51 protein-coding genes (1 of these 51 only partly in view) are annotated in these 56865 nt (G+C 70.2%); 28 read left to right on the top strand and 23 right to left on the bottom strand.

Annotated elements, in window-relative coordinates; all coding sequences use genetic code 11:
* Positions 1-470, top strand: the 3' portion of a protein-coding gene (locus AB0J74_RS30230; RefSeq protein WP_363453946.1) for a polysaccharide deacetylase family protein. 247 nt of this gene lie to the left of the window's left edge; only the last 470 of its 717 coding nucleotides appear in the window; its start codon lies beyond the left edge, outside the window; its stop codon occupies positions 468-470.
* On the opposite strand, the gene AB0J74_RS30225 is transcribed toward AB0J74_RS30230, so the two are convergent.
* Positions 450-1049 (bottom strand): helix-turn-helix domain-containing protein, encoded by a 600-nt coding sequence (locus AB0J74_RS30225; protein ID WP_363453944.1) that lies wholly within the window; start codon positions 1047-1049, stop codon positions 450-452. The genes AB0J74_RS30230 and AB0J74_RS30225 overlap by 21 nt on opposite strands.
* 48 nt (positions 1050-1097) lie before the next feature.
* On the opposite strand from AB0J74_RS30225, the gene AB0J74_RS30220 reads away from it, so the two are divergent.
* The gene (locus AB0J74_RS30220) at positions 1098-1997 is read left to right on the top strand and encodes a class I SAM-dependent methyltransferase (protein ID WP_363453942.1); all 900 of its coding nucleotides are present in this window, start codon (positions 1098-1100) and stop codon (positions 1995-1997) included.
* A gap of 185 nt (positions 1998-2182) precedes the next feature.
* Here the strand turns inward: AB0J74_RS30220 and AB0J74_RS30215 are convergent, their stop codons facing one another.
* The 5 genes from AB0J74_RS30215 to AB0J74_RS30195 all read right to left on the bottom strand — a co-directional run bounded on the left by AB0J74_RS30215 (position 2183) and on the right by AB0J74_RS30195 (position 5762).
* Entirely contained in the window at positions 2183-2551 is a 369-nt protein-coding gene (locus AB0J74_RS30215) for a hypothetical protein (protein ID WP_363453940.1), read from the bottom strand.
* Between the two features lie 195 nt (positions 2552-2746).
* Positions 2747-3745, bottom strand: a complete 999-nt coding sequence (locus AB0J74_RS30210; RefSeq protein WP_363453938.1) for an NADPH:quinone oxidoreductase family protein — start codon at positions 3743-3745, stop codon at positions 2747-2749.
* 97 nt (positions 3746-3842) lie between these two features.
* Positions 3843-4862, bottom strand: a complete 1020-nt coding sequence (locus AB0J74_RS30205) for a sigma-70 family RNA polymerase sigma factor (RefSeq protein ID WP_363453936.1) — start codon at positions 4860-4862, stop codon at positions 3843-3845.
* Positions 4863-4918: 56 nt separating this feature from the next.
* Positions 4919-5353 carry a YdeI/OmpD-associated family protein gene (locus AB0J74_RS30200; protein WP_363453934.1) on the bottom strand — a complete coding sequence of 145 codons (435 nt, stop codon included), beginning with the start codon at positions 5351-5353 and terminating at the stop codon, positions 4919-4921.
* A 16-nt stretch (positions 5354-5369) separates the two neighbouring features.
* Positions 5370-5762 carry a VOC family protein gene (locus tag AB0J74_RS30195; protein ID WP_363453932.1) on the bottom strand — a complete coding sequence of 131 codons (393 nt, stop codon included), beginning with the start codon at positions 5760-5762 and terminating at the stop codon, positions 5370-5372.
* Positions 5763-5838: 76 nt separating this feature from the next.
* Between AB0J74_RS30195 and AB0J74_RS30190 the strand changes: the two genes are divergently transcribed.
* Positions 5839-6699, top strand: coding sequence for a sigma-70 family RNA polymerase sigma factor (locus AB0J74_RS30190; RefSeq protein WP_363453930.1), 861 nt, complete (start codon positions 5839-5841; stop codon positions 6697-6699).
* Entirely contained in the window at positions 6696-7037 is a 342-nt protein-coding gene (locus AB0J74_RS30185) for a VOC family protein (protein ID WP_363453928.1), read from the top strand. The genes AB0J74_RS30190 and AB0J74_RS30185 overlap by 4 nt, the downstream gene beginning before the upstream one ends.
* A gap of 179 nt (positions 7038-7216) precedes the next feature.
* Here the strand turns inward: AB0J74_RS30185 and AB0J74_RS30180 are convergent, their stop codons facing one another.
* The 4 genes from AB0J74_RS30180 to AB0J74_RS30165 form a co-directional block, all read right to left on the bottom strand.
* Positions 7217-8677 carry an MFS transporter gene (locus AB0J74_RS30180; protein WP_363453926.1) on the bottom strand — a complete coding sequence of 487 codons (1461 nt, stop codon included), beginning with the start codon at positions 8675-8677 and terminating at the stop codon, positions 7217-7219.
* A 610-nt stretch (positions 8678-9287) separates the two neighbouring features.
* Positions 9288-10421, bottom strand: a complete 1134-nt coding sequence (locus AB0J74_RS30175; RefSeq protein WP_363453924.1) for a hypothetical protein — start codon at positions 10419-10421, stop codon at positions 9288-9290.
* Positions 10422-10457: 36 nt separating this feature from the next.
* Positions 10458-11477 (bottom strand): S-adenosylmethionine:tRNA ribosyltransferase-isomerase, encoded by a 1020-nt coding sequence (locus AB0J74_RS30170; RefSeq protein ID WP_363453922.1) that lies wholly within the window; start codon positions 11475-11477, stop codon positions 10458-10460.
* Entirely contained in the window at positions 11471-12139 is a 669-nt protein-coding gene (locus AB0J74_RS30165; protein ID WP_363453920.1) for an SDR family oxidoreductase, read from the bottom strand. The genes AB0J74_RS30170 and AB0J74_RS30165 overlap by 7 nt, the downstream gene beginning before the upstream one ends.
* Before the next feature lie 124 nt (positions 12140-12263).
* Between AB0J74_RS30165 and AB0J74_RS30160 the strand changes: the two genes are divergently transcribed.
* Positions 12264-13373 (top strand): GAF domain-containing sensor histidine kinase, encoded by a 1110-nt coding sequence (locus tag AB0J74_RS30160; RefSeq protein WP_363453918.1) that lies wholly within the window; start codon positions 12264-12266, stop codon positions 13371-13373.
* Positions 13366-13992, top strand: a complete 627-nt coding sequence (locus AB0J74_RS30155; protein WP_363453916.1) for a response regulator transcription factor — start codon at positions 13366-13368, stop codon at positions 13990-13992. Before AB0J74_RS30160 ends, AB0J74_RS30155 begins: the two co-directional genes overlap by 8 nt.
* 39 nt (positions 13993-14031) lie before the next feature.
* Here the strand turns inward: AB0J74_RS30155 and AB0J74_RS30150 are convergent, their stop codons facing one another.
* Entirely contained in the window at positions 14032-15957 is a 1926-nt protein-coding gene (locus AB0J74_RS30150; protein ID WP_363453914.1) for a PPC domain-containing protein, read from the bottom strand.
* Positions 15958-16494: 537 nt separating this feature from the next.
* On the opposite strand from AB0J74_RS30150, the gene AB0J74_RS30145 reads away from it, so the two are divergent.
* From AB0J74_RS30145 to AB0J74_RS30115, 7 genes are all read left to right on the top strand, one after another.
* On the top strand, positions 16495-18339 hold the full coding sequence (locus tag AB0J74_RS30145) for an SCO2524 family protein (RefSeq protein WP_363453912.1): 1845 nt from the start codon (positions 16495-16497) through the stop codon (positions 18337-18339).
* Positions 18340-18342: 3 nt separating this feature from the next.
* Positions 18343-19260 (top strand): SCO2523 family variant P-loop protein, encoded by a 918-nt coding sequence (locus tag AB0J74_RS30140; protein ID WP_363453910.1) that lies wholly within the window; start codon positions 18343-18345, stop codon positions 19258-19260.
* On the top strand, positions 19257-20207 hold the full coding sequence (locus AB0J74_RS30135; protein WP_363453908.1) for an SCO2522 family protein: 951 nt from the start codon (positions 19257-19259) through the stop codon (positions 20205-20207). The genes AB0J74_RS30140 and AB0J74_RS30135 overlap by 4 nt, the downstream gene beginning before the upstream one ends.
* Positions 20208-20302: 95 nt before the next feature.
* Entirely contained in the window at positions 20303-21022 is a 720-nt protein-coding gene (locus AB0J74_RS30130) for an ATP-binding cassette domain-containing protein (protein ID WP_363453906.1), read from the top strand.
* Between the two features lie 2 nt (positions 21023-21024).
* A complete protein-coding gene (locus AB0J74_RS30125; protein WP_363453904.1) occupies positions 21025-21741 on the top strand; it encodes a hypothetical protein in 717 nt (238 codons plus the stop codon).
* Complete coding sequence (locus tag AB0J74_RS30120; RefSeq protein ID WP_363453902.1) at positions 21738-22868, top strand: sensor histidine kinase; 1131 nt, start codon at positions 21738-21740, stop codon at positions 22866-22868. The genes AB0J74_RS30125 and AB0J74_RS30120 overlap by 4 nt, the downstream gene beginning before the upstream one ends.
* On the top strand, positions 22865-23533 hold the full coding sequence (locus AB0J74_RS30115; RefSeq protein WP_363453900.1) for a response regulator transcription factor: 669 nt from the start codon (positions 22865-22867) through the stop codon (positions 23531-23533). The genes AB0J74_RS30120 and AB0J74_RS30115 overlap by 4 nt, the downstream gene beginning before the upstream one ends.
* Here AB0J74_RS30115 and AB0J74_RS30110 read toward each other — a convergent pair.
* Positions 23530-27867, bottom strand: coding sequence for a HEAT repeat domain-containing protein (locus tag AB0J74_RS30110; RefSeq protein ID WP_363453898.1), 4338 nt, complete (start codon positions 27865-27867; stop codon positions 23530-23532). The two genes, AB0J74_RS30115 and AB0J74_RS30110, sit on opposite strands and share 4 nt — an antisense overlap.
* Before the next feature lie 188 nt (positions 27868-28055).
* Here AB0J74_RS30110 and AB0J74_RS30105 point away from each other — a divergent pair, with 188 nt between their 5' ends.
* Complete coding sequence (locus tag AB0J74_RS30105; RefSeq protein WP_363453896.1) at positions 28056-28988, top strand: SCO2521 family protein; 933 nt, start codon at positions 28056-28058, stop codon at positions 28986-28988.
* Position 28989: 1 nt separating this feature from the next.
* Here AB0J74_RS30105 and AB0J74_RS30100 read toward each other — a convergent pair whose 3' ends face one another.
* The 3 genes from AB0J74_RS30100 to AB0J74_RS30090 are packed head-to-tail and all read right to left on the bottom strand — an operon-like array spanning position 28990 to position 30372.
* Positions 28990-29217 (bottom strand): hypothetical protein, encoded by a 228-nt coding sequence (locus AB0J74_RS30100; RefSeq protein ID WP_363453894.1) that lies wholly within the window; start codon positions 29215-29217, stop codon positions 28990-28992.
* Positions 29218-29245: 28 nt separating this feature from the next.
* Positions 29246-29698: a large conductance mechanosensitive channel protein MscL gene (mscL, locus tag AB0J74_RS30095; RefSeq protein WP_363453892.1), complete on the bottom strand. Its 453-nt coding sequence runs from the start codon at positions 29696-29698 to the stop codon at positions 29246-29248.
* An 8-nt stretch (positions 29699-29706) separates the two neighbouring features.
* Positions 29707-30372 (bottom strand): FadR/GntR family transcriptional regulator, encoded by a 666-nt coding sequence (locus tag AB0J74_RS30090; RefSeq protein ID WP_363453890.1) that lies wholly within the window; start codon positions 30370-30372, stop codon positions 29707-29709.
* Positions 30373-30470: 98 nt separating this feature from the next.
* Between AB0J74_RS30090 and AB0J74_RS30085 the strand changes: the two genes are divergently transcribed.
* Complete coding sequence (locus AB0J74_RS30085; protein ID WP_363454127.1) at positions 30471-31736, top strand: MFS transporter; 1266 nt, start codon at positions 30471-30473, stop codon at positions 31734-31736.
* Positions 31737-31805: 69 nt separating this feature from the next.
* Here the strand turns inward: AB0J74_RS30085 and AB0J74_RS30080 are convergent, their stop codons facing one another.
* Positions 31806-32165 carry an anti-sigma factor antagonist gene (locus tag AB0J74_RS30080; RefSeq protein WP_363453888.1) on the bottom strand — a complete coding sequence of 120 codons (360 nt, stop codon included), beginning with the start codon at positions 32163-32165 and terminating at the stop codon, positions 31806-31808.
* Between the two features lie 126 nt (positions 32166-32291).
* Positions 32292-32855, bottom strand: coding sequence for an NAD(P)H-dependent oxidoreductase (locus tag AB0J74_RS30075; RefSeq protein ID WP_363453886.1), 564 nt, complete (start codon positions 32853-32855; stop codon positions 32292-32294).
* A gap of 155 nt (positions 32856-33010) precedes the next feature.
* Here AB0J74_RS30075 and AB0J74_RS30070 point away from each other — a divergent pair, with 155 nt between their 5' ends.
* The 3 genes from AB0J74_RS30070 (at position 33011) to AB0J74_RS30060 (ending at position 34660) form a co-directional block, all read left to right on the top strand.
* On the top strand, positions 33011-33454 hold the full coding sequence (locus tag AB0J74_RS30070; protein ID WP_363453884.1) for a MarR family transcriptional regulator: 444 nt from the start codon (positions 33011-33013) through the stop codon (positions 33452-33454).
* Positions 33455-33508: 54 nt separating this feature from the next.
* A complete protein-coding gene (locus tag AB0J74_RS30065; protein WP_363453882.1) occupies positions 33509-34240 on the top strand; it encodes a dienelactone hydrolase family protein in 732 nt (243 codons plus the stop codon).
* Between the two features lie 63 nt (positions 34241-34303).
* On the top strand, positions 34304-34660 hold the full coding sequence (locus AB0J74_RS30060) for a VOC family protein (protein ID WP_363453880.1): 357 nt from the start codon (positions 34304-34306) through the stop codon (positions 34658-34660).
* Positions 34661-34919: 259 nt separating this feature from the next.
* Here AB0J74_RS30060 and AB0J74_RS30055 read toward each other — a convergent pair whose 3' ends face one another.
* The 3 genes from AB0J74_RS30055 to AB0J74_RS30045 all read right to left on the bottom strand — a co-directional run bounded on the left by AB0J74_RS30055 (position 34920) and on the right by AB0J74_RS30045 (position 37597).
* Positions 34920-35240, bottom strand: coding sequence for a hypothetical protein (locus tag AB0J74_RS30055; RefSeq protein WP_363453879.1), 321 nt, complete (start codon positions 35238-35240; stop codon positions 34920-34922).
* A 40-nt stretch (positions 35241-35280) separates the two neighbouring features.
* A complete protein-coding gene (locus tag AB0J74_RS30050) occupies positions 35281-36720 on the bottom strand; it encodes a DEAD/DEAH box helicase (RefSeq protein ID WP_363453877.1) in 1440 nt (479 codons plus the stop codon).
* 160 nt (positions 36721-36880) lie between these two features.
* Positions 36881-37597, bottom strand: coding sequence for a helix-turn-helix domain-containing protein (locus tag AB0J74_RS30045; protein ID WP_363453875.1), 717 nt, complete (start codon positions 37595-37597; stop codon positions 36881-36883).
* A 97-nt stretch (positions 37598-37694) separates the two neighbouring features.
* On the opposite strand from AB0J74_RS30045, the gene AB0J74_RS30040 reads away from it, so the two are divergent.
* Together AB0J74_RS30040 and AB0J74_RS30035 are read left to right on the top strand one after the other, a co-directional pair.
* Entirely contained in the window at positions 37695-38702 is a 1008-nt protein-coding gene (locus tag AB0J74_RS30040; RefSeq protein WP_363453873.1) for a class I SAM-dependent methyltransferase, read from the top strand.
* Between the two features lie 87 nt (positions 38703-38789).
* Complete coding sequence (locus tag AB0J74_RS30035; RefSeq protein WP_363453871.1) at positions 38790-40121, top strand: alpha/beta hydrolase; 1332 nt, start codon at positions 38790-38792, stop codon at positions 40119-40121.
* Between the two features lie 126 nt (positions 40122-40247).
* Here AB0J74_RS30035 and AB0J74_RS30030 read toward each other — a convergent pair whose 3' ends face one another.
* Positions 40248-40907 (bottom strand): TetR/AcrR family transcriptional regulator C-terminal domain-containing protein, encoded by a 660-nt coding sequence (locus tag AB0J74_RS30030; protein ID WP_363453869.1) that lies wholly within the window; start codon positions 40905-40907, stop codon positions 40248-40250.
* An 83-nt stretch (positions 40908-40990) separates the two neighbouring features.
* On the opposite strand from AB0J74_RS30030, the gene AB0J74_RS30025 reads away from it, so the two are divergent.
* Positions 40991-41452, top strand: coding sequence for a hypothetical protein (locus AB0J74_RS30025; RefSeq protein ID WP_363453867.1), 462 nt, complete (start codon positions 40991-40993; stop codon positions 41450-41452).
* On the opposite strand, the gene AB0J74_RS30020 is transcribed toward AB0J74_RS30025, so the two are convergent.
* Together AB0J74_RS30020 and AB0J74_RS30015 are read right to left on the bottom strand one after the other, a co-directional pair.
* Complete coding sequence (locus AB0J74_RS30020) at positions 41449-43203, bottom strand: caspase family protein (RefSeq protein ID WP_363453865.1); 1755 nt, start codon at positions 43201-43203, stop codon at positions 41449-41451. The genes AB0J74_RS30025 and AB0J74_RS30020 overlap by 4 nt on opposite strands.
* Before the next feature lie 7 nt (positions 43204-43210).
* A complete protein-coding gene (locus AB0J74_RS30015) occupies positions 43211-44251 on the bottom strand; it encodes a LacI family DNA-binding transcriptional regulator (protein WP_363453863.1) in 1041 nt (346 codons plus the stop codon).
* Positions 44252-44409: 158 nt separating this feature from the next.
* Here AB0J74_RS30015 and AB0J74_RS30010 point away from each other — a divergent pair, with 158 nt between their 5' ends.
* The 7 genes from AB0J74_RS30010 (at position 44410) to AB0J74_RS29980 (ending at position 56785) form a co-directional block, all read left to right on the top strand.
* Positions 44410-46314, top strand: a complete 1905-nt coding sequence (locus AB0J74_RS30010) for a beta-L-arabinofuranosidase domain-containing protein (RefSeq protein ID WP_363453861.1) — start codon at positions 44410-44412, stop codon at positions 46312-46314.
* A 30-nt stretch (positions 46315-46344) separates the two neighbouring features.
* On the top strand, positions 46345-47643 hold the full coding sequence (locus AB0J74_RS30005; protein ID WP_363453859.1) for a sugar ABC transporter substrate-binding protein: 1299 nt from the start codon (positions 46345-46347) through the stop codon (positions 47641-47643).
* A gap of 60 nt (positions 47644-47703) precedes the next feature.
* Positions 47704-48651: a sugar ABC transporter permease gene (locus AB0J74_RS30000; RefSeq protein ID WP_363453857.1), complete on the top strand. Its 948-nt coding sequence runs from the start codon at positions 47704-47706 to the stop codon at positions 48649-48651.
* A gap of 10 nt (positions 48652-48661) precedes the next feature.
* A complete protein-coding gene (locus AB0J74_RS29995) occupies positions 48662-49459 on the top strand; it encodes a carbohydrate ABC transporter permease (RefSeq protein WP_363453855.1) in 798 nt (265 codons plus the stop codon).
* A 79-nt stretch (positions 49460-49538) separates the two neighbouring features.
* Positions 49539-52025: a beta-L-arabinofuranosidase domain-containing protein gene (locus tag AB0J74_RS29990; protein WP_363453854.1), complete on the top strand. Its 2487-nt coding sequence runs from the start codon at positions 49539-49541 to the stop codon at positions 52023-52025.
* A 10-nt stretch (positions 52026-52035) separates the two neighbouring features.
* Positions 52036-53466 carry a glycoside hydrolase family 43 protein gene (locus AB0J74_RS29985; protein ID WP_363453852.1) on the top strand — a complete coding sequence of 477 codons (1431 nt, stop codon included), beginning with the start codon at positions 52036-52038 and terminating at the stop codon, positions 53464-53466.
* Positions 53467-53479: 13 nt separating this feature from the next.
* Positions 53480-56785, top strand: a complete 3306-nt coding sequence (locus AB0J74_RS29980; protein ID WP_363453850.1) for a discoidin domain-containing protein — start codon at positions 53480-53482, stop codon at positions 56783-56785.
* Positions 56786-56865: the final 80 nt, after the last annotated feature.

Genomic DNA, 56865 nt, shown 5'->3' with positions numbered 1-56865 from the left:
GCTATCCCGACGTGACGCGCCGGATAGCCGCGAACGATCGCTTCGAACTGGCGAACCACACCTACAACCACGACGCGTTCGTCGACGACTGCTATGGGCTGCCCCGGTTGCGCCGCGACCACATGACGTCCGATGTGGACAAGACTTTCGACATCATCCAGGCGTACGGCGGCCATCAGACCCGGTTCTTCCGCTTCCCCGGCCTGTGCCACGACGCGGCCGCCCTGAACGCCCTGGCTCCACTGGGCGTGACCGTCGTCGACGGCGACGTGGTGAGCGGAGACCCGTTCGCGACCAGGTGGCAACCGATCGTGAAGGCGGTCCTGACCAAGGTGCGTCCCGGCTCGGTCATCATCCTGCACGTGACGCAGGCCAACGCCCGGATGACCGACGAAGCCCTCCCACACATCCTGGCCGGCCTGCGCGAGCGCGACCTGCGACCCGCGTTGCTATCGGAGGTCCTCGGATGAGCGTTGGCCCGGGGCCCGGAACGCCTGGATCGTGAGCGCCGCGAAGCGTCGGGAGGCTGCGAGCCGCGCTGCCGGTGTGGCTGCGCGGATGCCGCCATTGGCCATGATCATGAGAGTCAGGTCGGCCACGGTGACGTCGGGGCGCAGGCGGCCGGTGTCCTTGGCCCGGCGGACCAGTTCTGCCGCCGAGGTCAGCGACGACGTGCGCATCGCGGCGAAGTCGACCGCCCGCGGGAAGGTGGACTTGAAAGCGGCGGTGAAGCCGAGGTCGCGGGCTTGCAGGTCGCACAGCTTCTCCACCACCTGGCACAGGCCCCGCCAGGGATCGGGGTCGGCCAGGCCGTCGTCCATGGTGGACCGCCAGGCGTGAGCCCGCTCGGTGAACGCCTCGGCCAGCAGCGTCTGCTTCGTCGCGAAGTGGCGGTAGACGGTCGCCGGCCCGACCTCGGCGCGGCGGGCGATCTCGCGGATCGGCACGTCCAGCCGATCGGCGACGAAGACCGTGCGGGCCGCGTCGAGAATGCGCGCTCGGTTGTCTCGGGCGTCGGAGCGTTGGTTGTGAGGCAAACGCGCGGTCACCGCTCTCACTTTAGCCGGCCGGGCGGGTGCCTCGGTTAGCGTCCGTTGGTGACCGAGACCAGGTACTGGGACCTCGCGTCGAGCGTCGGCGCGACCGCGACCATGGCCGCGATGGTCCGGGCCATCGCGTCCCGCGGCGAGCGCCCGCTGATCGACGACCCCTTCGCCGAACCGCTCGTCCGGGCGGTCGGCATCGACCTCCTCACCCGGCTGGCGACCGGCGAACTGCCGCCCGGCCACCTGGTCGGGCAGGCCGCGATCGACGGTGCGACGGTACGCACCAGGTTCTATGACGGGTATTTCCTCGACGCGACGAACGCGGGCATCGCGCAGATGGTGATCCTGGCGTCGGGGTTGGATTCGCGCGCGTACCGATTGCCGTGGCCGCCCGGCACCGTGGTGTTCGAGGTCGACCAGCCGCCGGTCATCGAGTTCAAAACCGGGGCCATGGCCGGGTTGGGCGCCGTGCCCAGCGCCGACCGGAGAACCGCCGCGGTCGACCTGCGCGACGACTGGCCGAACGCGTTGCGGGCCAGTGGATTCGACCCGCACCGGCCCACCGCGTGGAGCGCCGAAGGGCTGCTCGGCTATCTGCCACCCGAGGCGCAGGACCGCCTGCTGGACAGCGTCACCGAACTCAGCGCGCCGGGCAGCCGGGTGGCCACCGAAAGCCGGCCCAATCCGCGACCGGGCGACGAGGACCGGACCAGGAAAAGCCTGGACGGCATTTCCGAACGATGGCGTACGCACGGTTTCGACACCGACATGGCGGGGCTGCGACATTTCGGCGCGCGCAACGAAGCCGCCGCCTACCTGACCGACCGCGGCTGGGCGCTGGACGCGCTCAGCACCCGGGACCTGCTCGCTGCCAACGGCCTGCGTCCCCTCGACGACGACGACCTGCGGATGAGCGACCTGCTCTACGTCCGCGGCACCCTTGCCGATTAGACCTGCGACAGTCGTGGTGGCCACGTGCCGTTCTTAGCGTCGAGCGCATGACGGACATGACCAACGGACCGAGGGTGACGCCGCGCTGCTCGCCCAGAACCTGTTCTACCCGAGCCTCCCATCCGTCAGCCATTCGGTGTGGGCGTCGGGCGCCCACTGGGCTGCGGGCGAGGCCGAAGCTGGAGTCAGTGGATAGCGGTCAGCGGGAGTTGTGAAAGAAGCATCGGGACGAGGCCTTCCAGTGCTTGGGCGTCCATCTTCGGCAAGCTCGCGAGCATCCGCTCTCCGACGTCAACGAGGGTGCACCGCCGCTCGTTCTGGCCACGAACCAGATACCAGAGCCAGCAGCGGAAGCACTCGTCGTCTCCATCCGCGCGGCTGGCAGTGGCCATTGGGACTATGACGTGCTTGCCGTGTTCATCGACAACCGAACTCAGCGCTGCGCCGCTGCTCCAGGCACCACCCCAGGCGTTGCGGTGCGCCTGCTCGTTGATCTGGTGCAGTTGCACGGTATCCACCACGTACACGCCGAGCGCCGGTGCGCGCCTACTCATCTGACCGCCTCTTGTCCCAGGGAGATGCCGGGCTGGATTGGCCGTACAAAGTCGGAGCAGTGCCTTCAGATCTGTGTCCCGACGCACCCGAGGGGTCACGATGGCAACGCAGGCACCTCGACCGTTGGATCGGCCAGTTGAAGCGAGGCGATGCTACCGCTGAGCCGTCGGCACCAGCGCATCGAATTGGGTAGGTCATGGTCGCAAGGCAAGTTTGCCGACGGTGGCTCGCGCTTCCAGTTCGGCAAGCGCTTTGGGGCCGTCGGCCAGCGGGTAGGTGGTGGGCTCGCCGGGGCGGAGCACTCCGGCCGCGATGAGCCCGAACATCTCACCCATGACGTCACCGAAGATCTGCGGTGCGGACTGGATCAGGGTGCCGATGTTCAGGCCGATGAGCTGGACCTGGTGCTTGTAGACCAGGTCCCAGTTGGTGATCGCGGCTTCGCCGCCGGGCAGGCCGTAGACGACGACCCGACCGGTGACCCGCTTGGCGGCGGCCAGGCTGGCGTCCAAAGTAGAGCCGCCGGCCGACTCCAGCACCAGGTCGGCGCCCGCGCCGCCGGTCAGCCGCAGGACCTCGGCGGCGATGCCGGCGCCACGGGAGTCGATGACATGGTCGGCGCCCAGCGCCCGCACCAGTCCGTGCTTGCTTGGTGAGGCTGCAGCGATCACCGTCGCTCCGTAGTGCTTGGCCATCGTCAGCGCGGCCTGGCCGGTCCCGCCAGCTGCCGCATGGATGAGCACCGTCTGCCCTGCAGAGATACGGCCGAGTGGCTTTAGCGCGGCCAGCGCGGTCGGCCAGCCCACGACCAGGCCCAGGGCCTGCTCGTCGGACCAGCCCGGCGGCACGCGGAGCGCCGCCGCGGCGGGCAGCACCATGTGTTCGGCGAAGGCGCCGCCGGCGATGCTGACGCCGATGACGTGGGTGCCCGGCTCCAGGTCGGCCACCCCCGCGCCGACAGCGGTGATTTCACCGGCGCCCTCGATGCCCGCCAGGTAGGGCGGCTGAGGGCCACCCGCGAACGTTCCGCGGGCCTGTGAGATGTCGACAAAGTTGACACCGGCGGCAGTAACTCGGATCAGAACCTCACCTGGGCCCGGGACCGGTAGCGGTGCGTCGGTGATCAGACGCAGGTCCCGCGGGCCGTTCAGGGACGTCTGCTGCAGGGCGCGCATGGTGGAGGAGTTGCTCATGGCTATCGGTTTCCTTCGCTCGGGTGGTCGAGGACCGCCTACCTTCACCCAGGAAGACCCGGCGAGACCGGGAAAGGAATCGCCCCGAGCGCGAGAATCAAAGCGTCCGTGCGGAGCCGATCAAGTCCTCCGTGCCTGCGCCATATCCCGTACTCGTGGTGGGCGCGGCCCGAAACACGGCGACCAGTTTCGGGTCCCCGAAGGAAACGATGCGGCGGATGCCTGCCTCCGCGACGGTGAGCACGCAGATGCCGTACGGCTGATAGTTCCCATGCTCGTCGCGGAGGTAGACCGCGGCCGCGGGCTGCCCGTTGGCGCTGGTGGCAAGCATCCGCCAGGTACCAGGCGAACCGAGGAGGTGGTTGCGGAGGAACGGTACGCAGACGTTGCGGCCGGCGAACCAGGTGCGCAGCGGTGTGGCCTCCAGCGTGGCGTCTTCCAGCAGGAGCCGCTCCAGGGCGGGGGCGTCGGCATTCTCGAACGCCGCGATGTACTGGTCGAGCAACGCGCGAGCACGTGGCGCGGTCGGTTCCGTGATCTGGCCGTCGGCCAGGTCCAATTCCCCCAGCCGACCGCGGGCGCGCTGCAGCGCACTCTTGACCGACGCCGTCGTGGTGTCGAGCATGACCGCGACCTCAGCGGCGGAAAACGCCAACACATCCCGCAGAATCAGCACCGCCCGCTGCCTCGGCGGAAGGTATTGCAAGCTGGCGACGAGCGCCAGTCGCACACCCTCACGCGCCGCGACGATGGCCGCCGGATCAGCTGAGTCCGGGAGCACCAGCGCATCCGGCACGGGCTGCAGCCAGTTCACCTCGGTCCCGGCCTCTTCCAAATGTGCGTCAGGATCCTGTTCCGCACCGGAAACGCCAGATGGCAGCATTCGCCGGCCCCGCTTGGCCAGGTCGGTCAGGCACCTGTTGGTGGCGATCTGGTAAAGCCAGGTGCGCACCGAAGACCGCCCCTCGAACCCGCCGTAGGACCGCCAGGCTCGCAGGTAGGTCTCTTGGACCAGATCCTCCGCATCCTGGATCGAGCCGAGCATGCGGTAACAGTGCGCGAACAGCTCGCGCCGGAACGGCTCAGTCGCTTCGACGAATTCGGCGCTGCCATCCACGATGCCTATTCAAACACCACGGAACAGGCCGCCATCGACCCACGACCACGCCGGGCTCAGCCGCGTAGGGTAGCCATCGCTTTCTCGATTCGGTTGCGGCGGGTTTCGGGCTTCTTGGCGCTCTCGATGGCTCGCACGTGCTCACGCTTATGGCTGTAGGCCAGCTTGTCCCACGCGGCCCGCGCCGCCGGCTCGGCGTCCAGGGCCTGTGCGAGGTCCGGCGGCTCCACGATCACCCGCGGCTCGGCGTCCAGCACCAGGTCGACCTCGACCTCGTCGCCGGTCGCGACGCCAGCAGCCGTGCGGTTGGCGTTGCTGAGGCCGAGCAGGTGCCGCCCGCGCATGATGGCGACTCGACTCTTCCACGAATGGCCGTTGACCGTGATCGTCACCGGCGGCCGCGCGCCCCCGCCGAGCGCCTCCACCACAGCCGGCGGAACTTCCAGCCCCCGCATGGGTTCGGGCGGCTCGACGAGGGTGCGGAACTTCATGTGTGCTCCTCGCGCCTCAGGCGCCGTAGGTGGTGACTTTCCACAGATAGCCGTCAGGGTCGCTGAAGTAGCCGAAGTAGCCGCCCCATTGGGCCGCCGCCGGCTCCTTGACCACAGCGCCGCCGGCGGCGACCGCGTTGCGGATGGTCTCGTCCACCACTTCCCGGGATTCCGGGTTGAGGTGGAAGGAGGCGCCCCGGAAGCCGGACCCCGCCGAGGGGACGCCAGCGTCCTGCGCTGCCGCCTCCCACTCGTAGAGGGCCAGGTGCAGGGACCCCTCACCCAAGCTGAACGAAACGAAGTTGCGGGTGTCCTTATCGATCTTGAAGCCCAGACCTTCACCATAGAACTTCTTGGCCCGGTCGAGGTCCTCAACGCCGAGCATCACGGCGCTCAGTGGCAGTGGCACGTTCTCTCCTCATGTCACATCGGCTTGGTTTCGCCTGTCATTCGGTATGACAGGCCGCGACGGAGGAACGTGACACATGATCGAGCACGACTGGTTGAGCGCACGGTTCGCGGAGAACCAGGACCGCCTGCACGCGGTGGCCTACCGAATGCTCCGCTCATCGACCGACGCTGAAGACGCGGTGCAGGAGGCATGGGTACGAGTCAGCCGCGCCGACACAGGCAAGGTCGAGAACCCGGCCGGGTGGCTGACCACGGTCGTCGCGCGGGTATCGCTGAACATGCTGGAGGCCCGCCGCGTCCGCCGCGAAGAGCCGGCCGGCGCCCTGCCCCCGGAGCCGCCGCCCGCGCCGCACCCGACCGGGCAGGTCGACCCCGAGAACGAGGCGCTGCTGGCGGATTCGGTCGGTGTGGCGCTGATGGTCGTGCTCGACACGCTGACTCCGGCCGAGCGGCTGGCGTTCGTCCTGCACGACGTCTTCGACGTGTCATTCGGCGAGATCGGCACGATCCTCGACCGCTCACCGGCGGCGTCCCGGCAGTTGGCCAGCCGGGCCCGACGCCGGGTGCAGGGAGCGGTCGCCGCCTCGTCCGCCGCGCGATCCCGCAAGCGCGAGATCATCGACGCCTTCCTGGCCGCCTCACGAAACGGCGACTTCGAAGCGCTGGTTGCCCTGCTCGACCCTGACGCGGTGACGGGCGACGCCCACGGCGCCCACGCGGTCGCGTCGATCTTCGCCGGCCGGGCCCAGGCGGCGCGGCCCGCTCTGGTCAACGGCGTCCCGGCGGCGGTCTACTCGTACCGCGGCCTGCCGAAGGCGGTCTTCAGCTTCACCATCAACGCCGGAAAAATCACCAGCATCACCATCGAAGCCGACGAGGACCGCGTCCGCGACCTGGACATCGTCTTCCTGCCCAGTGGCAGAGATCCGCGATGACCGTCGTCAGGCTGTCGCGTTGCGTCCTCGGCGTGGTCGACGTGGCCGAGGCCCTCGCTTTCTACCGCGACGTGCTGGGTTTCGAGGTTCGCTCCGAGCCAGGGTGGGTCAGCGTCAGCCCGCGGACGCAGCCGGAGCTACAGATCGTCCTGGCGCCGGTTGATCACCACACAGAAGGCCATCTCGTCTTCACAACCGACGACTGCGACGCCACGTTCGCACACCTCGAGGCCGCAGGCGCGGAAGTAATGCAAGAACCCATCACCCAACCATCCGGCACCCGCGACTGCGCCTTCGCCGACCCCTCGGGCAACCTGCTGCACCTCACGCAGGGCTAGCCTGTGGCGATTCTGAGGTTGCGCGCCGGCCCAGGCCAGGAAACGCCTTCGCGTGGCCCGCTGCGCGCTGGTGGATTTGGTAGCCCTGCTCTGCCGGCACTGAGGGTGTGACGCCTGTCGGCTGACACACTCGCGGCCGCGTCTGAGCCGGGCCTCGTCCACCGCCGTCCCGGGAGCCGTCAGCGGTCTTTTGGCGGCGGCACGAAGCCGCGCGGACACGACGGCTGCAGGCGCATCCGGGGCTCCGGACGCAAGCTGAGCGAGAGGACGGCGGTGACCGCGATCCCCGCGGCGATCACCAGCACCGCGGTGCGGAACCCGTCCACGGTCGCGACCTGCAGGGAGTCGCCGGTCAGGCCGGCGGTGCCGGCGTCTGCGACGAGCACGAGCAACGCCAGGCCGACTGCAGCGCCAATCGAGGTGCTCGTCGAAGTGATGCCGGAGGCGACGCCCTGCTCCCGATCAGCGACTCCGATCCCGGCGGCGATGAAGATCGCGGTGAAGGAGATCCCGTCGCCGAGGCTGATCAGGATCAGGCCAGGGATCAGCGTCGTGTAGTTGCCGTCGGGTGACATGGTCACCGCGAGCGCGACCGCGCCGGTCGCCCCGACGGCCAGCGACAGGGCGAGCGTGGGCCGCAACCCCCAGGGCGTCACGGCGCGGCCGGCGAAGGTGGAACCGGCTACCACGACCGCGGTGGGGATCAGGAACGCGATGCCGGTACCCAGCGCGTCGTAACCGCGTACGTCCTGGAAGTAGAGCGTCAGGAAGTAGAGCACCGAGCCGAAGGTCGCCCAGAACAGGAAGGCCATGGCCACCGCGGTCGCGAGGTTGCGGCTGGCGAGCAGGCGCGGTGGCACGAGCGGGTCGCGGCTGCGCCGCTCGATGACCACGCACGCGGTCAGGCAGATGACGGCGCCGGCAGCGCTCGACAGCACACCGGCCGAAGCCCAGCCCAAGTTCGGGCCCTGCACCAGTACGAAGATCAGCAGTGTGATGCCGAGCGCGGCCGTGAGCGCGCCGGGCAGGTCGAACCGACGTCCGGCCGCGCGCCTGCCGTCGGCGGGGACGAGCGCGAAGGTCAGCAGCAGCGCGAGACCCGCGAGCGGCACGTTGACGAAGAACACCGCCTCCCAGCCGAGTGCTTGGGTGAGCACGCCGCCAAGCAGCACGCCCACCACCAGGCCGGCGGCGCCGGTGCCGCCCCAGACAGCCACCGCCCGATTGCGCTCGGGACCCTCCCGGAACGTCGTGTTGATCAGCGCGAGGGTGGATGGGAAGACCAGCGCGCCGCCCAGACCCTGCACCGCGCGCGCGACGAGCAGGACCGCGGGCGTCGGCGCCAAACCGCCGAGCACGGAGCCACTGGCATACAGCGCCAGGCCGGTGGCCAGGACCCGCCGGCGCCCGAGCAGGTCCGAGGCGCGACCACCGAGCAGCAGGAAACCCGCCGACGTTACGGCGTACGCGCTGATCACCGCTTGCAACGTCTGCGTCGAGTAGCCCAGGCCGCGCCCGATCGCCGGCAACGCAACGACCACGATGTATTGATCCAGCGACACGATCAGCATCGCGAACGCCAGCAGTGCCAGGATCGCGGTCCGCCGGCCGGGCGGCGGTGTGGGTTCGCTCGATTGCATGGACGTCTCCGGATCTCGTCGGCTGTCCGCGTGCCGCGGGCCCATTGCGCCGGATGGTCGGTGGTAACGACGGAGATTCCGCTGGCCGGCCAGGCCGGCACGTAGGACGAGCATCCAGGTGTAACCGGCGGCCGTGCCTAACCGCTGATACGGGTTGCGGATCGCGGTGGCGCCATTCCCGGCGAGTGGATCGGAACCTGGGGCAGGAGTGCAGGCGTGGCAGCCGCCTGCCCGTGCCACGATCATAACGTCCGAATGGACGGGTTTAGCTCATTGCGCAGCGGTCCGCCGGCTATTCGGCTCGCACTCTGCTGGCCAGGCAGCAGCGGACGAGGTCCTGCACGACCGGGTCGGGTCGACGCCGGCCGGCCATGCAGGACGGAGACGGGGAACTGGTCGGTGCGGACCAGGTCGTAGGCCACGGATCGAGACAGGCCGAAGATCGATGCGGCGATCGGCGCGGTGGTGACGGCGCCGAGTGCGCGGATACGCGGGGCTCTTCCGAGCCGTTGTGTCGCGCAGGCCGCACGTGGTGTGCCTGCGCTCTGCGTGACTATTCGACGGATTTGTCGACGGCTCGTTGCGTAAAGCCGCCCAAGATCGGGCGGCTCTATGACGCTTGAGCGGCCCGTGGTTCGTCGACGTGCATCTCCGTCGGCCGCCCGGCCGTCCCGCCATCTTCCGGAGCCGCAACGACAACCTGCTCCTGCTCCGGCCGCGCAACCTCGTCCTGATCCGGCCGTACGGCGACCATCTTGAACTCGCCGGTCTGCTCGCTGATCGCAGCGGCCGCCATGACCGCCGCGGCGGCCCGGTCGGCCATCCGCTTGGCCTCCCGCTGCATCCGGACGCGCATCTCGACGGTCTGCTGCTCGGTGGCTTCAGCCGCCCGCCGCGCGGCGTCGAGCCGCGACAACTCGGCGCTCAGCTCCTGCCGCGTCGCGCCCAGGCGGTGCGTGACCTGCGCCAGATCCTGTTCCACGGCCGCGCCGTCGTGGCGTAGCTGGCCCAACTGCTGCTGCGCCTGCTCCTGCGCGTTGCGCAACTGGGTCAACGCCTGCTGCCGAGCCTCGATCTCTTTCTGCAGCATGTTGAGCTGCTGGTGATGGGCCGCCATCACCTGCTCGGCCTCGGCCTGCCGGGCCTCGTCGGCCTCCTGCGCCGCCGCGCGGTGGTCGTTGACCTCGCGCTCCACGTCGGCGCGCCACTGGGCGAGTTCCTGTTTGGTTTGCTCGTGGGCGCCTTCGATGCGGGCCCGGGCCTCGCCCTCCGCCCGCTGGATCGCCGCCTCGCTGGCCTCGCGGCGGCGTTCGGCCTCCTGCTCGGCCGCCTCCAGGGCCGCGGCGCCTTCACCACGCAGGCGCTCGGCCTCCTGGCGGGCGGCCTCGAGGACCTTCTCCGCCGACGCCTTGATGTCGGCGCCGTGCTGGTTGGCCGCGTCGACGATGGCCTGCCCCTGCTTCTCCGACAGGGCGAGGATCTCGTCGACCATCGAGCCCAGGTGACGGAACGACGCCCGGTCGAGACGCGGCGGACGGTCGCGCAGCTCGGTGAGCTCGCTGTGCACCTGCTCCAGGTTGGCGGTGAGGCCCCGGATGTGGTGGTGCGCCTGCTCGCGCTCGGCGCTGAGCGCCGCGATGCGTTCGGCGGCCTCGGCCACATGGCGGTCCACCTGGCGTTTCTCGTAGCCCCGAAGCGCCGAGTCGAACGCCGGCGTGTCGTGTTGTTGCTGACCCTCGGACATCCGCCATCCTCCAGAGCACCCGCTCGACCGGCGGGACTATACCTCCCGCACATCATGTTCCGACAGCAGCAAGTTGACGTCGCCGAACTCGTGCCAGCGGTAGCCGGCCGCCAGGGCGGCGGCGTACGAAGTAGAGACGAGACCAGGACCGGCAACCGCCGCCAGCAGGTCCAGGTGTGAAGCGTGCGGTTCGTGGAACCCCGTCAGCAATCCGTCCACGACCCGCACGCCCCGCTCCGGCGTCACCACCAGGTCGGTCCAGCCCGAGCCGGCCGCACCGCCCGTCGTCTCCAGCGCCCGCACCACCGTCGTGCCGACCGCGATCACCCGCTGCGCCGAGGCGACCGCGCGGGCGGTGGAGGCAGGAACCGAGAACCATTCCGGGTACGGGCGTTCGTGCCCCTCCGCCGACGCCACCCCCGTGTGCAGCACGATCGGCGCCACCTGCACGCCGGCCGAGACGAGCCGGGTGACGATCCGGTCCGTGAACGGCCGACCCGCGCTGGGCATCTCCGCGCTGCCCGGCTCCGTCGCGAACACCGTCTGGTAGGCCGACAACGGCCACGACCGCGGCACGTAGGAGTAGCGGATCGGTGAGCCGTGGCGGCTCAGGTACCCAGGCACATCGTCGAAAGACAGCGCGGCCACCCAAAGACGACCTTGGGAGTACGGCGACAGCAGCGTCACCGATCCGCCACCGCGCAGCGCGAACCGCTGGCCGGCGACCGCGGTGTCCAACGGCCCGACGGTCGGTGCCCCGGCCCGGCCGGCGAGACGCGGCTCGACCAGCCAGGTGCCATCCGCCCGACAGGTCGAGAAATGGATGACATGTCCATCCAGCGTCGGCACGGCCGCCGGCAGCGTTGCCGACGTGTTGACCACCAGCAGGTCGCCCGGGCGCAACACCGTCGGCAGGTCGCGGAACAGCTGATGCCGCTGCGCCGAAGGAGTGGAAACGAGCATCCGGACCGCGTCGCGGGGCACGCCGCGCGCCTCCGGCGGTTCGTGGGCGAGCAGTTCGTCCGGCACCACGAAGTCGGCGGTCGCCGTCACCACTGCGACACCCGGATCCGGCCCGACTCCGGCCGAGCGGCCAGCAGCCGCAGGAACGCCGGCACGACCGACTCCGGTTCCGGGCGGTCGCTGATGTCCTCGCCGGGGAACGCCTCCTGATGCATCCGGGTACGCAGGTCGCCCGGGTCGACCCACCACACCCGCACGTCCGGCTCCTCGGCCGCGAGTATCCGGCTGGCCTGCTCGACCGCCGCCTTCGCCGACCCGTAACCGCCCCAGCCGGCGTACGCCTCGATCGCCGCGTCCGAGGTCACGTTGAGCACGACACCGCCCCGCTTGCGCAACCCCGGCAACGCCAGTTGGGTCAGCGCGAGCGGCGCGTGCACGTTGACCTCGTACACCTCGCGCAATGCCTCGATGGGATAGTCGGCCAGCCGCGGCTGCGGTGACGGCCCGAGAATGCCGGCGTTGTTGACCAGCAGGTCGGCGCCGCCGAACTGGTCGGCCACCTCGATCAGGGCGGCCCGGTGCGCGGGATCGGTGACGGACCCGACGACCGGGGTGACGCCCGGCCCGAAGCCGACGGCGGCGAGCGCGGAAGCCTCGCGGCCGTCGACGATGACGTTCCAGCCGGCGCGGGCCAGCCCGCCGGTGAGGGCACGGCCCAGGCCCCGGGACGCGCCGGTGATGATCGCTGTTGTCATGCCTTCGACGCTAGGAACGCCCGAAGCCGATGCCATCGGCCCGCGGTCAATCCCGTCCCGGGACCTTCGACCTAGGTCCATCGGACCGGATCACGAGGGGTCCGGTCCGCGTTACGGTGCGAGGGTGGACGCGCGCGAAGAACTGCGGGCGCTGAGCGCCGCCGTGCTCGCCGTGACCGCGCGGCGGTCGGTGCGCGAGGTGCTGCAGACGATCGTCTCCTCGGCCCGCCGCCTGTTGGGTGCCCGGTACGCGGCGCTCGGCGTGCCGGACGAGGGCACCGGCGCGTTCGCCGAGTTCGTGGTCGACGGGGTCAGCGACGCGCAGTGGCGGGCGATCGGCCCGCTGCCGCGCCAGCACGGACTGCTCGCCGTGCTGCTCCGCGACCCGGAACCGCTCCGGCTGGCCGACATCCGCAGCCACCCGCGCTTCGAGTACTGGCCGAAGCACCACCCCGAACTCCGCGACTTCCTCGGCATGCCGATCATGCACGGCAGCGAGATCCTCGGCGCGATCTACCTGGCCAACAAGCGCGGCGGCGAGTTCGACCGCGACGACGAGGACCTGCTCCGGATTCTCGCCGGCCATGCCGCGATCGCGCTGGTCAACGCCCGCCTCTACGAGCGCAGCCGGGAGCTGTCGGTGCTCGAGGAGCGCGACCGGATCGCCCGCGAGCTGCACGACTCGGTGGCCCAGAAGCTGTTCAGCCTGCGGCTGACCGCCGATGCCGCGGCTGCCCTGGTGGCCCGCGACCCGCAGCGGGCGGTGGCGCAACTGGGCAGCGTGCGTGCACTGGCGGCCGAGGCGTCCGACGAACTGCGCGCCATCGTCGTCGGAATGCGGCCGGCCGACCTCGCGCACGAGGGGCTCGACGCGGCGCTGGGCAAGCAGGTGCGGCTGCTCGACCGGGTGCACGCGGCCCGGGTCAAGCTGGTCGCCGAGGCGGTGCCGCGACTGGCGCCGGACCGGGAGGACACCGCCTACCGGGTCGCGCAGGAGGCCCTGCACAACGCGTTGCGGCACGCCGATGCCCGGGCGGTCGAGGTCCGGCTGTTCGTCGACGGGCCCAACCTGGCGGTCGAGGTGCGCGACGACGGTCACGGCCTGCGCCCCACCGATCAGGGGTTGGGCCTGACGTCGATGCGGGAGCGCGCGGAGGCCGTCGGCGGTCGCCTGGTGGTCGAGTCGAAGCCCGACGAGGGCACCACGGTGCGGCTGGAGGTGCCCCTTGACTGACCGGATCCGGGTGCTCGTGGTCGACGACCACGCGATCGTGCGCCAGGGGCTGCGCTCGTTCCTGGACGTACAAGATGATCTCGAAGTGGTCGGCGAGGCCGCCGACGGTGCCGAGGCGGTCGTGCGGGCCGCCGAACTGCTGCCCGACGTGGTGCTGCTCGACCTGCGCATGCCGGGCACGGACGGGGTTGCCGCGCTGCGCGAGATGACGGCCCGGGGCATCCGGTCGCGGGTCCTGGTGATCACCAGCTTCACCGAGCCGGCGGCGGTGTTGCCGGCGGTGCGCGCGGGCGCGGCGGGCTATGTCTACAAGGACGTCGACCCGCCGGCGCTGGCGGCCGCGATCCGCTCGGTCCATCTTGGCCACACCCTGCTGCATCCGGACGTGGCGCGGGTGCTCAGCGAGGGCGAAGGTGGTGCCGGCCCGGCCAGGCTGACACCGCGGGAGCGGCAGGTGCTCGCCGAGATCGGCCGCGGCCGGTCCAACCGGGAGATCGCGCGCGCTCTGGGCCTGGCCGAGAAGACGGTGAAGGCGCACGTCAGCGCGATCCTGGGCAAGCTCGGTGTGCAGGACCGGACCCAGGCCGCGTTGTACGCCGTGCGCGCGGGACTGGCCTGACGGGAAGGGCCGGGGCTGCCGACCCTTCCCGTCACGCGATCAGCGGGTCAGGACCGTCGCGACCCGGCCCCGGGTGTCTTCGGTGCCGGTGAAGCCCTCGCTCGGATTGAACTCGTCTTCACCGAAGTCGACGTCCGGGTCGTCGGCGGTGCCGCCGATGCCGTCGTCGCCGACACCGTAGAGCAGCGGGAAGTTGCCGCCCTGGTCCATCAGGTTGAGGGTGTCGTTGAACTGGTCGACGTGCCAGTTGCCGAAGAAGTGCCCGGCCTCGTGCGACGTCACGTTGCCGACCGCCTGCGAGATGAAGCCGATCTTGTTGCTGGCGGGCGTGAGGTAGAAGTTGAGCGACGCGTCGTCGGTCGCCGGGCCGCTGAGCACGTCGAGCAGGATGAGCGCGGTCTCCTGCGTGTCGAAGTTGCCCGGGTCGATCGACTGCGAGATGCCGATGGTGTCGACGCCGGACTCGGCGATGGTGCCGCCGACGATCAACCGGCTGACGTTGACCTCACCGAACGGGTCGGCGTCGTCGCGGCTGTTGAGGATCCTCAGCCGGAACTTGTCGTTGAGCCCGCTCTGCGCCAGGTCCTGCTTCACGTTCTCGGTGACCTCGGCGACGATGCCGTCGATCAGCTTGTTCTCGTCGGCCGTGGTCAGGCCCCACCGCCCGAGGAAGGAGCGCAGCGGGCTGAGCGTCACGACGCCCGGGCCACCGAAGATCGCGGTGTTGAGGCGCTGGCCGTTGAAGTCGATGAAGATCGTCTGGGTGATCTTGTCGCCTTCGAGGTTGGGCCGGTAGGCCTCGACGGTGATGTCGTAGTCGCCGCTGCCGTTGCTGACGGCCACGTAGTGCAGGCCGTCTTCGTCGGCGACGTGTTCGCTGACCGCGTTGCCGCCACCGGGCAACGGGCTGTTCGGCGGGTAGATGAAGGTGGCGTCCTGGTCGGAGCCGTGCACCTCGCGGCCGGCGGTGTCGTAGATGGTGATGCGGGCCGGTGAACCGGTCACCGAGGTGCCCAGCACGTCGCCCTTGCGCAACTGCACGGCGTAGTAGTCGACGTCGGCCCGGGCCACATCGAGCAGCAGGTTGTAGGCACCCTCGCTGCCGGCGCCGTCGCCGCTGGCCGGGTCGAACGGGTCGGCCGGCAGCACGTTGTATCCGGTGACGGCTAGGTAGTAGTCGCCGGTCTCGGTGAACGTGAAGGTGAGCAGGCTGTCGAGCCCGCCGGCGTCGTCGTTGAACGCGACCTCGTCGCCCTCGGCGTCGTAGAGGGCGAGCATCGAGTCGAGCAGCCCGACCGGGGTGTCGATGTCGGCGGTCAAGGTCTCGCCGACCCCCGTGACACTCACCTTGTAGAAGTCGAAGTCGCCGGTGTCGCCGGCGGCCGAGCCGTGTGGTCCGTCTCCGATCGTGCTGGTCACGCTGATGCCGTTGCGCAGGCCCTGGATGCCCGTGTCGGCGGCCAGGGGGATCGCGCCGTCGTCTTCGGCCTTGGGCGTCACCGCGGTGCGGGAGACCACCTCGTTGTCGAGCGAACCGAGGATCCGTGCCTTCGGGTTCTGCTTGGCCCTGGTGCCGAAGCCGGGCACGGGCTGGGCGAGGGCCGGCGAGTCGTTGCCGCCCTGGCTGCCGTCGAGTTCGTCCTCGTCGACCAGGATCGGCGACGCGGCGACGACTTTGCGCAGCGCCCGCTTCTGTTCGCGGGCAAGGCTCTGCTTCTCGGCGGCCTGCCGCCAAGCGGCATAATCGATCTTCGTCGGATCGGGTACGAGTGCCAGATACGGATTGACGCCGGCCGGTGTCTTGCCGGCCGGTGCCTTCGCGGCGACCTGTCCGCCCGCGGCGAGCGTGGCGCGGTCGGTGCTGCTCAGCCCCGGGTCGTTCTTCGGGTCGGCTGTCGCGACCGCCGCTGGCAGCATCGCTGCTACCAGCGCCGTTCCGGCCAACAGCGCGATTGTTCGACGCATGAGCCCCTCCCCCTTGCGGCCCGGGCCCCTGCGCCCGGCCCATCGATGGCTATCAGCGACGCTATCCAGCCGTCCAAGGTCGTGAATAGGTCTAGATCGTCGTCAATGACATAGACGCATCACGATAGCCATTGAAAATGGGGCATTTACCCCGATCAGAAACTGACACTGTCCGGGATCTGTCGAGGGGGTTGCCAAACCATCCGTTCGGCCACCCGTGCTCGACCGTCCGGACGTCTGCCCATAGTGGATCTTGCGATCGGGTCAGGCCACAGTCGATGATCAAGAAGGCCCGATCCCCCAAGGGATCGGGCCCGGTTTCGCGTCACCGGCCCGAACCGGCGGCGTTTACGCAGGTGAAGACCGCCGGCGCAGACGGCACGGCACGGGGCTTTCGGCGGCCTTGACCTGTGGTCCATCATTGAGTGAAGCGGACGAATGAGGTGCTGACGAGCAATCTCGTCAGTCGTCCACAGTGTTCCTCGGGTTGCTAGCTAGCGTCAGTGGAGTCAGGCGGCGGATGGTGGTGCGCGACAGATGAGGATGCAGCCTCGTCAACAGCTGCTGGAGATCTGGAACGCGACAGTGCGTTCGTCCTGGTCAGAGCGGGAAAAGCGGTGGCGCTTCGGCGGGCGTGACGCCCCCAACTCGATCGGTGATGCCGAGCAGTTGCTCTGCATCCTGATGCCGGCAACCAAGATCGAGTCGTTCAAACTGGACCGTCCGGACGAGACGTCCGAAGACATGATCCGGGCGCTCCGGCCGCTCGGCAACGCGACCGAGATCCCCAAGACGCTGATCGGGATCCTCCGCGACTACTACGAGCGCTACAGCGAGCCCGACGGGACGCCGATCTTCTCCGGCTCGTCCTACTTCAGCTCCGGCGGCCCGGCCCAGCCCTCCAAAGAGCAGCTCAGGCTCGACATCGTCGACTCGTTCGCGATGTCCGTCACGCTGTCGCTGTCGACCCTCGGTTTCCTCAAGGTGCTCCGCTCGGTCGCGAGCCGCGAGGAGAACCGCAAGGAGATCGAGTCCCTGGAGATCCTGGCCAGCAACCGGCTCAGCGCCGCGATGGTCGGCCTGCTGCGCAGCTTCACGGTCAACGTCTTCGACGTCGACTCGGCCTACGGCCAAGCGCTGGTCACCATGATCAACCAGGAGAACCTGCCGCAGCGGCAGGTCGTCAGCGCGATAAGGCGCGACCTGCGTGAGACCATCGCCAGCTTCCGCGAGGTCCTGATCGGTTCCGGCCAGGTCGGCGACATCGACAGTCCCGACCGCCTCTTCGAGGTCGGCTGGTCCTGGGGCATCGTCAACGGCGCACCGCCGATCGAGACCGACGAGCCGGTCGGGCAGCAGCCCAAGGGCTTCGCGCAGGACGCGCCCTACCTCTACTTCACCGTCATCGCGGTCGACGCGATCGAAGACCTCTTCTCGGAACGGACCCGCGTTCTCGGTCTGCTCAACGAGGAGCAGCAGCGACTCTCCCGTGCTCTCCAGCTGCGGTGGGAACTGACCCGCTCCTACTGGTCGACGATGGCGACCTTCGGCGCCGGCCAGCGCTGGCCGGTCGAAGACATTCCCTGGCGCACCACTGACGAGGACGCGTCCGACTACTACACGCTCCTGGTCACCTCGCTGGCCGTGAAGGGCCTGATCCAGGAACGCGGCACCGACGTCGAGTTGGGCCGGATCGGCACCGTGCTGATCGAGTTGGCCAACCGCGCCCGGATCACCCGCCGGCCGTTCGACACCGACCCGGCCCTGTCGCTGCACGCGCCGGGCGTGCTGGTGCCGCTGGTCGGCAGCGAAGACGCCGGCGAGCCCCGGCTGCTGTGGACGGTTTCCGAGTTCGCCGCCCTGCTCTTCCAGCGCACCACGGTGATCGGTGGGCTGATCAATGACGCCGAGGGCCGCTCGCGCCTGCTCGAGCTGGCCGACCGCACCTGGGACCACCTCAACCAGCGCCGGCTCGACAAGGGCTCCGGCCGCAACCTGTGGGACCAGCCCACGGCGGTCTTCGGCCAGCTGACCACCCGCTATGACAAGCCCTCGTGGTACTACACCCAACGGGTCGTGCAAGGCCTGGTAACCACGGCCAACATGCTCAACCGCGCACCATTGCGCAGCCCGCGGCTCGGCAACTACGCGTTCGACCTGCTCACCGAGGCCGAGCACCTCTACGACATGGAGCTGCTCTCGGGCGCCGGCGACGCCGGCCCGCGGATGCGCGAGACGCTCAAGGTCGCCCAGATCCACCTGTCCCGGGCCCGCGAGATCCTGCCCGAGCGTCCCGGCACCGCGGCCACTCTGGCCGCCCAGGTGCTCATGTCCCTCGACGAGTTGGCCGCCGCGCGCCGCGATGTCACCGAGGCGGGCTGACCAATGTTGATCTTCGCTACGTCCGACAAGGGCGGCACCGGGCGCTCCGTCACAAGCAGCAACATCCTCTACCGGAGCGCTCTGCAGGGCAGCGACGTCTGCTACCTCGACTTCGACTTCGGCTCGCCCACCTCCGGCGCGATCTTCAACGTGCCCAGCGCGCTGCACGGCACCACGCAGGGCGGCCTGCACTCCTACCTGCACGGCATGGTCGCCGACCCGACCCGGGTCGAGATCTGGCAGGAGTCCGACCGGTCCAGCCTGCGCAGCCGCCCGCCCGGCGCCGGCCGGCTGGTGCTCTTCCCCGGCGACAGCGGCGGCGGCGAGTTCCCGATCACGAAGGAAAACACCGAACGCTGCGCCCGGCTGTTCCTGCACCTCGAAGAGGAGTTCGACCTCTGCCTGGTCGACCTCAGCGCCGGGCGTTCCTACGCGACCGAGATGGTGCTCGCCGCGACGGCGACCGAGGCGCTGCGCAGCATCCGCACCCGCTGGTTGGTCTTCCACCGCTGGACCCGCCAGCACGTGCTCGCCGCCGCCGGCCTCGTCTACGGCGAGCGCGGCATCCTCGACACCGGCACCCAGAAGGGCCACGACCGGGAGGAGCTGGCCAACGCGCTGCGGTTCATCCGCACCGCGGTGGTCAATCCCGACTCGCCCGAGCTCGAGGGCCTGCGACCGGCGCAGATCGCCTGGCTGCGCGATGTGGACCGAGATCTGTCCGAGTTGGCCAGCAGCCACAAGGTGGGTCGCACCCTGCTGCTCGGCACGATCCCGCTCGACCCGGTCCTGCAATGGCGTGAACAGCTTATTTCGGATAACGATGTGTGGTCGCGGCGCATCGCGAACCGTGAGACGCTGGAACAGTTCGACTCGTTGGCCAAGAAAATCGTCGACGATGCGGCCTGGGAGACGCTGTGACCGGAGTGGCATTCGAAGAGGCGGTCGCTCAACGGAGCGTCGAGCGCGTGGCGCTCTCGCACCTGTCGATCGAGCTCGGCCACCTTTACATGGAAGAGTTTTCCGGCGGCATCGAGTCGCTACGGCGACACTTCCGCCGAGTGGCGCCGTGGGCCCAGTCCGCCGCGCGCACGGTCGCGACCAAGCCCGGCGGCAACCGCCCCCGGATCAGCACCTGCTTCCTGGTCGACGACTACTTCTCGCGGTTCAGCACGCCGCGTGAGGTGATCCCGATGCTGGTCGCCGCCGCCGAAGAGAGCGGCCTCGTGATCGACTACCTGGCCCGCGAGTCGGGCTGTGTCGTCGCCGACGAGGTGCCGCTGGCCCGCGTGGTCGAGCAGGCCCTGGTCACCGATCCGGTCCCGGGCAGCAACGGCATCCGCCCGCCGACCACCGAGACCGGCTGGCTCTGCAACGGCCAACGCTCGCCCAACACGGTCGCGATTCCCGCGATGGCCGAAAAGGGCTGGCTCCCGCCGGTGCAAAACGCCGCCAACCGCCACTCGATCTTCGTCGACGTCGAGCTGTGGGACCTGGAAAACGGCCAGCGCCGCTGGTCGTGCCCGTTCCTCGCGGCGGTCTGGCAGCTCATCCGTCTGGGCCTGCTCCGGCACAACGGCGAGGTCGTGACCACGCCGTGGCAGGTCGAGGAGCTCCCCGACGACTGGGACAAGCTGCCCGCGGTGGTCCAACTCAACCCGCAGGCGGCCGCGTTCAGCGCCTACCGCACGTTCTCGGTGCTCGGCTCGCGCTTCCTCGAGGTCGAGTTGGCGGTCCGCACGATCCTGGGCCAGGTCTCCATCGACCCGATCGTGCTCGACCAGGTGTTCGCCCGCATGCGCGGCGAGCAGATGGAGTTGCCGAAAGAACTGGTCGACCGCATCGACTACGTCTTCATCGGCGAATAAACCCATCCCGGCTCGGGTCCTTCCGCCCTAAGTCGAATACCCACGTCCGTCCGGCGACCGATGACCGCGAGATCCCGGGCGACGAGCCTGGGTTCATGACACACAGGCACACACCGGTGTTGGTCGCCGACGGTCTGACCAAACGCTACGGTCGGGTCACCGCGGTGGCCGACCTGTCCTTCACCGTGCGATCCGGCGCCGTCACCGGCTTCTTCGGCCCCAATGGCGCCGGCAAGACCACGGCGCTGAAGATGCTCGTCGGGCTGGCCCGACCGACCGCCGGGCGGGCGTTCGTCAACGGCACGCCGGTCGACTCCATGATCCCGGACGCGCGCGTCGTCGGGGTTTACATCGAGCCGTGCGGCGCCCATCCGGGTCGCAGCGGCCGTGCTCACCTACGCACGCTGGCGACGTTGGCGGGCCTGCCGCGGGCCCGGGTCGACGAGGTGCTCACCATCGTCGGTCTCGACGAGGCCGCCGGCCGCCGGGTGGGCACCTACTCGATGGGCATGCGCCAGCGGCTCGGCCTCGCGGCCGCGCTGCTGGGTGACCCGCAGATCCTGGTGCTGGACGAGCCGGTCAACGGCCTGGACCCCCGCGGCATCGCCTGGCTGCGCACGCTGCTGCGGGAGCAGGCCGCGCTCGGCCGGACGGTCCTGCTCTCCAGCCACGTGCTCAGCGAGGCGGCGCGGACGGTCGACGATGTCGTCGTGGTCGACCAGGGCCGGGTCGTCCACCAGGGCCCGTTGAGCGATCTGGAAGACCGTGGCGAGTCACTCGAACTGGCCTACCTCAACCTGACGGGCGGCAACTAGTCATGGCCCTGTTGAGAGGCGAGCTCGGCAAGACGCTGGGCACCCGTACCTTCTATGCGTTCCTGTTCGGCGGGGCCGGATTTTCGCTGCTCAACGCCGTGCTCGTCGCCGAGGCGTCGGGAACCCTGCGCGTGGCGAGCCAGAAGGCGGAGGCGTTGACCACCCTGCCGGTCCTGCTGATGGTCTGGGGTCTGGTCGGCGCGGCCGGCGAGCACCGGCACCGCACCGCGGCACCGGCGGCGTTGGTGGCCGGGCGCGGGCGCGCGACGGTGCTGCTGGCCCGGCTGGCCGCGTACGCGGTGACGGGTTTCGGGTTGGGTGCCGTGATGATCGGTGCCGCGCTGGCCCTCGGCCTGCCACTGCTGCGCGACCAGCCCGGGCCGGATCTCGACGTGGCACAGATCCGCACGGTCGTGCTGGCGAATCTTGCCGCCTGCGTGCTGTCGGCGATCATGGGAGCCGCGATCGGTGCTCTCATCCGCAACCAAATTGTCGGGGTGGTCGTCTTGCTCGTGTTCAACTTCGCGGTGCTCCCGCTGATCTCCGGGGCGCGGGAGGGCCTGGCCAACCTCACGCCGTTCGGCGCGTCGTCGATCCTGTCGGGCATGACCCACGACACCACGCTGTCGATCACCGCCGCCGGTGCCGTCTTCGCCGCCTGGACGACCATCGTGGCGGGTGGCGCGCTGACCAGCGAACGTCGACGCGACCTGGCATGACCACCCTGGTCCAGGCCGCCGCCCGCCTGCCCCTCGTCCGCTGGACGTGGGCCAGGCGGGTGGCGGTACTCGACGTGATCGTGGCCGCAGTCACCACCGGCGTCGAGATCGGCGTGCTCGTCGACGGCTGGCCGGGGGTGACCGCGACCGCCATCGTCCTGACGGTCCTCGCCGGCGCGCTGCTGACCGTGCGCCGCCGGCTGCCGCTGGTCGTGCTGTCCGGCACGGGCGCGCTGGCCGCGGTCGAGGTGGCGCTGCACGGCTATCCCGGCGGCGCACCGGTGATCGTGGCCATGTACACCGTGGCCCAACTCTGCGAGCGGTGGATCTCGCTCGCCGTGCTGCTGCCCACCGCCGCCCTGCTCCAGGTCGGTTCGATCAGTTCGCCGCCGATCGCGATCGGAGCCTGGGCGCTCGGCGCCTACGTGCAGACCCGGCACCGCTACACCGCCGCGCTCGAAGACCGGGCCGCCCACCTCGAACGCGAACGCGACCAGGCGCGGGAGATCGCCAAACAGCAGGAGCGGGCCTCGATCGCCCGCGAACTGCACGACATCGTGGCCCACTCGGTGACCGTGATGCTGCTCGGCGTCCGGGGTGCCCGCGACGTCATGCGCACCGCACCGGAGGTCGCCGACGAGACGCTGCGCGGCGTCGAGCGGACCGCCGAGGAGAGCGTCGCCGAGTTGCGCCGCATCCTGGCCGTGCTGCGCGGTCCCGACCAGGTCGCCGACGTGCGCCCGCCGCCGGGGCTGGCGCTGCTGGAAGAGTTGGTCGACGGTTACCGGACGGCCGGGCTGCCGGTCGAGTTGCGGATACAGGGGCCGGCCCGGCCCCTCGACAGCGGCATCGAACTGTCGGTCTACCGGATCGTCGAGGAGGCCCTGACCAACGTGCTCAGGCACGCGCGGCCGAACACCGTCGCCGTCGCGCTGCGGTTCCACCCGTCAACACTGGAGGTCGAGATCGAAGACGACGGCGCCCCGGTCGCGCCCACCCGAGCCGGGCACGGCATTCTGGGGATGCGAGAACGCGTCGCCGCCCTGGGCGGCGTGATCGACGTGGGCGAACGCGCGGGCGGTGGGTTCCGGGTCGGCGCCCGGCTGCCGATCGACGAGGCCGCGTGAGCATCCGCATCCTGATCGCCGACGACCAGGAACTGGTCCGCACCGGCCTGCGCCTGGTCCTGCAGGCCTACGACGACCTCGACGTGATCGCCGAGGCCGGCGACGGGCAGGAGGCGCGCGACCTGGCCGAGAAGCTGCGTCCTGACGTGGTCCTGATGGACGTCCGCATGCCCCGGATGGACGGCATCGAGGCGGTCGCGCTGCTCACCGCGGCGCACCTCGATCCACCACCGCGGGTGCTGATGCTGACCACGTTCGACCTCGACGAGTACGTGTTCGGCGCGCTACGCGCGGGCGCCGCCGGGTTCCTGCTCAAGGACGCCTCGCGCGAGCGATTGGTCGACGCGATCCGGGTGGTGAACGCCGGCGAGGCGCTGCTGTCGCCGTCGGTCACCCGGCGGCTGATCGAGGAGTTCGCCAAGCGCCGCGATCCGCTGCGCATATCGGACCCGGGCACGACTGCCCTGACCCCGCGGGAGCGGGAGACGCTCGGGCTGGTCGCGCGGGGCCTGTCGAACATCGAGATCGCCCAACGCCTGTTCGTCACCGAAGCCACCGTGAAGAGCCACGTCAGCAGCGTGCTCACCAAACTCGGCCTGCGTGACCGGGTCCAGGCCGTGGTCTTCGCCTACGAACACGGCCTGGTCGTGGCCGGCGAACCCTAGTCGGCGATGTCGGGCAGATGCTCGGGGTCGGCGCCGGGTAGCCAACTCAGCGCCTGGCCGGCCAGCCGGCGGAAGTTGCGGTCTTCGTCGTTGCTGGCCAGCGTGACCAGCAGCCGGCGGATGTCGGGGTCGGCGCCGAAGCGTTCGCACAGCGCCCGCACCGACGCCTCGCGTATCGACCAGTCGCTGTCGTGGACCATGTCGACCAGCGTCTGGCGCACCTCTTCGTGCGCGTAGAGCCGCTCGCCCAGCACCCGCAGAGCCTCGCGACGGACCTGCAGGTCGCTGTCGCGGCGGACGGCGACCGTCAGCAGGTCGCGGATCGCCGGGTCGCCGCCGAACGACTCACCCAATGCGCGCAATGCCGACGCGCGCACCGTGCCGTCGTCGCCGGTGGCCCGCATGGCCAGCAGGTCGCGGTGCTCGTCGTCAATGCCGGCCGAGACCAGGGCGACCGCCGCCTCGGTGACCACCAGCGCGTCGGGGTCGCGCCGGACCCGGTCGAGCAGGATCTCGCGCACCTCCGGGTCGTCGGCGTAGGGCTGGAGGGCGTGTGCCGCGGCCTCGCGGACGCGCGGGTTGGCGTCGGTCTGCACCCGCGCGGCGATCAGCGCGCGGGTGCCGTCGTCGGCGACCTTGGCGGCGGCCGCGAAGACCAGGCCGTCGGGGTCGTCGCGGGTGCGCTCCAGCAGCAGTTCGAGCACCTCGGGGTGGGTGGTGGCGTGCCTGGCCAGCGCCCGGACGGCGGCGCCGCGCACGTCGGCGTGTGCGTCCTGGCGGGCCCGATCGAGCAGCAGGCGGCGGATCGGGGTGTCGCCGCCGCAGCGCTCGGCGAGCGCCTCGACCGCGGTGCGCCGGACCGCGGCGTCGGGATCTTCGCCGACCAGCCGGGACAGCACCGCGCAGACCGCCGCGTCGAGGCCGATCTTCTTGACCAGGGCCTCGGTGGCCGCGAGCCGGACCGCCGCGTCGGTGTCGGTGTGCGCGATCCGGGCCAGCGCGGTCGCCGCCGGCGCGTAGCCGGGCAGCGCCGCGGTCAGCGCCCGGATGGCGACCAGGCGCACCTCGGCGGAGCGGTCGCTGCGGGCGCAGTCGACCAGGGCCGCGTGCACCTCGGGGTCGGCCCGGAAGTGCTCGCGGAGGATCTGCACCGCGGCGCGCCGGGCGATCTCGTCGGGGTCGCGGCCGGTGCGTTCGATCAGCAGGCCCTTGACCGTGTCGGCCGCGTCGAAGCGCTCGACCAGCGTCTTGGCGGCCGCGCTGAGCACGCCGGCGTCGCGGTCGTCGTGAAGCAGGGCGGTCAGCAGGCTCTTCACCGGCTGGCCGGAACCGAGACGATCCGCGAGTACGCGCACCGCCGAGCGCCGCACCACCCCGTCGGGCTCGGCCCGGATCCGCTCGATCAGCAGCTCGCGCAGGTGCTCGTAGCCCAGGCCCCAGTCGTTGAGGGCGCGGGCCGACACGGCCACCACCTCGGCGTCGCGGTCGGTGCGGACCCGGTCGACCAGCGCGCTGCGCACCGAGTCGTCGTAGGGCAGGCGTTCCATCATCTGCACGGCGGTGCGCCGGACACCCGCGTTGCCGTCGCGGCGGGTGCGGTCAAGTAGTAGGCGGCGGACGGCCGACTCGTCGCGGAACCGCTCGCCCAGCGCCCGCACCGCGGCCAGCCGGACCGCGGCGTATCCGTCGACGGTGGCCCGCTCCAGCAGCACGTCGCGGACCCGCGGGTCGGTGCCGAACCGCTCGCCGAGCGCCTCGACGGCCGCCAATCGCACCCCCGCGTAGGCGTCGTCGCGGGCCCGGCGGATCAGCTCCTCGCCAGCCCGGGCCAGGGCCAGTTGGAAGGCGCCCCGGTTGGCGGCGGTGCCCGCCACATGGGCCAACTCGGCCAGGCCGGCGACCGCCGCGTAGGACGCCCAGCGGTCGTCGATCGCGCTGAGCACGGTGCTGAACAGGTCTTCGACGTGATCCGACGGCGGCGCCAGGATCGCCGCGAGCTGCGCGGCGTAGGCCGAGACCGAGCTCCAGATCAGTCGGACGCCACGGCGCCTGTACCAGTTCAAGTAGATCTGGCCGCCCGGCCAGGTGGCGCCGATCGTGCGGGCCGCCGGCAGGATCTCGGTCTCGATCAGCGCCATCGTGTCGCGGTCGTCGATCGAGACACAGTGCTCGATCAGCAGGATGATCCGGCGGAGCAGGTCTTGCGCGGGGCCGGCGACCGCGGTGTGCGGGTTGCGCACCTCGGCCAGGCACTGCACGGCCAGCGCCAGGTTCCACGGCGGCTGGGCGAACGCGCCCGCCGGCCACGGGTGGTTGACGTCGGTCGCCAGCAGCGAGATCAACTGCGCGGTGTGTCGCTCGTGGAGGGAACCGGCGACCAGCCGGAGCACCTCGCGCCAGGACGGGTCGGCCCAGTGCTCGACGAACAGGTCCTTGAGGCGGCTGAACGGCCACTGCTGGTCGTGTTTGAACTTGCCGACCACGGCCTCGGCGCAGAAGAACTCGAGGAATGTGCGGTGCACGAAGCCGTAGAGGTGTGGCCCGTAGCGGCTCAGGATGAAGTTGCGCTCGCGGAACTGGTTGATCATGGCGCGGGCGATCGCGCGGGCCTCGGACGGGTCCTTCTGGTAGCGCTCGGCCAGGTAGTCCTCGAAGACCTCGCTCAGGTCTTCGGCGCTGACGTAGTTGGCCGCCAGGCCCCGCTCGCCGCTCTGCACCTTGTAGGCCAGCCGGCGCAGCAGTTCCTTCTTGTCTTCGGCGTCGATGAAGCCCGGGCTCTCGTACTGGTCCTGCAGGTGGCGGTTGATGTCCCAGTGCTCGACCAGCACGCTCGCGGCGTGGTCGAACAGCTTCCACCGTTCGCGGGGGAGCGCCTGGTGCTTGCCGATGATCGCCAGGATGGTCAGCAGCATCGGGTTGCCGGCCAGCTCGCGGATCGACGGCGAGTGGCGCATCGCCTCGAGCAGCCGGGCCCGGCGCGCCGCCGAGTCGCCCGGGCGGTCGTTCATCGCGAGGTCGTACCAGCTGGCCAGGAACTCGGTGATCTGGCTGTCGTCGAGGTCCTGGAGGGTGAAGTGGGCGAAGCCGAGTTCGCTGAGCATCCGCCGGGCGTACCCGATGATGCGGGAGGTGACGATGACCCGCACGTGCGGGAACTCGCCCGCGAAGGCCGCGATCTGGTTGGCGACCGCCTCGCGGCGCCGCTTGTCGAAGATCTCGTCGAGACCGTCGAAGATGACCACGGCCGGCCCGCCGCCGGTCAGGTAGCGCAGCAGCGCCGCCCGCTCCAGGCCCAGCCCGTCGAGCCCGGCGCGCTGGTCGAGATAGTCGATGAAGTTGCTGCTGCGGCCCTCGGCGTAGAGCGCGACGTAGGAGCGCAGCTCGATGAACAGCGGCAGGTGGCCGTCGAGCGGGCCGAGACGGTCGTCGACCGGCGGGCCGGTGTGCGCCAGCGCGAGGGTGATGTAGCGGGCCGCCGTCGACTTGCCCGAGCCGGGATCGCCGAGCAGCACGATGGCCTGGTTGTCGGGCGCCGCGACGACGTCGAAGAGGCGGCGCAGCGGCTTGGCCCGGTAGGCCTTGTGCAGCAGCGCCAGCTCGTCGGGGTCGACCTCGTCGGGCACGTCTTCGGTCTCGAGATGGCCCTCGTACTGCATCCGCTGCCACCACTCGCGGGGCAGCTCGACCGGCGGCGGGTCTTCGCGGACCGACTGCTCGATGAAGACCGAGCTCAGCCGCATCTGGAGGTATTCGTCGCGCTGCGGCGGCGTCAGCGCGTCAAGATCGAGACCGCCGTATTGCTGGTGGAGGCGGTCGTAGTAGCGCTTGAGGGTCTCGGTGCTCAGCGACTGGAGGTGGCCGGTCGGCCGGCCGATGTCGGCCAGGCAGTTGGCCACCGCGGCGGTGACCAGCGCGGCGAGGTCGCCCGGACCGGTGAACGTGCTGCACATGTGGCGCACGACCAGCTCGCTGCGCAGCGCCTCGATGCGCTCGGCCTCGTCGCCGCGGTCGATGTGCACCCGCGGCCACGGCGCTTCCTCGTCGAGCAGGAAGATCAGGCAGGGCTTGCCCATCGCCTCGGCCTGCCGGTATTCGAGCTCGGTGATCGACCGGTCGTAGCCGGGCGGGACGAAGCCGTAGCGCCAGGCGAAGATGCCCACGTAGAGGTCACAGTCGGCGACGTCTTCGAGGCAGCGCTCGACCGGGCGACGATCTTCGGCCACATAGGACTCCATGGCCACGTCTTCCACCCGCAACCGGCGGAGCGCCAACTTGACCGCGGAACGGCACTCTTCCAGATCACGGAACGTTGCTGAGACGTAGACCTTGGTCAACGCGGCTCCTCGATTACGTGAGCGACACGCGCCGTTACCGTACCAACATCTGGCAACGTTGGGGTTCCCCGGTCCATCGGGATTGATCAAAGTATCGTCTGGGTGGCATTCCGCGCGGCGGCCTTGCCCCGTGGGTGGACCATGGGATGCAATTGCGCCGGTATGGTTCGGGCAGCACGGAGGCGGGCATGCTCACGTTTGGCGAGGTCCACACCGGACTTCTGCAGAACTCGACGTCGCTGCCCTGGGACGCCACCGCCGACGTGCTCAACCTGCTGGTCGGGGAGCAGGTCCGGCGCTCCGAGCGGCCGATGGCCTACGCGGTCTCACCCAACCTGCTGACCAGTGTGGACTGCCGCCTGCCGGCCGCCTCCGGCAAGGTCATCCGCGGGGTCGGCACGGTCATCTCGCGGGCCTCGATCACCGGCGGCCATGTCGCACAGGGGTCCGGGCACGCCTCCGTGGTCAAGAGCGCCGCCAACCGCCGGCTCTCCTGGTCGCACTATCTGACCAGGCCGGGCGCGATCGAGGCGATCGGCAAGGCCGACGGCGGCGATATCGCCCGCGGTTTCGCCGGCACCTCGCAGGCGCTGGGCACGCTCAACGTCGGCGCGATCAGCGGCCGCACGCTCGACGCGGTGCAGCGCTCGACCCGGCTCGACCGGCACCCGCCGTTTCGCACCCAGCGCACCCACATGCGCTGGGTGGTGATCCCGACCGACGAGCCCGGCGCGGAGGCGACCGGCACCTTCCGGGTCGTGACGCCGACGCTGCGGGTGCTGGAGCTGGTCGTGCCGCGCGAGCACACCGGGTCGATCGTCGACCTGTGTGAAGACCTCGCGCTGCACGACTGGCTGCTCACCACGCTGTTGGCACTGATGGAATCGAGCCTGACCGGCCCGGGCACCCGGGCGCAGCGGATCGCCCGGCTGCGCCCCGCCATCGACACCCTGCTGCATCTCTGGATGCCGGCGGCCCGGGTCGACGAGGCGGTGCTGCCGGTCTGGCGGTCGCTGGAGCGCCGGCCCGGCTTCACCCGGCAATGGGAAGCCTCGGTCAGCCGGATCCGCGACCAGATGACCCTCGGCACCCTCGCCCTGCTGGAGTCGGCGACCGCCTGAGCTACTGGGGCGGGCGGGAAAGTTCCCGCCAGTCGAACGGACCGACGAGAAGGGCGCGCACGCGGTCGTACGCGTCCTCCTCGGTCTCGTACTCGTAGAAGTGGGACACGCCCTCGGCGCCACCCGCCCGCTGCTCGACATGCCAGGTATCGCCGTCGATCCGCAGGTAGACGTCGCGCCGCGCGGCGCGCCCCCACTTACCGTTCCACCAGTGCTTTCGTTGCTCCATGGCGGAACAGTATCGAACATGCGTTCGATTAGCGCGAGGTCGGGGGGTTCTCCCGGCCGAGGGTCTGGTCAAGGGCGGAGGAACGGTACTGACCGGGCACCCGGCCGCCCGCGACGAGGGCGTCGCGGATCTCGGTGAGCAGTTTGATCTCCTCGCTCGGTGCGGCGGGCGGGGGCTCCTCACCGCGCTGGCGACGCTCGGCCAGCTTGTTCATCGGGAAGACGACGAGGAAGTAGAGGACGGCCGCGGTCAGGAAGAAGGTGATCGCGATGTTGACGAACCCGGCCCAGTCGAACTCGACGCCGTTGACTTTCGGCTTGCCGCCCTGGACGCCACCGCCACCGAGCAGCTTGATCAGTGGCTCGAGGAACGACTTGGTGAACTGGTTGACCACGCCGGTGAACGCGGCACCGATCACGATGCCGACCGCGAGGTCGACCACGTTTCCGCGCATGATGAAGTCTTTGAAGCCCTTAAGCATGGCTCACCCTAAGCCCGGACCGGAGCCTCCAGGAACCTGCCCGCCTCGCGCGCCGCGTCGTCGGGATCGCCGGCCCTGATCGCCTCGACCAGTTGACCATGATCGATGCCCGCGCCGCCGGCCGCGAGCGACGGCCCGACCGCGGCGGCCACCGAGGCCCGGATCGCCGCGCCGACCGACGCGTAGAGCTCGGCCAGCATCGGGTTGTGTGCCGCGGCCACCACGGCCGTGTGCAGGTCGGCGTCGGCCTCGACGAACGCGTCGGCCTCGCCGCGCTGCCAGGCCGCGTCGCGCGCGACCAGGGCGGCATCGAGCCGGGCCAGGTCTTCGGGGGTACGCCGGAGCGCCGCCAACCGGGCCGCCTCGACCTCGAGGGCCCGCCGCACCTCGACGGTGTGCCCGGGATCGGCGGCGCCGAACTTGCGGGCCACCACCCCGGTCAGCTCGTCGGTCGAGCGCACGTAGGTGCCCGAACCCTGCACGCCCTCGAGCACGCCGGCGTGGGTGAGCGCGCGAACGGCCTCGCGCACGGTGTTGCGCCCGACGCCCAGAAGCTCCACGAGCTGCGGCTCGGTGGGGATCTTGGCCCCGACCGGCCATTCGCCGGCCCGGATCTGCTCGGTGAGCTGTGAGATCACCTGCTGGACGAGTGTGGACCGCGCATTGAGTGTCATGCGTAACATCACCCCACCATAAATCGTCCCATGATTCTAGTGTAGAGGCCGTGAGCCTTCCGACCACCGCACCGCGCCCAGCCGTCCAACCCCGTCGCATGCTGCTCGTCCTGGCCGGCATCGTGCTGGTCGCGGTCAACCTGCGCGCGGTGGTCACCTCTCTCGGCGCCCTGCTCGACGAGGTCCGCGACGGCCTGCACCTCTCCGGCGCGCTCGCGGGGGTGGTCACCACGGTGCCGACGATCGCCTTCGCGGTCTTCGGCGCGACCACACCGTGGCTGGTCCGCCGGATCGCGCCGGCCCGGCTGCTGGTCGCCGCCATGAGCGTGCTGGCCCTCGGCCAACTGCTGCGGGTGGTCACCGACTCGCCCGCGGCGTTCATCGGGTTCAGTGCGCTGGCCCTGGCCGGCATCGCGGTCACCAACGTGCTGCTGCCGATGATGGTCAAGCAGGGCTTCCCGGACCGGCCGGGCCTGGTCACCGGCGCCTACACGCTGTCGATGTCGGTCGGCGCCGCCGCCGCGTCGGCCGCGGCCGTGCCGGTCGCGCACGCCTTCGGCTCGTGGCGGGCCGGCCTCGGCGTGTGGGCGCTGCTGGCCGCCGTCGCCGTCCTCCCGTGGCTGCCGTCCGCCCTGCGCCGTGGTCAGCGGGTCGAGCGGCGGGCGATCCACCGGTCGGCCCGGATCAGCCCGGCGCGTACCCGGATCGGCTGGTCCATGGCGGTGTTCTTCGGCATGCAGTCGATCGGCGGCTACGCCGTGATGGGCTGGCTGGCGCAACTGTTCCGCGACTCCGGCTTCACCCCGTCGACGGCCGGCCTGCTGCTCGCCGGCGTGACCCTCTTCGCGCTGCCGTTCGCGCTGCTGATGCCGGCGCTGGCCGGTCGCGTGCGGCGGCTGCGACCGCTGATCCTCGGGCTGACGGCCGTGTGCGGTGTCTCCTACGTCGGCCTGGCCATCGCACCGCACGGCGGTGCGGTCCTCTGGGTCACGCTGCTCGGCATCGGGCAGACGGTCTTCCCGGTCAGCCTGGTCGTGATCGGCCTGCGGGCCCGCACGGCGGAGGGCACGGTGGCGCTGTCGGCCTTCGCGCAGAGCGTCGGCTACCTGTTCGCGTCGCTGGGCCCGCTGCTGGTCGGCATCCTCTACGAGGCCACCGGCGGCTGGCTCGCTCCGCTCGGCGTGCTCGCCGTGGCGCTCGCCATCCAGGCCGGTGCCGGTGTGCTGATCAGCCGACCGGGCTACGTGGAGGACCAGGCGCACTCGCCCGGCGCCGATGGCCCGGTCGAGGCGGTAGAGGCCACCCCGGCGGCGGTGCTGGCCGAGACCGGCCCCTTGGCCGCACCCCTCCGCGAGGCCGCCTAAGCCCGGCGGCGCCGGCACGCCGGCAGAACCGCCTAGCGTGCGGCGGGCCGGCCTGCGAAGAACCCGGGCCTAGCCCGCGGCGGGCTCGGACGCGTCGGCGGTGACGGCCTCGTCGACCGTCGGGTAGGTGTGCAACACCTCGACCAAGCCGCTGACCTCGAGGATGCGACGCACGCCGCGCTGCGGCGCGGCCAGTCGCACCAGGCCGCCGGCCTCGTCGGTGCTGTTCTTCGCGCGCACGAAGACGGACAGCCCGGTGGAGTCGCAGAACGACAGGTCGGTCAGGTCGAAGACCAGCCGGGGCAGGCCGCGATCGAGTAGGTCGGTGATCTGGTCCTGGAGCTGCGGCGCGGTGGCCATGTCCAGCTCGCCGCCAACCGACACCACGACGATGTCGCCGTGCTGTTCGGTGCCCACCGTCAGGGACATGCTCGACCTCCTGTGTTCGGAGGAACGGTACTCCACGGTGCCGGGGAGGGCACGCAAAGGCCCGAGGACCTGCCGTGGATGTGCTGTCCGTCGGCAGGCCCTCGGGCCGTGTTGGCGCGGCGCCGGTCAGGCGGTCGCGCGCAGGGGCGCGAGCGCCCGGCTCCACTCGACGACCTGGTCCAGGGTCGTGTGCAGGGCCGCCTCCTGGAACGGGCTCGGCTTGAGCACGCTGTAGTTCTCGAAGTCGTGGTGCAGCGAGAGCGCCACCTGCGAGCGCACGTCGGCCATCCGGAGCTCACCGGCGATGAGCCGGAGGTTCTCGACGGCACGGGCGCCACCGACGGAGCCGTAGCTGACGAAGCCCACGGCCTTGTTGTTCCACTCGGCGAACAGGAAGTCGATCGCGTTCTTCAGGGCACCCGAGGTGGAGTGGTTGTACTCGGGGGTGACCATGATGAAGCCGTCGAACGACGCGATCTTCTGCGCCCACTCGAGAGTGTGCGGCTGGCTGTACTGGCCCATCGAGGGCGGGACGATCTCGTCCAGGTGCGGCAGCTTGTAGTCGAGCAGGTCGACCAGCTCGTACTCCGCGTCGGTGCGCTGCTTGGCCAGCTCGTACACCCACTTGGCGACGGCCTCGCCGTTGCGGCCCGGGCGGGTGCTGCCGAGGATGATTCCGATCTTGGTCACGAGATTGTCCTTGATTTTCAGGGGGAGGACCTGCGGACGCAAAGTCCTTGCTTCGGCAAGCAAATGTACGAGCAGTTCCTTGCGTAAGCAAGTAAGCTACTCGTATGCCTCCGGTCACAGCCCTCCCGCCTCTCAACAGTGATGAGGATGCCCTGGTGCGGGCCCTGGGCCGGGTGTTGGCGGTGTTGCCGAAGCTGATCGACGCCGATCTTCGACGCGACGCCGGCATCTCCCTCACCGAATACAGCACGCTCATGCACCTGTCGGAGAGCCCCGACCGGCGGATGCGGATGAGCGAGTTGGCCGCCGCCTGCGATCTCTCGCTCAGCGGCATGACCCGCGCGGTGGCCCGGCTGGAGAGCGACGGCCTGGTGCGCCGGTTCCAGTGCGACGAAGACGGCCGCGGCTGGTACGCCGCCCTGACCGCTGCCGGCCTGGCCCGGCTGGAAGCGGCCTACCCGACCCACCTGGTCGCCACCCGCCGGCGCATCCTCGACCACTTCGCCGGCATCGACCTCACCGCGGTCGCCCGCGCCTTCGACGGCCTCTCCTCGGCCGAGTGGCAGAAGCCAGCACCCGCACCGGCTCGCCAGCGGTGACCGCCCGCTCGCCGGTCGACGGCAGTCCCGGAGGGCCCATGACACGATGTCCGCATGTGTTATGGAGATGACGCCCGCCCGCCGCAGCCGCCCAATCCCGGCCCCGTCGGCGAACACGGTGACCTGGTTCTGCGCTCTTCCGACGGCACCGAGTTCGGCGCCTACTTCGCGCATCCCGAGCGACCGACCGGTCGCGGGATCGTGATCTTCCCAGACGTCCGCGGCCTGCACGTCTTCTACAAGGAACTGACGCACAGCTTCGCGTCGGCCGGGCTGTCGGCGGTGGCGTTCGACTTCTTCGGCCGCACCGCGGGGGTGGGCGAGCGCGGTGAGGACTTCAACTACCGCGAGCACGTCGACAAGCTCGAGTTCGCCTCCGTCCGCGCCGACGCCACGGTGGCCGGCGGCTGGCTGCGCGAACACGGCACGGAGTCGCTCTTCACCGTCGGCTTCTGCTTCGGCGGCGCGATGTCGTTCCGCCAGGCCGCGGCCGGCGACAACCTGAGCGGCTCGATCGGTTTCTACGCGATCCCGTCGCGGGTGCGGGACGTAGCCGACGAGATCTCGTCGCCGCTGCTCATTCTCGCCGCGGGGCAGGATTTCACCCCGGTGGCCGAGGTCGAGCAGTTCGCCGACCGGGTGCGTGGCCACGGCGTCGACGTCCGGATGACCGTCTACCCCGACGCCGGGCACAGCTTCTTCGACCGCAACTTCGGCCAGCACCAGGCCGACGTCGAAGACGGCTGGCGGCAGATGCTGAGCTTCATCGACGACAAGGCCGCCTGACGCCGCTGGCGGCCGCCAAGAAAGCCATGATTACCCCCTAAAACGCGACTAGGGTACGAAGACATGGCACTGCAGACGCGGATGGTGACGTTCGACTGTGCCGATCCCGCGACCCTGGCAAGTTTCTGGGCGGCCGCGACCGGCCTGCGTGAGACGTGGCGCCATGAGAACGATTTCCTGATCCTGGGTGAGACGCCCGGTTTGTGCCTGGGCTTCCAGCACGTGCCCGAACCTAAGACGGTGAAAAACCGGGTGCACCTCGACTGGAGCAGCGACGGCGACGTCGCCGCCGAGATCGAGCGGCTGCTCGAACTGGGCGCCCGGGTGGTCGACCGGCAGAAGATGCCGCAGGGCTTCGGCTGGACGGTGCTCGCCGACCCCGAAGGCAACGAGTTCTGCGTGGCGACACCGCGGGCCTGAGCCTTGGAGCACGACCCGGGCCACGAGATCGCGGACGGCCAGGCACGCGGGTCTTCGGCACCAAGCATGCCGGCGGCCCGGCGCTGCGCCGGGCCGAGTGCGCGGCCGCGTAGCGGGCGAACGCCTCCCCGGGGTTGGCGGCCAGCGCGGTCGCCAGCGTCGCGGCGAGGCGGCGACCGACATCGCCCTGCGCCGATTCGCGGCGATGTCGGCCGTCCACCGAGCGCCACCGGTGGCCCCTGGCCGCGGTGAGGAACCGCTAATCCGGTCGGCGCCGCGGCGGGGCGAGTGAGGTCAGGATCGGGTGGGCCACCACCGCGCCGACGAGGCCGAGCACGATGACGAACACGGTGCGCGCACCGAGCAGATAGCCCATCGACCCGACCAGAAACCCGATCCCGGCGGCGACCAGGAACCGGGTGCCCGGCACCTGGAGCGCCCGCGGCGGCAGCCGCCGGTCGACGACGAGGTCCACCCGGGCCGCGTCGACCTCGAACCGCGCCGCGATCCGGGCCACCGACTGCCCGGCCAGGTAAGCGGCGACGATGTCGTCCTCGTGCTCATCCAGCGGGCGCGTCATCCCGTCAGGATATGCACGCCCGGCGATCTCCGGTCGCCCGTCAGCGGCGGCCGACGCGGGAGCGGCTGGAGAAGCTCGCGGCGTTCGACGACCCACCGGCTGTGGCCGTCGCGCTGCGGGCGCCGCCGCGGGAACGGTCTGACGGTTGGGTGGCGTGGCGGTCCGCCGAGCGGGTGCCGTTCTGGCTCGACTGCTGGGCGCCGCCTCGGCGACCACCGCCGTGCGGGCGGCGCTGGCGGGGCACCGGCGCCGTCTCGGGCGCCGGCGGCGGTGTCACGAATGTGCGCTCGCCCGGCGCCAGTTCCGCGAGGAACGGGTCCGTCGGGCCGGTCAGCCGGGTCGTCTTGGGCTTGATGCCGGCCTCGCGGGTCAGGTTGCGCACGTCGGCGACCTGGCTGTCGGTCATCAGCGTGACCACCATGCCGGAGGCCCCGGCCCGCGCGGTGCGGCCCGAGCGGTGCAGGTAGGCCTTGTGCTCCACCGGCGGGTCGGCGTGGATGACCAGCGACACGTCGTCGACGTGGATACCGCGTGCCGCGATGTCGGTCGCGACCAGGGTGCGCGCGCTTCCGTCGGAGAACGCGGCCAGGTTGCGGGTGCGGGCGCCCTGGGCCAGGTCGCCGTGCAGTTCGACGGCCGGGACGCCACCGGCGACGAGCCGGCGGGTCAGCGCCTTGGCGCCGCGCTTGGTGCGGGTGAAGACCAGCGTGCGGCCGGGCGCCGAGGTGAGGTCGGCGAGCACCGCCAACCGCTCCTCCTGCCGCACGTGCAGCACGTGGTGAGTCATCTTGACGACCGGCGACAGCGCCGAGTCGATGCTGTGCGTGACCGGGTTGTTCAGGTAGCGCCGGACCAGGCCGTCGACGGCGGCGTCGAGCGTCGCCGAGAACAGCATCCGCTGGCCGGCGCGCGGCGTCTGGTCGAGCAGCCGCTTGACGACCGGCAGGAAGCCCAGGTCGGCCATGTGGTCGGCCTCGTCGAGCACGGTGATCTCGATCGCGTCGAGCCGCGCGTGGCCGGCCCGGACGTGGTCGTCGAGCCGGCCGGGGCAGGCCACGACGATGTCGACCCCGCGGCGCAGCGCGGCGATCTGCGGGCCGGCGCCGACGCCGCCGAAGATCGTCACGGCGCGCAGGCCGAGCGGCTTGGCCAGCGGTGTGACGGCCGCCTCGATCTGGGTCGCGAGCTCGCGGGTCGGCGCCAGGATCAGCGCGCGCGGGCGGCCCGGCCGCTTTCCCTTGGTGTCGTTGGCCAGCCGCTGGAGCAGCGGTAGGACGAACCCGTAGGTCTTGCCGGACCCGGTGCGGCCCCGGCCGAGCACGTCGCGACCGGCGAGTGCGTCGGGCAGCGTGGCGGCCTGGATCGGGAACGGCGCGGTCACGCCCACAGCGGCCAGCGGCGCGATCAGCGCGGCGGAAAGACCGAGGTCGGCGAAGGTGGGTGTTTCGGTGGTCGGGTGGTGCGGGCGGCGTGCCGCCATGTAGATCTCCGAACGTCAGGGGGGCGTGCGGTGCGGCGCGGGCCGTGGCCTGCGCGACGCTGACCGACGCATATCACGGCCCCCGCGGCGGAGCTGTCAGGGCCGTCCGTGCCCAATCTACCCGATCTTCGCCAGATCCGGCTCGGCTGCACCGTGAAGATCAGCTCGGGCGCAGGTCGGCGGCCAGGCGGCCGACCACCGTGTAGGACGGGCGGGGGTCGGCCGGGGCGGCCCGGATGTTGAGCCAGCGCGGGACGGCCCGGGTGGCCGTGCGGGAGCCGGTCGCCGTCAGGTCGCCCGTGCGGACCGCCTCGCGCCAGCTGATCTCGCCGCGCCAGAGCAGGGTCAGGCAGCGCAGGCTGGTCTCGATGGTGACGGTGACCGGCAGGCCCGGGTCGAAGTCGCAGACGTCGGCGTCGTCTTCGGCGAGCACCAGCCACCACCGTTGGCTCTTCGGGGTCACGTCGCCGAACTGGACGTGCACCACCGTGCGGCCCGGTGGCAGGTCGGTGCGGGAGACCTGCCGGCGCATGTCCCACAGCAGCAGGTGCGGATCGAGGTCTTCCTCGCCGAGTTCGGGCATCCAGCGCATCGACCAGTCGCCGAGCGAGTCGACGATCGGCTGCAGGTCTTTGCCGGCCGGGGTGAGCCGGTAGATCACCTTGTTGCCGTCCGGATAGCGCTCGACGACGCCCACCCGCTCCAGCCGCTGGAGGCGTTTGACCAGCAGCGCGGGCGACATCCGGGGAACGCCGCGGCGGATGTCGTTGAAATGACGGCTGCCCATCAGCAGCTCGCGGACGACCAGCAGCGTCCAGCGCTCGTCGAGCACCTCGAGCGCCTTGGAAACGGGACAGAACTGGTAGTAGGTACCCACCAACTCACGGTAGGTCGGGCGCCGGTACAGAAACAGAACTGGTCGGCTTCATTTGTAGAACTGCCGGGTCGGGTGACCGACAGCGCAGCATCGGAGCATGACCGACATCAAAGAATCCGTGGGCGGCATGCTCGGGCTGCTGGCCGGCTACGTGGGACATCGCACCGTGTCGACCGGCATCCGCTCCGGCCTCGTCGCGGCGCTGGCGCAGGGCGGACCGGCCACACCGGACGAACTCGCCGCCCGGACCTCGCTCGATCCCTTCTACACGTTCGCGTGGTGCCGGGCCGCCTATGGCGCCGGCGTCTGCGACCGCGACGGCGACCGCTACCGGCTCGCCGCCAACCTCGACACCGTGCTGCTCGACGAGACCTCACCGGCGTACGTCGGAGGCGTGTTCAAGGTCCTCGAACAGCCCGAGTTCTTCGACCGGTTCGAAGCGAGCCTGGCCAGCGGCGAGCGGCTGTGGTGGGACGGCTGCTCGCCCGAGTTCATCGCGGCGGTCGGCGGCACCGGGCGACCGTTCTACCGGCGGCTCGTGCCCGACGGGCTGGCCCGCGTTCCCGGCCTCGAGGCACGGCTCGACGCCGGTTGCCGGGTGCTCGACACCGCCTGCGGTTCCGGGCACGGCCTGGTCATGCTGGCCACGGCCTACCCGAACTGCGAGGTGTCGGGTGTGGATGGCGACGTGCACTCGGTCGACGTCGCGTGCCGGACCCTGGCCGGTGCCGGCCTCGACGGCCGGGTCAAGGTCTGGGACAGTCCACTGGAGAAGCTCACCGTGAGCGAGCCCTACGACGTGGTGATCAACAACATCTCCATGCACGAGTGCCGCGACATCGACGCGGTCGCGCGCAACGTCAAGGCCGCGCTCAAGCCCGGCGGGGTGTTCGTCATCTCGGACTTCCCGTTCGCCGACGACGACGCCGGGCTGCGCACCGCGCCGGGCCGGGTGATGTCCGGCATCCAGATCTTCGAAGCGCAGATCGACGATCAACTGCTACCCCGCCGGGTGTACGACGATCTGCTGCGCACGCACGGCTTCACCGACCTGGGCTCCGCGGCGATCACCCCGATGCACGCCGTGACCTGGGGTTACGCCTGATCCAGCCGAGGGGTGGACCGGAAGGGCATCGGCCTGCGACGATATGCGCACTCTCAATGCAAGAACTTTCGCTTGCCTGGAGGTGCTGTGCTCATCCATCGCCGAGGTCTGCTCTCCCTGGCCACCGCGCTCGTGCTCGCCGTTGCGGCAACACCCGCGGTTGCGGCAACACCCGCGGTTGCCGCAACGCACGGGAGGGCGGCGGCCTACCGGCCGGTCATCTTCGTACACGGCAGCGCCGGGTCCGCGTCGCAGTTCGAGTCGCAGACCCGGCGGCTGACCAGCAACGGCTACCCGATCGACGTGATCGAGGCACACGAATACGACTCGCCCAACATCGCCACGATCCTGCCCGCCGTGTTCGCCGGGCTCGACGAGCGGGTCTCCCGGCTGCTCGCCCGCACCGGTGCCGACCGGGTCGACATCGTCGCGCACTCGCTCGGCACCTTCGTGCTGCAGAGCTATCTGACCAGTTCGCCGGCCCGGGCCGCGCGGGTCGCGCACTACGTCAACCTCGACGGGCGCCCGGCCACCGCGCTGCCCGGTGGCGTGCCCACGCTGGCCATCTGGGGCGAGGGCGACCCGGCCCGCGCGATCACCGGCGCGACCAACGTCTACTTCCCGGACCAGTCGCACACCCAGACGGTGTCGTCGGAGCAGTCGTTCCGGGAGATGTTCCGGTTCTTCCGGGGCCGGGCCCCGCACACCAGCCAGATCGTTCCGGAACGCACGGCCCGGATCTCCGGCCGCGCGGTGCTCTTCCCGAGCAACGCCGGCGTGACCGACGCGACGCTCGAGGTCTTCCGGGTCAGCCCGCTGACCGGCAGGCGCACGTCGAGCCGCCCGGTGCACCGGGCGCCGCTCACCGGCGACGGCTCCTTCGGCCCGATCGCGCTCGACGGCAGCGCCCGCTACGAGTTCGCCGTCGTCCGGCCCGGCGCCGCGACCCACCACTTCTATTTCCAGCCGTTCCTGCGCGACAGCGCGTTCGTCCGGCTGCTGACCAGCCGGCCCGGCGAGGGCCTGGGCGCGCTGGTGGAGACCGGTGACCGGCACACCGCGCTGACCATCCAGCGGCAGAAGGAGTGGTGGGGTGACCAGGGCGACGCCGGCGACCACCTCTGGGTCAACGGGCGCGACATCCTCAACGCCGCCAACGCGCCGCGGGTCAAGCGGGTGATCGGCATCTTCGCCTTCGACGCGGGCAGCGACCGCACGACCGACCTGACCGCACCGCTACCGGCGTTCTTCGCGCAGACCTTCATCACCGGCATGGACGTCTTCGTCCCGGCCACGCCGGCTCACCTCGGCTTCGTCTCGATCGCGGTCGCCCCGCGCGGCGGCGGGTTCGAGGTGGTCAACGTGCCCAACTGGAAATCGTCCGACCACCGGATCACGGTCAACGTCGACGACTTCTAGCCCCTGGACACGGCGGCATTTTCGCGGCACGGCACTGGTCACCGCTCCCACCGGTGAGCCGATTTGCAGAGCTCACCGGTGGGGTCGGCGGCGGTGACGCTGACACTGGCCAACCGCGCGAGAATTTCAGGGCAGCGCCGCGTAGCCGGCCAGCAGGATGTCGACCGCCTCGGTGAATCGGTGGTCGAAGTCGAGCCCGGCCCGGGTGGTCAGGATCTCGGTCAGGTTCGGAAACTCGGCCGGGTCGATTTCGTCGGCCCGCTCGTCGAGGTTGGGCTCGGTGCCCTCGTGACCGGGCGTCTCGCCGGCCTCGGCGAGGGTGTGGCCGATGGTGAACGTAGCGATCACGTTGACCACGTCCATCGCCCGGCCGAGCGGCACGCCGGCCGCGCGCATTCCGGCCAGCCAGCGCTCCGACATCCGCAGCGCCTCGGGTGAGTTGACCGGGCGGGTGGCGGCCAGCGGCAGCACGCCGGGGTGGGCCAGCAGCGCGCCGCGCAAGGAATGGGCGAACTGCCGCATCCATGGCACCCACGGGCCCGAACCCGGGTCCGGCTCGTCCAGGCCGGCGAAGGCGATCTCCATCACCCGGTCGACCAGGCCGTCGAGCAGCGCGTCCTTGTTGGGCACGTAGTGGTAGAGCGTCATCGCCTCGACCCCGAGCGCCGCACCGAGCTTGCGCATCGACAGCGCGGGCAGCCCGTGCTCGTCGAGATAGTCCAGAGCGGCGTCGAAGACGCGCTCCCGGCTCAGGCCCGCCTTCGCGCCGGCCCGGCGTACCGCCATCAGATACCAACCCCTTGACGATTCTTACGACGTAAGTCAGGCTATCAGCAACCGCTTCCTTACGCCGTAAGATTGGATGCCCGATGTACGCACTCGCCCTCTTCCTCATCGTCGCCGTGGTCGCGTGGTTCCTGGTCATCACGCTGGTCGACATCTACCCGCTGAACAACGTGCGCGACGCCAAGCCCAGCGAGCAGCGCACCGAGGTCGCGGTGAACGCGCCGGTGCTGGCGCTGCCCGCCGTGCTGCTCGGGATCGCCGCGGCCACGGACATAACGGCACTGGCGTACGCCGCCGGCGCGCTGGAGTTGGTCTTCGCCCTCGGCGGCCTGGTCGTGTGGTGGATGCCTTACCTGGTCGGCGTCCCCGCTCCCTGGGCGACATCGGGCACCGGCGTCACCTGGGCCGAGCTACACGCCCGCACCTACGCCCACACCGTGATCGTGGTGCCCCGGATCGGCGAGCGCCCGCGACCCAACCTGGAACACATGATCCTGCACGGCCTGATGCTCGCGGCCGCCGTCGTCACCTTCGCGGCTGTCTAGACCGCGGTGACGGTGACGACGACGCCGTCATCGCCGCCGCTGGCCAGCAGGGTGCCGTCGGGACTGAAGGCCACCGAATTGGCGCTGCCGTTGTGCGTGGCCACGGGCGCCGTGACGGGCTCCAGCGTCGTCGCGGTGTAGACATCGACCCGTCCGTCGTGGCACGCGGACGCGATCAGCGCACCGTCGGGGCTGACCGCGACGGACTGGACCCAGCCCTGGTGCCGGTTGCACGCGATTTCGGCAGCAGGGTCGGAGGTCAGGTCCCAGAGGCGGACGGTCCGGTCGCGCCCGCCGCTGGCGAGGAACAGCCCATCAGGGTGGTAAGCCAACGAGAGGACGTGGTCGGCGTGGCCCCGCAAGGAGACGGTGCGGCCAGGCCGGCAAAGATGCACCAGGTGGTCGGCGCCGCCGGTCGCGAGCCAACGCCCGTCGGGGCTGTAGGCGAGGCAGTAGAGGGACTGGTCGAACCGGGGTCCGGGGATCGGCCGGCTCCCTTGCGCGAGATTCCAGAGACTGACAGCGCCGTCGTCGCTCGCACCGGCCAACCGGGTGCCGTCGGGGTTGAACGCGACGGCACGCACCCAACGTGTGTGCGGCGCGAGCACCGGAAACTCCCGTTGCCGGGTCTCGGCGTCCCAAATCCGAACCGAGCCGTCGGCTCCGCCGGTGGCGAGCCGCCGGCCATCCGGGGTGAACCTCACCGCCAACACCAGGTGCCGGTGACCGATCAGCGGCTCGCCGACGGGCTCACCCGACCCGACGTCGAAGACCACCACCCGTTCGCCGGTCGCCGCGGCCAGCAGTCGGCCGTCCGGGCTGAACGTGACGGCGTTGACCCGGCCGGTGAGTCCTCTTCGGAAGAGTCCGGTCCCGTGGTCACGGTCCCGGAGCCGTTCGCGCGGGGAACGTGGCGGAACCGGCGTCTCCCCGGGGAGCGGTTCGCGGCCCGGGGTGTCAAGCCCGTTGGCCGGGACGACGGATGCGCCCCGCGGGCTGCGGGCCAGGATGATCTCCGCCTCGCCACCGAACAGCCAGCGCTGTGGGTTCTGCCGGGGGTCCACCTCGGCGACCCGGTCGGCCGCGTAGGCGAACGCCTCCTCGACCGAGACGTAACCGTCGCCGTCGCGGTCGGCCTCGCCGGTGCGCAGACCCGTGACCAGCGCAGACGTGAACACCGACCGGGGCAACGGCTGCGCGCTGAGCGGCCTGCCCTCGAACGAATACTCGGTCGACCGCGACGCCGTCAGAACGGCTCGTCCCCGCCCGTGGCCACCCAGCCGCCGATCGAGGTCCAGGTCGGCGCTGCCCTTGCCGGCGAACGCGCCGCTGAAGCAGCAGTCCAGGATCAGCACCTGGCGCCGGGCGGCGCACTCGTCCATCTCTTCGAGCAGCCACTGCGCCTCGACCGCGGTCGCCCGCAGGTGTGCCTTGACCGTGTCGGTGGCGGCGAAGTAGAGGCGTCCGCGCGGGCTGAGCAGGCCGTGGCAGCTCAGATAGATCAGCACCAGATCGTCGCGCGCGCAGTCGCCGAGGAAGACGCTGACGGTCCGCCGAAGCTCGGCCTCCGGACGATCCATGATGGACGTGACCGCGAACCCGCCGATGTCGGCGTCGGCCAGCACCTCGATCATGTCCTGGGCGTCCAGCGCCGGCGCCCGCAGTCGCGTGATCGCGGGGTCGGTGTAGGCGCCGGTCGCGACCACCAGCGCCCGGCGCGTGCCGGGCGGTGGCGGCGCGGGCGCTCTCATACAGACATCATGACGCCCGGGGCTGCGGGACCGTCGCCGGCACAGTGGACTCGCGGATCACCAGGCGGCAGGGTTGCCGCACGACGCCCGACGAGGGGGTGCCGTCGAGCGCGGCGAACAGGTGCTCGACCGCGGTCGCGCCGAGTTGCTCGAGGTTGAGGTCCACGGTGGTCAGTGGTGGGCGGCAGTCGGTGGCGAAGTCTTCCCAGTTGTCGTAGCCGACGATCGCCACGTCGTCGGGGATGCGGCGGCCGAGGTCGAGCAGGGTCTGCGAGACTCCCGTCGCGATCTGGTCGTTGCCGCAGAAGATCGCGTCGATCGACGGATCGGCGTTGAGCAGCATGCGCGCGGCGTGCCGGCCCCAGCGCTGTGACCACTCGCCGTAGAGCGGTTCGCCGCCGGCCAGGGTCAGCCCGTGCTCCGACAGCACCTCGCACATGCCCTTGGTGCGGTCACGGGCCGCGCGGTAGCCGTGTGGGCCGGTGACGTGCGCGATCCGGCGACGACCGAGCGCGACCAGGTGCTCGACCGCCAGTCGGGCACCGCCCTCGTCGTCGGCCACCAGCGAGAAGTCGGCCGGGTCGGTGGACTCGCCGTAGACGTAGACCACCGGCACCGGGATCTCGCGGGTCAGCGACGGCCGGATGTCGTTGCTGTCGCCGAGCACGATGAACCCGTCGACGCGGCGGGCCAGCAGCGTGCGGATGTAGTGCTGGCGGCGGATCGCGTCGCCGCGGGCGTCGCAAAGCAGCACCGACATCTGCTCGTTGCCGAGAGCGTTTTCGGCGCCGAGCAGGATCGGGATGGAGAACCGGCCGCCGAGTTCGTCGGTGAGCAGGCCGATGGTGCGGGTGCGGCCGACGATCAGGCCGCGGGCCAGCGCGTTGGGGTGGAACGACAACTCGCTGGCCGCCTGCAGCACCCGCTGCCGGGTCGCCGGCGCGACCTGGGCGCGGTCGTTGAGGGCTTTCGACGCCGTGGCGATCGAGACGCCGGCCCGGCGCGCGACGTCGGACAGCGTCACGGCCTGCGTGCGGTGCCGCCCCATGAGAAACCCTTTCGCCGCCGTTTCGGTTTGCCGAGGGCAACGTATCAGCAAGCTGCGGCTTTTCGGCTAGGCCAGTTTTGCCGCATGCGGAACGTCTTGCCGAAAACGTTTTCGGAGGCCAGAGTGAGCGCCATCACGAAACCTGGAGGTAACAGGGGATGGCAGCTTCCGACCCCACCGGCGGCCGGCCGGTGGACCCGTCCGGTGGCGCGTTGCGCCCGCTCGGCCTGGCCGAGGCGCGGATCACCGCGGGGTTCTGGGCCGACCGGCAGCGCGTCATCAGTGAAGGCAGCCTCGACCACGCCCGGGCCTGGATGGACAAGGTCGGCTGGACGGCCAACTTCACGATCGGCAACGCGACCGGGCCGGCCGAGCACCGGGGCCGCGAGTTCGCCGACTCCGAGGTCTACAAGCTGATCGAGGCCATGTCGTGGGATACCGGCCGCCGGCCCGACCCGGCCCGGGTTCGCGAGATCGACGAACTGGTCGCGCTGATCGGCGGTGCGCAGGCGGCCGACGGCTATCTCAACACCGCCTTCGGCCGGCCGGGCCAGCAGCCCCGCTGGAGCGACCTGGCCTGGGGCCACGAGCTCTACTGCGCCGGGCACCTGATCCAGGCCGCGGTCGCCAGCACCCGGGTGCACGGCCCGGGCCGGCTGCTGGAGATCGCGCAGCGGGTCGCCGACCACGTCTGCGCCACGTTCGGCAAGGACGGCTCCACCGGGATCTGTGGCCACCCTGAGATCGAGCCCGCGCTGGTCGAGCTCTACCGGGTCACCGGCGAACGGCGCTACCTCGACCAGGCCGCCCTGTTCGTCGAGCGGCGCGGCCACCAGAGCCTGCCACCGCACCATTTCGGCGCCGCCTACGCCAGCGACGACCAGCCGGTGCGGGCCGCGACCGTCCTTCGCGGACACGCGGTGCGCGCCCTCTACCTGGCCGCCGGCGTGGTCGACGTGGCGGTCGAGACCGGCGACACCGAGTTGCTGCGGGTGGTCGCCGCCCAGTTCGACCGCACCTGGGCCCGGCGCACCTACCTGACCGGCGGAATGGGCTCCCGGCACATGGACGAGGCGTTCGGCGACGACTTCGTGCTGCCGTCCGACCGGGCCTACTCCGAGAGCTGCGCGGCCGTCGCGGCGATCATGCTGGCCTGGCGGCTGCTGCTGGCCACCGGGGAAACCCGCTACGCCGACATGATCGAGCGGATCCTCTACAACGTGGTGGCGACCGCCATCGAAGACGACGGGCGGGCCTTCTTCTACGCGCACAGCCTGCACCAGCGCACCCCGACCCGGGCGCTGCCCGACGACGAGGAGCAACTCGGTTTCGGGGGCGGGCCGCGGGCGCCCTGGTTCGAGGTCTCCTGCTGCCTGCCCAACGTCTCCCGGTTGCTGGCGAGCCTGAGCACCTACCTGGTCGCCGGCGACGACGAAGGCCTGCGGATCATGCAGTACGCGACCGCCGCCTTCGGCACCCGCCTCCCGGACGGCCGCCGGGTGGCGCTGGAGATGGCCACCGCCTACCCCGACGACGGCGACGTGACGATCCGGGTCACCGCGACCGACGGCGGCGCCTGGCCGATCACCCTGCGCATCCCGGCCTGGGCCGCGGGCGCGACGGTGACGGTCGACGGTGTCACCGAGCCCGCCGGCGCCGGCACGGTCACCGTGCGGAGGGAGTTCGCCGCGGGCGACGAGATCCGGTTGCACCTGCCGCTGGCGCCCCGCTTCTCCACGCCGGACCCCCGGATCGACGCCGTGCGCGGCTGCGTCGCGGTCGAGCGGGGTCCGATCGTCTACTGCGCCGAGTCGCCGGTCGCCGAGCCGCTGGGCGATCTCGACCTGCTCCGGGTCGACCCCGCCCGGCCACCGGTCGACGACGCGGCCGGCGGTGTCGCGGTCTGGGCACGCATCGCCGCGCCCGACAACCGGCGCTGGCCCTACGGTGACCGCCACGACGAGGCCGACGAACCCCCGCTCGCCCCGATCCGCCTGTTGCCCTACCACCGCTGGGCCCGCCGCGGACCCACCACCATGCGGGTCTGGCTGCCCTCCGTGTAGATCCCTCGCCCCTCGCCGAAGGAGATAGGAATGGCTAGATATCGAGCACGACGCGTCGTCGCCGTCACCGCGGCGGCGCTCCTGATGACCGCCGTGGCCGCCTGTGGCAACGACGACGACGGCGCGGCCGGGGGCGGCGGCAACGCCGCGGCCGCGGTCGACGACGGCGCCACGCTGACCCTGTGGACCCGGGCCGCGACCGAGTCGGTTTCCAAGGCGTACGCCGAGAAATACAACGCCACCCACAAGAACAAGGTGGAGGTGACCGCCTACCCCAACGAGGAGTACCCGGCCAAGTTGGCGTCGGCGGCCGGTGCCAAGTCGCTGCCCGACATGTTCGCCTCCGACGTGGTCTTCGCCGCGCAGTACGCCTCGCAGGGCCTGTGGGTCGACCTGACCGACCGGTTCAACGCGCTCGACGTCAAGGACAAGGTGGCGCCGGCGCACGTCAAGGCCGCCACCTGGGACGGCCACGTCTATGCGGTGCCGCACACCATCGACATGTCGGTGATGCTCTACAACAAGGATCTCTACGCGAAAGCCGGCCTCGACCCGGAGAAGCCACCGACCACGCTGAAGGAGTTCGCCGAGCAGGCCCGCGCGGTCGACAAGCTGGGCGGCGACGTCAACGGCACCTACTTCGGCGGCAACTGCGGCGGCTGCGTCGAGTTCACCTTCTGGCCGTCGGTCTGGGCCGCGGGCGGCGACGTCATCGACCCCGAGGGCAACAACGCCAAGATCAACTCCAAGGAGATGGCCGACGTCTTCGCGCTCTACCGCTCGCTCTACGACGAGGGCGTGGCCGCGCCGGCCTCCAAGGACGAGGCCGGCCCGACCTGGCTCGGCGCGCTCCAGAACGGCAAGGTCGGCATCGCGCCCGGCCCGTCGGTCTGGCTCGGCCTGATCGAGGAGAAGGGCGTGAAGATGGGCGTGGCGCCGATTCCCGGCCCGGACGGGGGCGAGTCGACGTTCGTCGGCGGCGACGCGATCGGCATCGGCGCCACCAGCACCAAGGCGGCGCAGGCCTGGGACTTCCTGTCCTGGACGATGTCCGACGAAGCGCAGATCGAGGTCATCGCGAAGAACAAGGGCGTGCCCACCCGCACCGACCTCGCCTCCAACAAATACTCCTCGGCCGATCCCCGGGTCGTGCTGATCAACTCGCTGATGGCCAAGGGCAAGACGCCCTACGCCCGCAACTTCAACGCGTCCTTCAACGACCCCCAGAGCCCCTGGCTGCAGACCGTTCGTGGGGCCTTGTTCGGTGCCGCCGCGAGCGCCTTGAGCACCGGCAACACCGACATCACCAAGTCGCTCCAGCAGAGCTGACCCAGTCCGTGGGTGGGGTCCGGCCGGCCGTCCGGACCCCACCCTCGCAAAAGAGAGGCCATGATGACGACCGTGATCACCCCGCTCCGGGACGAGCGCGTCGAACCCCCGACGGCCCGCCGTCGCGGCCTGCGGCGCCAGACCCGGCGCGCCTGGCTCGGTGTCGCGTACGCCAGCCCGACCGCGGTCATGGTCGTCTTGTTCTTCCTCGTCCCGCTGGTGCTGGTCGGCTGGATGTCGCTGCACCGCTGGCCACTGCTCGCCCCGCCGACGCTGAACGCGCCCGACAACTTCACCGGCATCGGCGACAACGACCTGGTCCGCTCGGCCACCTGGTTCACGGTGAAATACACGGTCATCATCACCGTGCTGCTCTTCACGGTGTCGCTGGGCCTGGCCCTGCTGGTGCAGCACCGCCGCCGCGGCGTCGGCTTCCTGCGTACCGCCTTCTTCCTGCCCATGGCGGTCGGTTTCGCCAGCGCCTCGCTGCTCTTCCTCGGCCTGCTCAGTGACGAGATCGGCCCGGTCAGCGACCTGCTACGCAAGGTCGGTTTGATCGACGGCTACGTCTCGTGGACCAGCGGCAGCGCCAACTCCGCCCTCGGCTCCGCGGTCGTGCTGGTGCTCTGGCGGTTCGCCGGCTTCAACATGCTGATCCTGTTGACCGGCCTGCAGGCCATCCCGCCCGAGATCTACGAGGCGGCCCGGGTCGACGGCGCCAACCGCTGGCAGACCTTTCGCCGGATCACCCTGCCGCTGCTGCGCCCGACGATCGCGTTGGTGCTCACGCTGATGGTGACCGGGTCGCTGCTGGCCTTCGACCAGTTCTGGATCCTGACCCGCGGCGGTCCCGACAACAGCACCACCTCGCTGGTCATGGTGATCTACCGCGAGGCGTTCATCCGCCTCGACCTCGGTTCGGCCGCCGCCATCTCGGTGGTGCTGCTCGGGGTCCTGGTCGTCTTCAACGTCATCCAGCTCGGCGTGCTGCGCCGCCGGTCCAACTAGGGGTCTTGCGATGAACCGTTCCCGGTTGGGCTACTCGGTCACCGGCGCCGCCCTGGCCATCCTGTTCCTGTTTCCGTTGCTGTGGAGCGGCTGGGCCTCGGTGCGCACCGGCTCCGGCTTCGGGCTGGAGAACTACGACCGGTTGTTCACGTCCGACAACGGCGTACGGCTGCAAAACGTGGTCAACAGCGTGGTGGTCAGCGGCCTGACCGTCGCCGGCACCCTGCTGGTCGCGACGTTCGGCGGCTACGCCTTCGGCCGGTTCCGCTTCCCCGGCCGCGACCTGCTCTTCCTGGTCACCTTGGCGATCCTGATGGTGCCCTACGCGACCATCCTGATCGCGCTCTACGTGTTACTCGGCTGGATCGGCCTGGAAGACTCGCTGATCGGGCTGAGCCTCGTGCTCATCATGTTCCAGCTGCCGTTCTCCATCTTCATGATGCGCAACTCGTTCGAGGCGGTGCCGCGCGAACTCGAAGAGTCGGCGCAGATGGACGGCTGTGCCACCTTCGGCACGCTGGTGCGGATCATGCTGCCGGCAGTGCGGCCGGGGCTGATCACGGTTGGGCTCTTCGCGTTCCTGACGTCGTGGAGCGAGTTCTTCGCACCGCTGATCCTGCTCAACTCGACCGACAAGTTCACCACCACGCTCGCGGTGGTCAACATGCGCACGGCGAGCCACGGCTCGATCGACTACGCCGCCCTCGAGGCCGGCGTCGTCTTCATGGCCGTACCGTGCCTGATTCTCTTCGCGTTCATGCAGCGCAGCTACGTCCGGGGCTTCACCTCGGGCGCCATCAAGGGGTAATACGCCGGGTCTGCCGGCAGCACGGGCGGACTCCGGTCTAAGAAATTGATCTTCATCTATGCATGGAGAGGAGCCCCCCGTGCGCAGACCGTCCCTGTCCCGCCGAACCGTGCTCAAGGCCGGCGCGGCCACCGCCGTGGCGACGACCGCCGCCGTCACCGCACTGCCCGAAACCGCGTCCGCGGCCCGCCCGGACGCCGGCGTCTCGGCCTACCCCTTCCCGCTCACCGCCGTCCGCCTGCTGTCCGGACCGTTCCTGGCCAACTCCGGCCGCACCCAGTCCTACCTGACGTTCCTCGACTCCGAGCGGCTGCTGCACATGTTTCGCGTCAACGCCGGCCTGGCGTCGTCGGCGACACCGTGCGGCGGCTGGGAGTCGCCGACCACCGAGCTGCGCGGGCACTCGATGGGCCACGTGCTCAGCGCGCTGGCTCAGGCGTACGCCAGCACCGGCGACACCTCGTTCAAGACCAAGGGCGACTATCTGGTCGCGCAGCTCGGGCTCTGCCAGGACCGGGCCGCCGCCCGTGGCTTCAACACCGGCTATCTCTCGGCCTACCCGGAGAGCTTCTTCGACCGGCTGGAGAGCGGGCAGGCGGTCTGGGCGCCCTACTACACGCTGCACAAGATCATGGCCGGCCTGCTCGACATGCATCAGCTCACCGGCAACGCGCAGGCGCTGACCATCCTGGGCCGCAAGGCCGCCTGGGTGCAGGCGCGCAACAGCCGGCTGACCAACACCCAGCGCCAGAACCAGTTGCGCACCGAGTTCGGCGGCATCGGCGAGACGCTGTTCAACCTCTACCAACTCAGCGACAACCCGGCCCACCTGACAACGGCGCAGTATTTCGACCATGCCCAGGTGCTGGATCCGTTGGCCAGCAACGTCGACGCGCTCAACGGCTTCCACGCCAACACGCAGATACCCAAGGCGCTGGCGGCGATCCGCGGCTACCACGCCACCGGCACCACCCGGTACCGCGACATCGCGGCGAACTTCTGGAACTTCGTCGTGAACCAGCACTCGTACGCCATCGGCGGCAACTCCAACGGCGAGTACTTCCAGCTACCCAACCGGATCGCCAGCGAGCTGTCGGACTCGACGTGCGAGTGCTGCAACTCCTACAACATGCTCAAGCTGACCCGGCAACTGTTCTTCACGTTCCCGTCGCGGGCCGCCGAGTTGATGGACTTCTACGAGAAGGCGCTCTACAACCACCTGCTCGGCGCGCAGAACCCGGCCTCGTCGCACGGCTTCCACTGCTACTACGTGCCGCTGCGGGCCGGCGGCATCAAGACCTACAGCAACGACTACAGCAACTTCACGTGTTGCCACGGCACGGGCATGGAGACCAACACGAAGTACGGCGACAGCATCTACTTCTACAACGGCAACACGCTCTGGGTGAACCTGTTCATCGCGTCGACGCTGACCTGGCCGGGCCGCGGCATCACGATCCGCCAGGACACCACCTACCCCGAGTCGCCGACCACCCGGCTGACCGTGACCGGGTCCGGCGCGATCGACCTGCGGGTGCGCATTCCCGGCTGGACCTCCGGTGCGCAGGTGCGGGTCAACGGGGTGCTGCAGGGCACGCCCACGCCGGGCGGCTATCTGGCCGTCAACCGCACCTGGGCCAGCGGCGACACGGTCGACATCAGCCTGCCGATGTCGCTGGTGCTCGAGCCGACCCCCGACAACTCGGCCGTCCGCGCGGTCAAGCACGGCCCGATCGTGCTGGCCGGGCAGTACGGCAGCACCAATCTCAGCGGTTTGCCGACGTTGACCGCGAGTTCGCTGGCGCCGACCAGCACGCCGCTGCAATACACCGCGACCGCCAGCACCGGCGCGGTCACGCTGCTGCCGTTCTACAAGACGCACGGCGTGCGCTACACGGTCTACTGGAACGTCACCTCGACGCCGACGCTGCCGGCCTTCGTCGCGCACTACCCGTTCGACGAGGCGTCCGGCACGACCGCGGCCGACGCGACCGGTAACGGCCGCACCGCCACCCTGGCCGGGAGCGCCGGGCGCACCACCGGGCGCACCGGCAACGCGGTCAGCCTCAACGGCACCACGGCGTACGTCAGCCTGCCGGCCGGGATCCTGGCCGGCGCGACCGCGTTCAGCGTCGCCACCTGGGTCCGGGTCAACACCCTGGCCAACTGGGCCCGGCTGTTCGACTTCGGCAGCGGGTCCGGCACCAACATGTTCTTCTCCCCTCGCAACGGCAGCGGCGTGGCCCGTTACGCCATCACGGCCGGCGGCGCCGGTGCGGAGCAGCGCATCGACGCGCCTTCCGCGCTGCCCGCCGGGGTGTGGACGCACGTCGCCGTCACGCACGCCGGGAACCTCGGCATTCTCTACGTCAACGGGGTGGAGGTCGCCCGCAACGCCGCGCTCACCACGCGGCCGGCGAACCTCGGCGCAACCACGCAGAACTGGATCGGGCGGTCGCAATACACCGGCGACCCCTACCTCAACGCCGCCGTCGACAGCTTCCGCGTCTACAGCCGCGCGCTGACGGCCGCCGAAATCGCGTCCCTCACCTCTTCCGGTTCGTAAGGGAGCCCCGATGCGTAAACCCCTCGCCCTGGTCTGTGGGACGGTGACGCTGGCGGCCGCGGTGCTGTTCGGCGCCGCCGCGCAGGCCGCCAACCCCGTGGTCACCGCCATCTACACCGCCGACCCGGCGCCGCTGGTGGTCGGCGACACGATGTATGTCTACACCGGGCGTGACGAGGCCTCGGCCACCGGCCAGAACTTCGTCATGCGCGAGTGGCATGTGCTCTCGTCGACCGACGCGGCGTCCTGGACCGACCGCGGTGTGCGGGCCAACATCGCCACCTTCCCGTGGGCGGGCGCCGACGCCTGGGCCAGCGAGGTCGAGCCCCGCAACGGCCGCTACTACTGGTACACCTCGGTCAACGGGAACGGTCCAGGATGGATGAACATCGGCGTCGCCGTCGGTGACAGCCCCCTCGGCCCGTTCACCGACGCCAAGGGCGGCCCGCTGATCAGCGACAGCACCGCCAACTCGTCGGGCCTCAACATCGACCCGACCGTTTTCGTCGACGACGACGGCCAGGCCTACATGTATTGGGGCGGCTACTGGGCGCCGCGCGCCGTGCGGCTCGCGGCCAACATGATCGACACCGTCGGCTCGGTCGTGACGCCACAGGGGCTCGCCAACTATTGGGAAGCCCCGTTCATGTTCAAGCGCAACGGCCTCTACTACATGATCTACGCGGCCAACGACACCAACGGCTGCGTGACCAGTTCCAGCTACGCCTGCCAGCGCTATGCCACCGCGACCAACCCGATGGGGCCGTGGACCCACCGCGGCATCGTGCTGGGCCAGGTCTCGTCGACCACCAACCACGCCGGCGTAGCGGAGTTCAACGGCCAGTGGTACATGGTCTACCACAACGCCAACGCGCCCGGCGGTGGCAACTTCCGCCGCTCGGTGGCCGTCGACCGGATGTTCTTCAACGCCGATGGCACGATCCAGAAGGTGGTGCAGACCACCACCGGGCCGCCGGCCAACCCCGGCGGTGGTGGCGGTGGCGCGGGCACCAATATCGCGCCGAGCGCGACCGCGTCGACCTCGTTCGTCTCGGCGTGGGAGTCGTTGGCGGCCGTCAACAACGGGGGCACACCGGCCAATTCACAGGACCACTCCAACCTGGCGTACGGCAACTGGCCGCAACAGGGCACCCAGTGGATCGAATACCAGTGGCCGTCGGCCCGGTCGATCAACCGGGTGGCCACCTACTGGTTCGACGACAACCAGGGCATCGACCTGCCCGCCTCGTGCCAGGTGCAGTACTGGAACGGCAGCGCCTACGTCGCCGTACCCGGTCAGTCCGCCTGTGGTGTCGCCGGCAACACGTTCAACTCGACGACGTTCACGGCGGTCAGCACCACCCGGCTCCGGCTGTCGATCACCTCTCGCACCGGCTTCTCCACCGGTGTCCTCGAATGGCAGGCCTTCTCAGCCTCTTAAGGGGGTAGCGCACATGTCCCTACGGACCAGACATCCGAAACTGGCGGCCGGTGTCGTCGCCGTGCTCGCCGCGGGCCTGCTGAGCGTTCAGGCGACGCCCGCACATGCCGCGCAGACCATCGGCTTCCCGACGTTCAGCGGCGGCGCGATCCCGGCACCACCGGTCGGCTACAACGTCAACAGCACCCTGCAGGCGATCTACGACGCGGAGAGCGGCGGCACCGACTTCTGGATGGACCGGCTGCTCGGCCGCTCCGGTAACGATCCGGCCGGCACGCTGCTGATGACCCGGGGCCGGGGCGCGTTCATGTATACCCACACGCCCTCGGTGATCGGCTTCGGCGGCAACGCCGCCTACTGGGACAACATCAGCAGCCAGGGCGCCTACACCATCACCCCGTCGCCCGGCACGTTCACCGAGCAGCCCGCGCAACGGTTCCAGGCTCCCAGCTATTGGCGCAGCGTGCACACCAGCGGCTCGCTGCGGATCACCGTGACCAAGTTCATCACGCACAACAACGTGCTGGTGACCAATATGGACATCGCCAACACCGGCACCGCGTCGGCGACCCTGTCACTGCGGGCGACCTCGCCCTACGCCGCGACCGGCAGCGGCACCGAGATGACCGGCACCCGCGCGGTGAAGAACAACCTCACGACGTTGTTCCCGCGGTTCTCCGGTGACGGGTTCACGGTCAGCAGCGGCGGCCTTACCCGGTCGGTGACCGTCGCCGCCGGGCAGACCGTGACCACCAAGGTGCAACTGGGCTTCGTCGCCAACGAGATTCCCGCGTCGCTGACCGAATACAACAGCTATCGCGGGCTCACCCCGGCGAGCGCCTTCGCCACCCACGTCCGCACGTACAACCGTTGGTGGGTCGACAACCTGCCCTACATCGACGTGCCGGACCCGGCCATCAAGAAGAACATCTACTACCGCTGGTGGCTGATGCGCTTCAACTATCTCGACGTCGACATCCCGGGGCAGGACTTCCAGTTCCCGCAGTCGGTCGAGGGAGCCACCGGCTACAACAACGCGATCGTGCTGACCCAGCCGATGCACATCGACGACCTGAAGTATCTGCGTAGCCCGGAGTATTCCTACGGACCGTGGCTGTCGATCGGGCAGTACTCGGGCAACGCCCGGTTCGTCGACAACCCGGGCGACCCGGAGAACTGGTCCAACTCCTACACGCAGTACGTCGCCGAGGCCGCCTGGAAGGCCTACCAGATCCACGGCGGGCAGCCCGCCCTTTTGCAAAACTTTGCAAAGTATGCCGAGGGCGACGCCAAGGGGCAGCTCGCCTTCTACGACCACAACAACAACGGCGTCATCGAGTACGACTGGGGCGCGCTGACCGGCAACGACGCCGACGCGGTGTCGTTCCACTGGCGGTCCGGCAACATGGACCGGGCCGAGACCGCCTACGTGTGGGCCGGTGCGGTCGCGTCGCAGCAGGCCTACGCGATGCTCGGCAACACCGCCAAGGCGGCCGAGATGCAGGCGCTGGCCGACCGGATCCGCAACGGCGTGATCAACACGTTGTGGAACCCGTCGCGGCAACTGATCGAGCACAAGCACGTCAGCACCAACGAGTTCGTGCCGTGGAAGGAAATCAACAACTACTACCCGTTCTCCGTCGGGCTGATGCCCAACACCGCGCAGTATCGCGAGGCGCTGCGCCTGTTCGCCGACCCGGCCGAATACCCGATCTTCCCGTTCTACACCGCCAACCAGCGCGACAAGGCAGCCGCCGCGGCGGCCGGGTCGCCGGGCAGCAACAACTTCTCCACCATCAACTCCACCGTGCAGTTCCGGCTCTACTCGTCGGTCCTGCGCAACTACCCGAACTCCTACATGACCAACGACGACTACAAGAAGCTGCTCTACTGGAACGCCTGGGCGCAATACATCAACGGCGACACCCGCTACCCCGACGCCAACGAGTTCTGGGCCGACTGGAACGGCAGCAGCATCACCTACCGCTCCTGGATTCACCACAACATCCTGGGCAGCAGCAACTGGACCGTCATCGAAGACGTCGCCGGGCTGCGGCCGCGCACCGACGCGCAGATCGAACTGTCGCCGATCAACATCGGCTGGGGCCAGTTCGCGGTCAACAACCTGCGCTACCGCAACGCCAACCTGTCGGTCGTCTGGGACGACCCGGCCGACGGCGTGACCCGCTACAGCGGGGTGCCGCAGGGCTATTCCATCTTCCTCAACGGCACCCGGGTGGTCACCGTCGACCGGCTCACCCGGCTGATCTACAACCCGGCCACCGGCTCCGTCACCTTCCCCTCCGGCTCCGGCGTGGTCAACTTCAGCACCTCGTTCTCGGGCCTGCAGGCACCGCAGAACGTCAACCAGAACAGCGCCCGTATGGTCGACATCGCCGCGAAGGCCGGCGTCGACCTGACCTCGACCCTGCCGAACCTGGCTTCCGGCGCGACGACGTCGGCGTCGTTCACGGCGTCGGGGACCACCACGGCCGCGGCTGTCGACGGGTTACCGACCAACGCACCGATCTGGGGCGCTTACGGCAGTCCGAACGCCACCGACTGGTACGAGGTCAACTTCGGCACCAGCCGGGCCGTCGACGAGGCGCGCATCTACTTCCGCAACGACCGGGCGACCAACCGCTATCGACCGCCCTCGTCGTACACCGTGCAGTATTGGAACGGCAGTGCCTTTGTCACGGCGGGCAATCAGGTGAGGACGCCGGGGACGCCGCTGTCCAACTACAACAAGGTGAGCTTCACGCCGGTCAGCACCACGCGGCTGCGGGTGCAGTTCACGCACGCGTCCGGGTCGGCCAAGACCGGGTTGACCGAGCTCAAGCTCTACAACCGGGGCGGCACCAACCCGGATCCCGACGACCCACCGCCGTCGGGCGGGAACCTCGCGACCGCGGCCACGCCGTCGGCGTCCTACACGTCGGCCTGGGAGAGCGTGGCCGCGATCAACGACGGTGTCGACCCGCCGTCGTCGAACGACACCGTCAACCCGCGCTGGGGCACCTGGCCCAACACGGGCGCGCAGTGGGCGGATCTGACCTGGTCGTCGGCGCAGACGTTGCGGTCGGCACAGGTCTACTTCTTCGACGACAACGGCGGCGTACGCGTGCCGGCGTCGTGGACCTTGCAGTACTGGAACGGCAGCACGTATGTGAACGTGCCGTCGCCGAGCGGGTATCCGGTCGCGCTCAACCAATACAACTCGGTGAGCTTCGGGCAGGTGAGCACGACCCGGCTGCGGGTCGCGCTGCAAAGTGGCGCAGGCTCGGTCGGGCTGCTGGAAGTGAAGGCCTTCGGTTAGCTTTCTCTGGCGATCTGGGACCTGGCGCATTCGGCGGGCGCGGTGCCGATCGACCTGCATCAGGCCGGTGCCGATTACGC

The sequence above is a fragment of the Asanoa sp. NPDC049573 genome, assembly GCF_040676615.1.
Lineage (GTDB): Bacteria > Actinomycetota > Actinomycetes > Mycobacteriales > Micromonosporaceae > Asanoa.
Note: the sequence above shows the minus strand (reverse complement) of the source record. Positions and strands in the feature narration are given on the sequence as shown.

Bases quoted from the DNA above. Each gene is read 5' to 3' on its own strand.
- AB0J74_RS30190 (WP_363453930.1), top strand. From the start codon at position 5,839: ATGATCGAGCACGACTGGTTGAGCGCACGGTTCGCGGAGAACCAGGAC.
- AB0J74_RS30015 (WP_363453863.1), bottom strand. From the start codon at position 44,251: ATGGGGCGGCACCGCACGCAGGCCGTGACGCTGTCCGACGTCGCGCGC.
- AB0J74_RS30120 (WP_363453902.1), top strand. From the start codon at position 21,738: ATGACCACCCTGGTCCAGGCCGCCGCCCGCCTGCCCCTCGTCCGCTGG.
- AB0J74_RS30180 (WP_363453926.1), bottom strand. From the start codon at position 8,677: ATGCAATCGAGCGAACCCACACCGCCGCCCGGCCGGCGGACCGCGATC.
- AB0J74_RS30050 (WP_363453877.1), bottom strand. From the start codon at position 36,720: ATGGCGGCACGCCGCCCGCACCACCCGACCACCGAAACACCCACCTTC.
- AB0J74_RS30090 (WP_363453890.1), bottom strand. From the start codon at position 30,372: ATGACACTCAATGCGCGGTCCACACTCGTCCAGCAGGTGATCTCACAG.
- AB0J74_RS29995 (WP_363453855.1), top strand. From the start codon at position 48,662: ATGAACCGTTCCCGGTTGGGCTACTCGGTCACCGGCGCCGCCCTGGCC.
- AB0J74_RS30080 (WP_363453888.1), bottom strand. From the start codon at position 32,165: ATGTCCCTGACGGTGGGCACCGAACAGCACGGCGACATCGTCGTGGTG.
- mscL (WP_363453892.1), bottom strand. From the start codon at position 29,698: ATGCTTAAGGGCTTCAAAGACTTCATCATGCGCGGAAACGTGGTCGAC.
- AB0J74_RS30025 (WP_363453867.1), top strand. From the start codon at position 40,991: ATGTACGCACTCGCCCTCTTCCTCATCGTCGCCGTGGTCGCGTGGTTC.
- AB0J74_RS30030 (WP_363453869.1), bottom strand. From the start codon at position 40,907: ATGGCGGTACGCCGGGCCGGCGCGAAGGCGGGCCTGAGCCGGGAGCGC.
- AB0J74_RS30010 (WP_363453861.1), top strand. From the start codon at position 44,410: ATGGCAGCTTCCGACCCCACCGGCGGCCGGCCGGTGGACCCGTCCGGT.
- AB0J74_RS30140 (WP_363453910.1), top strand. From the start codon at position 18,343: ATGTTGATCTTCGCTACGTCCGACAAGGGCGGCACCGGGCGCTCCGTC.
- AB0J74_RS30215 (WP_363453940.1), bottom strand. From the start codon at position 2,551: ATGAGTAGGCGCGCACCGGCGCTCGGCGTGTACGTGGTGGATACCGTG.
- AB0J74_RS30040 (WP_363453873.1), top strand. From the start codon at position 37,695: ATGACCGACATCAAAGAATCCGTGGGCGGCATGCTCGGGCTGCTGGCC.
- AB0J74_RS30150 (WP_363453914.1), bottom strand. From the start codon at position 15,957: ATGCGTCGAACAATCGCGCTGTTGGCCGGAACGGCGCTGGTAGCAGCG.
- AB0J74_RS30100 (WP_363453894.1), bottom strand. From the start codon at position 29,217: ATGGAGCAACGAAAGCACTGGTGGAACGGTAAGTGGGGGCGCGCCGCG.
- AB0J74_RS29985 (WP_363453852.1), top strand. From the start codon at position 52,036: ATGCGTAAACCCCTCGCCCTGGTCTGTGGGACGGTGACGCTGGCGGCC.
- AB0J74_RS30200 (WP_363453934.1), bottom strand. From the start codon at position 5,353: ATGAAGTTCCGCACCCTCGTCGAGCCGCCCGAACCCATGCGGGGGCTG.
- AB0J74_RS30165 (WP_363453920.1), bottom strand. From the start codon at position 12,139: ATGACAACAGCGATCATCACCGGCGCGTCCCGGGGCCTGGGCCGTGCC.
- AB0J74_RS30130 (WP_363453906.1), top strand. From the start codon at position 20,303: ATGACACACAGGCACACACCGGTGTTGGTCGCCGACGGTCTGACCAAA.
- AB0J74_RS30185 (WP_363453928.1), top strand. From the start codon at position 6,696: ATGACCGTCGTCAGGCTGTCGCGTTGCGTCCTCGGCGTGGTCGACGTG.
- AB0J74_RS29980 (WP_363453850.1), top strand. From the start codon at position 53,480: ATGTCCCTACGGACCAGACATCCGAAACTGGCGGCCGGTGTCGTCGCC.
- AB0J74_RS30060 (WP_363453880.1), top strand. From the start codon at position 34,304: ATGGCACTGCAGACGCGGATGGTGACGTTCGACTGTGCCGATCCCGCG.
- AB0J74_RS30005 (WP_363453859.1), top strand. From the start codon at position 46,345: ATGGCTAGATATCGAGCACGACGCGTCGTCGCCGTCACCGCGGCGGCG.
- AB0J74_RS30000 (WP_363453857.1), top strand. From the start codon at position 47,704: ATGATGACGACCGTGATCACCCCGCTCCGGGACGAGCGCGTCGAACCC.
- AB0J74_RS30105 (WP_363453896.1), top strand. From the start codon at position 28,056: ATGCTCACGTTTGGCGAGGTCCACACCGGACTTCTGCAGAACTCGACG.
- AB0J74_RS30055 (WP_363453879.1), bottom strand. From the start codon at position 35,240: ATGACGCGCCCGCTGGATGAGCACGAGGACGACATCGTCGCCGCTTAC.
- AB0J74_RS30210 (WP_363453938.1), bottom strand. From the start codon at position 3,745: ATGAGCAACTCCTCCACCATGCGCGCCCTGCAGCAGACGTCCCTGAAC.
- AB0J74_RS30085 (WP_363454127.1), top strand. From the start codon at position 30,471: ATGCTGCTCGTCCTGGCCGGCATCGTGCTGGTCGCGGTCAACCTGCGC.
- AB0J74_RS30145 (WP_363453912.1), top strand. From the start codon at position 16,495: ATGAGGATGCAGCCTCGTCAACAGCTGCTGGAGATCTGGAACGCGACA.
- AB0J74_RS30125 (WP_363453904.1), top strand. From the start codon at position 21,025: ATGGCCCTGTTGAGAGGCGAGCTCGGCAAGACGCTGGGCACCCGTACC.
- AB0J74_RS30020 (WP_363453865.1), bottom strand. From the start codon at position 43,203: ATGAGAGCGCCCGCGCCGCCACCGCCCGGCACGCGCCGGGCGCTGGTG.
- AB0J74_RS30175 (WP_363453924.1), bottom strand. From the start codon at position 10,421: ATGTCCGAGGGTCAGCAACAACACGACACGCCGGCGTTCGACTCGGCG.
- AB0J74_RS30065 (WP_363453882.1), top strand. From the start codon at position 33,509: ATGTGTTATGGAGATGACGCCCGCCCGCCGCAGCCGCCCAATCCCGGC.